This is a genomic window from Microbacterium sp. CFBP9023 (assembly GCF_034045055.1).
Lineage (GTDB): Bacteria > Actinomycetota > Actinomycetes > Actinomycetales > Microbacteriaceae > Microbacterium.
This window is the reverse complement of the sequence record NZ_JAXCWI010000001.1, coordinates 1,925,426-1,982,271: the sequence shown is the minus strand read 5'-3', so window position 1 is coordinate 1,982,271 and position 56,846 is coordinate 1,925,426. Positions and strand designations below refer to the sequence as shown.

Sequence of the window (56,846 nt, the reverse complement as noted above, 5' to 3'; positions counted from 1 at the left end):
TCCTCGCGGAGGAGTGGACACCGACGCGTCAGAGTTCTGTGACCCCGTCGACCACGAACGTGTAGAGGTCTCTCACCAGATCCGTCGCTTCGAGGCGGTCGCGATCGCGCGCTGCGGCGACGAGCGCGTCGACGACCGATCGGAGCATGGCGGGGTTGCGGGGCCGGCTGAGCGAGCGGATGCCGAGCACCAGCGCCGTGCGCTTCGACGCGTGCAGGGCGCTGAGGTGTCGGTTGCGCGAGAACACCGCGAGCAGGTCGAGCAGTTCCCACAGCCCCTCCGCTCCGATGACCTGATCGCTCTCGTCCGACGCCCAGAGTTCGCGGACGATCGCCGCCCGCTCGGCGAGATCGGCGATCTGCGCCTCGGTCGCCTCCGCGATGCCGAGGTCGGCCGCCGCGATCGACAGGCCGGAACACTCAGCGGCGACAGCGACGAACCACGCGGGGGTCGGCGTCACGACGACCGACGCCCTGTTCAGACGGTGCTCGATCAGATGCATCGCTTCAAGGGTGCCGAGGGCTGATCGCACGGTCGCCGCGGCGACGGTGAGCCGCTGTGCGAGGGCGGTGACCGATAAGGGATCGCCGGGCGCCAGTTCGCCCGACTCGATCGAGTGCGCGAGCGAGTCGACGACGGCATCCGCGCGGGAGGTGATGACGGGCGGTGGCTGCTCGACCCCTCCCAGCAGTCGCGTGGAGTTCAGCCTGTCGATCCGCCGGTCGGGCATGTCAGTCCCCGGGTAAGAGGACGGCGGGCGTCGAGCCGGCGGAGACGGAGGCGGATGCCGCGGCGAGCGCCGCCGCCGCGCGGAGAGGTTCGATCGTCGATCTCAGGAACAGCGGTTCGATGAGGTCGCGTACCCCGACGCCGTCGCGCCGATCGAGCAGGGCACGCAGCTGATCGAGGGCCGCCCGCATGTAGTCGACGAGTTCGTCGGGCACGCGTTGCGCGGGCACTGTTCGGGTGAGGTGCAGCACCAGCTGACCGTCGAGGATGTCGATCATCGTCTGGTTGTGGGCGTTGAGCACGATCTCGCCCCACAGCGCGTACCAGAGGCTGAGCCCCTCGCGACTCGAGGTTCCTGCGAGCTCGGCGACCAGGAGTCCGTCGATCCTCTCGTGCAGAGAGGCGACCTGCTCGTCGGTGTAGGTCGGCACTGCTTTGACGGCGCAGTATCCGACCATGGCGACGGCGGTCTCGACACGTTCCGCCTGTGCCTCGAGGTCGACCGGCGCGACGCGTGTGAACCGGTTGGTGCTGACCTCGATGAGTCCGAGGTCGGCGAGACGGTTGAGAGCCTCGCGGATGGGCGTGCGGGAGACGCCGTATTCGGCCTGCAAGTCCTGGTCGCGAATCTCTTCGAGGGGTTGCATGCGCCCAGAGATGATCTCTTCGGCGAGCGTGGCGAAGACCTGGTCGCGGATCAGCTGCCGCGGCCGGATCGGCAGAGATGCGCTGATGTCGCCCACGGGCACACTTTATGCCGGTGTCATGCCGACGCACCATACATCAGGCACTGAAGTTTCACCGGATCCGACGGCATGTGCGTAGCGTTGTGGAGTAGGGCAGCGACCCTCACCCGGCACACACTCCCCATGTCGTGCCGCGGACCTCCCCCAGATCCCGTGACGCGAGTCGCTGCCCTTTTCCCTCCCCTGCGGCCGGGATCGGGATGCCGGATCTCAGCCTGCGACCAAGGCGAGCACGAGCGTGGCGACCAGCACCGTCGGCACGGCGACGATCGCTCCCCAGAGCATCAGGCTGCCCCAGCGGATCTCGACACCCAGCGACACCACCCTGTGATGCCAGAGAAGGGTGGCGAGCGATGCCCACGGGGTGATCAGGGGGCCGAGGTTCACGCCGATCAGCAGCGCCATGAGCGCGACCGGATCGCCGGCTGTGGGTTCGAGGATCAGGTAGGCGGGCAGGTTGTTGACCCCGTTCGCGGCGAGCGCGCCCGCCGCAGAGAGACGCAGCAGTTCTGCGGGCGCGTGGCCACTGGTCGCGAGGACCGACAGGAAGTCGAGGATGCCGTTCGCGTGCGCGGTCTCGACCACGACGAACAGGGCCGCCGCCAGGCCGATCGCCTGCCATGGCACGAGCGAGAGTCGCAGCACATGGCGACGCCGGATGCCGAACACGACGATGAGCACGAGCGCTGCGACCGTCGCGGGGATCCACACGTCATGGGTCGCTGCGAGCAGCGGCATCAGGAGCAGCAGGATGGCGGACGCCGCCCAGAAGAGCATCCGGTCGGAAGGGGCACCGCCTGTCGGAGTGCGATATTCGCCGAAGAGCGTCCGTCGGTGTCGCAGCGTGAGGACCACGACGGGCACGAGCACCCCGACGAGGGTCGGCGCCCAGCTCAGCGCGAGGAACGCGAGCGGGTCGTCACCGATCGACCGTGCCGCGAGCAGGTTGGTGAGGTTCGACACGGGCAGGGCGAGGGATGCCGTGTTCGCCAGCCACACCGTGACGAGGGCAAACGGCAGTGGAGGGATGCCGACGCTCTGCGCGAGCACGACCACGACCGGCGTCACGATCACCGCCGTGGTGTCGAGCGACAGGAACACCGTGCTGATGACGGCGAGCACCACGACCGACAGCCACAGCAGGATGACCCGCCCGTGGCCCCATCGAGCAAGACGCTGCGCGACGACGTCGAACACCGCAGCGTCCCGGGCCAGCTCGGCGACGACCGTGATCGCGATGACGAACCCCAGCACCGGTGCGATGCGAGCGCCGAGCGCCCCGGCATCCGCGGGTGGAAGGATGCCCGTGACGATGCAGACGAGTGCGACGGCGATGAGCGCCAGGACGATGATCGTCCCCGCTCCCAGCCGCCGTCGCGTCGCACTCACTCGCTGAGTGTAGATCCGGTGGGGGTGTGTTCCTCAGTCCTCGTCCCAGGGGAGCTTCACCACCGGCAGGATGTAGACCCTCCCCATGACGGCGGTGGGATGCTTCGCCATGAAGCTCGCCGCCTCGTCGATCGACTCGGCGGTGACGATGTCGTAGCCGGCGAACCACTCCTTGAACTCCGGGAACGGGCCGTCGGTGACGAGCACCTTGCCGTCTCGCACGGCCACCGACTTGGCTTGGTCCGCCCCGGCGACGGGTGCGCCCTCGCCCAGGCTGCCGGCCGCCCTGCCCTCATCCGCCCAGTCTTCGAGAAGGCGCTGATCCTCTCCCTGCGGCATCGTGCCGCCGGTCGGGTCGGTCATGTGGATCACGAGGTACTTGTTGCTCATCTGCTCTCTCCATTCGTCGTGCGCCCGGGCTCCCCGGGTGCGAGGGGCGCCGCGAGCTCGTCGCGGCGTCGGGTCAGGTGGATGATCTCCGCGGTGTTGTCGGCGAGGGCGATCGCGCGCTCGTAGGCAGCCCGAGCATCGTCCGGTCGGTCCGCAGCGCGCAGCAGCTCTGCGCGCGTCACGTGGAAGGCATGGAACTGATCCAGCGCATCGCGCAGCGTCTCCACGATCAGCAGTGCTCGTTCGGGCGAGTCCCGCTCTGCGACGGCGACCGCCCTGCTGAGGGTCACGACCGGGCTGGCATCGATCCGCTCGAGCTGCTCGTAGAGTCCGACGATGCGCGCCCAATCGGTGTGCTCGGCATCCGTCGCCCGCACATGCACCGCGTTGATCTCGGCCAGCAGTCGGTGACGACCGGGGGCCGCGGTGGGTGGCTCGTCGAGCAGTGCGAGGCCTCGACCGATGAGCTCGTGGTCCCACGCGCCACGGTCCTGTTCGTCCAGGCGCACCAGCTCGCCGCCGTCGGTGACGCGTGCCGCGGCGCGCGCTTCGCTGAGCAGCATCAACGCCAGCAGACCCGTGACCTCCTCGTCGGCGGGCAGCAGCTCGCGGAGCAGTCCGGTGAGCCGGATCGCCTCGCCCGTCAGCTCGCGACGCAGTGCGGGCACTCCGGCCCCGGACGCGAAATACCCTTCGTTGAAGATCAGATAGAGCACTGCGAGCACTCCGTCGATCCGGATGCGGAGGTCGTCGGCAGCCGGCATCCGATAGGGGATCCGGTCGGTCTTGATCTTCGCCTTGGCTCGGGTGATGCGCTGCCGCACCGCAGATTCCTGGATGAGGAAGGCCCGGGCGATCTCCTCGACGGTGAGCCCGCCCACGATCCGCAGGGTCAGGGCGACGCGTGCTTCGAGCGACAGCGCCGGATGGCAGCAGGTGAAGAGCAGACGGAGGCGATCGTCGTCGATGACGCCCGTCGGCTCCGGCGGTTCGGGATCGTGCAGCATGAGAGCCTCCCGATGCTTGGCATCGCGGAACGACTCACGACGCAGTCGATCGATGGCCTTTCGGTAGGCCGTGGTGGTGATCCACCCGGCGGGATTGGGCGGCACTCCCTCGTCCGACCATCGCTCAGCGGCCGAGGCGAACGCCTCAGCAGCCGTCTCCTCGGCGAGGTCGAGATCACCGCACCGTCGGGTGAGTCCTCCCACGATGCGCGCCCACTCGTCGCGATAGACCTGCGCGACGTGCTCTGCGACGTCGGCGTTCACCGAGAACCCCTGATCCGACCTCGTCGCCGCGTCACCTGTGGTCTCTCCGTCCGCTCGTTCGAGCAGGTCGCGCTCCGATCCTGCCGTCAGGACGATCATCCCGGTTCCCCGCTTCCGCCGGAAGAGATGCGCGCCCAGAGGCGGCGAGCGCGCGCACGGAGGGAAGGGCGCCGGATCAGACCAGGATGCTCGAGCACCGTCCGACGTCGCACGATCTGCTCCTCGGCGTGCTCAGCCTCGAGCCGGTAGACGAGGTTCGCCACCATCGGGTCGTTGTACACAGTCACCACCGCACCTCTCGCGTCTGAGGCCCCCCGATCGGGGACCTCCTACCCGAACCACGAACGACGAACGACGGATGCGACAACGCGTCGCGAGAAAGTCGGATCGACCCGAGATGTGAGCAAGTCGCATGCATCCCGCACGGCCCCGTAGGCAAAGCGTGAGGATCGCCATATGCCGGTCCGCACGGGAGTTGTATCGAGTCTCGTGCTCGACATCATCTACATCGCGCTGACTCTCGCGCTGTTCGCCCTCGTCTCTCTTGTCGCGAAGGGGGTGGAACGACTGTGATCGTCTTCGAGATCATCGCCGCCGCCCTCGCCGTGGCCGCCGTCGTCTACCTCGTGGTGGCTCTCGTCGCCCCGGAGAAGTTCTGATGGGCGCGGGTGCCGACCTCTGGTTCGGCGTCCTGCAGGCCGCCGTCCTCATCATCGCCCTCGTGCTGCTGTACCGCCCGGTGGGCGACTACATGGCCGACGTCTTCAGCACCCCGTGCGACCTGAAAGCCGAGCGAGGCCTGTACCGACTGATCGGCGTCGACCCGGCATCCGAGCAGACGTGGCGGGCCTATGCCCGCAGCGTGCTCGCGTTCTCGGTCGTCGGCCTGCTGCTCGTCTACGGGCTGCAGCGACTCCAGAGCTTCCTGCCCGAGTCGCTGGGACTCCCGGCCGTGCCCGAAGGGCTCGCGTTCAACACCGCGGCGTCATTCGTCGCGAACACCAACTGGCAGTCGTACTCGCCCGAGCAGACCATGGGCTACACCGTGCAGCTCGCCGGCCTGACGGTGCAGAACTTCGTCTCGGCCGCCGTCGGTCTGGCCGTCGCGGTCGCGCTGATCCGCGGCCTCTCGCGCCGCGGCTCGACCACGATCGGCAACTTCTGGGTCGACCTGATCCGCGGGCTCGGACGCATCCTGCTGCCGATCGCTCTGATCGCCGCCATCGCCCTGATCGCGGGCGGCGTGGTGCAGAACTTCGCCGGCTTCACCGACGTGACCACGGTCTCGGGCGGCACGCAGACCATCCCGGGCGGGCCGGTCGCCTCACAGGAGGCCATCAAGCTGCTCGGCACGAACGGCGGCGGCTTCTTCAACGCCAACTCGGCGCATCCGTTCGAGAACCCGACCGGCTGGACCAGTCTGCTGCAGATCCTGCTGATCCTCGTGATCCCGTTCTCACTCCCCCGCACGTTCGGTCGCATGATCGGCGACAACCGCCAGGGCTACGCGATCGCCGCCGTGATGGGAACGATCTTCCTGATCTCGACCTTCGCGCTCTCGGCCCTCGAGCTGGCCGGCCGCGGCAGCGCTCCGGAACTCGCGGGTGCGGCGATGGAGGGCAAGGAGGTGCGCTTCGGCATCCTCGGCTCGACCCTGTTCGGCAGCGCCAGCACCCTGACGTCGACCGGCGCCGTCAACTCGATGCACGACTCGTACACGGCGCTCGGCGGCATGATGCCGATGCTCAACATGATGCTCGGCGAGGTCGCCCCCGGCGGCGTCGGCTCTGGTCTCTACGGCATGCTCGTGCTCGCGATCATCGCGGTGTTCGTCGGCGGACTGCTCGTCGGCCGCACCCCCGAGTACCTCGGCAAGCGCATCGGCCCGAAGGAGATCAAGCTCGCGAGCCTCTACATCCTCGTGACGCCCACCCTCGTTCTTGTCGGCACGGCCCTGAGCTTCGCGATCCCCGGCATCCGCGCCGACGTCGAGGCGACCAGCATCCTCAACCCCGGCGTGCACGGCATGAGCGAGGTGCTCTACGCCTTCACCTCGGCGTCGAACAACAACGGCTCCGCCTTCGCCGGCCTCACCGCGAACACCCCGTGGTTCAACACCGCACTGGGCATCGCGATGCTGCTCGGCCGGTTCCTTCCGATCGTGCTCGTGCTGGCCCTGGCCGGATCCTTCGCCGCACAGCAGCGCGTGCCGGAGAACACCGGAACCCTGCCCACGCACCGACCGCAGTTCGTCGGCCTCCTCACCGCCGTCACGGTCATCATCACGGCACTCACCTACTTCCCCGTGCTCGCACTGGGACCCCTCGCTGAAGGACTCGTCTGACATGACCCTCACCACCACGCCCTCGGAACAGCAGGATGCTCCGGCATCCGCCCCGACCGCACCGCCCCGCTCATTCGGCTGGGCACAGCTGACGCAGGCCCTGCCCGGCGCCCTGCGCAAGCTCAACCCCGCGTCGCTCGTGCGCAACCCCGTGATGCTCCTCGTCTGGGTCGGTGCCGCATTCACGACCGTGCTCGCGATCGCCGAGCCGTTCCTCGGCGGCCCGGCCGACTCCGGCGGAACACCCGTGCCCGCACCCTTCACCTGGGGCATCGCGATCTGGCTGTGGCTGACCGTGCTGTTCGCCAACGTCGCCGAGTCCGTGGCCGAGGGCCGCGGCAAGGCCCAGGCCGCAAGTCTGCGCAAGACCCGCACCAGCACGATGGCCCGGCGCGTTGTGCGGTACGAAGCGACAGCGGATGCCACGGCCGAGCGCACCGAGACGGTCGACGTCTCATCGGCCGAGCTGCAGCGCGACGACATCGTGATCGTCACGGCCGGCGAGCTGATCCCCAGCGATGGCGACATCGTGGCGGGCATCGCGACCGTCGACGAATCGGCCATCACCGGCGAGAGCGCCCCGGTCATCCGCGAATCCGGCGGTGACCGCAGCGCCGTCACCGGAGGCACCCGCGTGCTGTCGGATCGCATCGTCGTGCGCATCACCTCGAAGCCCGGCGAGACGTTCGTCGACCGCATGATCGCGCTCGTCGAGGGCGCCAGCCGTCAGCGCACACCCAACGAGATCGCGCTCAACATCCTGCTCGCGAGTCTGTCGATCGTGTTCGTCGTGGTCGTGCTCGCCCTCAACCCGATCGCGTCGTATGCCGCATCGCCCGTCAGCATCCCGGTGCTGATCGCCCTGCTCGTGTGCCTGATCCCGACCACGATCGGCGCCCTACTCTCGGCCATCGGCATCGCCGGCATGGACCGTCTCGTGCAGCGCAACGTGCTCGCGATGTCGGGCCGCGCGGTCGAGGCGGCAGGCGACGTCACGACGCTGCTGCTCGACAAGACCGGCACCATCACCTACGGCAACCGCCGCGCCCACGAGGTGCTTCGCCTCGGCGGCGTCGACCCCGACGAGCTGCTTCGTGTCGCTGCCCTCTCATCCCTCGCCGACCCCACGCCCGAGGGCGCCTCGATCGTCGAGCTGGCGCTGAGCCGCGGCATCCGGGTCGACGAGCCGGCGGATGCCGTGGTCGTGCCGTTCACCGCGCAGACCCGCATGTCGGGACTGGACCTCGCCGACGGGACGCAGATCCGCAAGGGCGCAGGGTCGGCGATCGACGCCTGGCTCGGGCTCGACACGGATGCCGAACTCGCCGGCCTCGTCGACGGCGTGGCCTCGAGCGGCGGCACACCGCTGGTGGTCGCCGTGAAGCGTCCAGCGGGATCCGGCGAGGTGCTCGGCGTCGTGCACCTCAAGGACATCGTGAAAGACGGCCTGCGCGAGCGGTTCGAGGAACTGCGCAGCATGGGCATCCGCACGGTCATGATCACGGGCGACAACCCGCTGACCGCCGCCGCGATCGCGAAGGAGGCGGGCGTCGACGACTTCCTCGCCGAGGCGACACCCGAGCAGAAGCTCGAGCTGATCAAGCGCGAGCAGGAGGGCGGGCGACTCGTCGCCATGACGGGCGACGGCACGAACGACGCCCCCGCTCTCGCCCAGGCCGACGTCGGCGTCGCGATGAACACGGGCACGTCGGCCGCGAAGGAGGCCGGCAACATGGTCGACCTCGACTCGGACCCGACCAAGCTCATCGACATCGTGCGCATCGGCAAGCAGCTGCTCATCACTCGCGGCGCGCTCACGACCTTCTCGCTCGCGAACGACATCGCCAAGTACTTCGCCATCATCCCGGCGATGTTCATGGGGGTGTTCCCGGGCCTCGCGGCGCTCAACATCATGCAGCTGCACTCGCCGGCATCCGCCGTGACCAGCGCGATCATCTTCAACGCGATCGTGATCGTCTTCCTCATCCCGCTCGCGCTGCGCGGGGTGAAGTACCGCCCGGCGAGCGCCTCGCAGATCCTGCAGCGCAACCTGCTCGTCTACGGCCTCGGCGGAGTGATAGCACCGTTCATCGGCATCAAGCTGATCGACCTCGTCATCACCCTCATCCCCAGCTTCTGACCGGCGTCCGTCTTCGTCCTTCTCGCATCGAAAGGCACTCCATGTCCTCCTCCCGCACCGTCGCCCGCACCACCGGCGTCGCCATCCGCGCGATGCTCGTGCTCACCCTCGTGCTCGGCGTCGGCTACACGCTCGTCGTCACCGGCATCGGTCAGCTGCTGCTGCCGTTCCAGGCGAACGGCTCGCCGCTGGGCGACGACAAGGGCAGCTCGCTGATCGGTCAGTCCTTCACGGATGCCGACGGCGAGGCGCTGCCCGAGTACTTCCAGTCGCGTCCGTCGGCCGCCGGTGACGGCTACGACGGAGCCGCGTCCAGCGGCAGCAACCTGGGCCCGGAGAACGCCGACCTCGTCGCGTCGATCGGCGAGCGCCAGGCAGCCATCGCCGAGCGCGAAGGCGTGAACCCCGCTGCCGTGCCGGCCGACGCTGTGACGGCATCCGGATCCGGCCTCGACCCGCACATCAGCGTCGCGTACGCGCTGCTGCAGGTGCCGCGGGTGGCGGCCGAGCGCGACCTGCCCGCGCAGCAGGTGCGCGACCTCGTGGAGTCTAGGATTCAAGGGCGGGATCTGGGATTCCTCGGCGAAGAACGCATCAACGTCGCCGAACTCAATCTCGCGCTCGATGAGCAGGAGGGCTGATGACGGCAGAGCGGATGCCGCGGCGCGGCCGACTCCGCGTGCTGCTCGGCGCAGCCCCCGGTGTCGGCAAGACCTTCGAGATGCTGGTCGAAGGGCGCCGGCTGCTCGACGAGGGCCGCGACGTCGTGATCGCGATCGTCGAGACGCATGAGCGCGCGGCGACCGCCGCGCAGACCATCGGCATCCCCGAGGTCCCCCGTCGCACCGATCTGCACCGGGGCGTGCCGCTCAGCGAGATGGACCTGGATGCGGTGCTCGCACGCCGACCCGAGATCGCGCTGGTCGACGAACTCGCGCATACCAACACCCCCGGCTCGCAGAACCCGAAGCGCTGGCAGGACGTCGGTGCGCTGCTCGACGCGGGCATCGACGTCGTCACGACCGTGAACGTGCAGCACATCGAGTCGCTGAACGCGGTGGTCGAGAAGATCACCGGCATCGCGCAGCAGGAGACGATCCCGGATGCCGTGGTGCGCGCCGCCGAAGAGATCGAGGTCGTCGACCTGGCGCCGCAGTCGCTGCGCGACCGTCTCTCCGCCGGACTCGTCTATCCGGCGGAGCGGATCGACGCGGCCCTGTCCAACTACTTCCGTCTGGGCAACCTCACGGCTCTGCGTGAACTCGCGCTGCTGTGGCTCGCCGACGAGGTCGACAGCGCGCTGCGCAGCTACCGGGCCGACCACGGCATCGAGGGCACCTGGCAGGCGCGCGAGCGCGTGGTCGTCGCCCTCACCGGCGGACCCGAGGGCGAGACGCTGCTGCGCAGAGGGGCCCGCATCGCCGCACGCTCGGCCGGCGGCGAACTGCTCGCCGTACATGTCGCCGCGCAGGACGGGCTGCGCGACGAGACCCCCGGCGCCCTCGCCGCGCAGCGGTCGCTCGTCGAATCCCTCGGCGGCAGCTTCCACCAGATCATCGGCGACGACATCCCCGGCACGCTCGTCGAGTTCGCCCACGGGGCGGATGCCACTCAGCTCGTGATCGGTGTCAGCCGGCGTGGGCGTCTCGCGGCGGCGCTGACGGGACCGGGCATCGGCTCGGAGGTCATCCGCCGCTCCGGCGACATCGACGTGCACATCGTCACCCACGCCGCCGCGGGCGGCCGTGTCGCACTCCCCCGCATCACCGGCGGCGCCCTCGGCTGGCGACGTCAAGCGCTCGGGTTCGCACTGGCGCTCGTCGTCGGCCCGCTGCTCTCGTGGGCGATGTTCGCGTTCCGCAGCCCCGAGTCCATCACGGTCGAAGTGCTGGCCTTCCAGCTGCTCGTCGTGATCGTGGCACTGGTGGGAGGCGTGCGGCCTGCCGTCTTCGCGGCGGTGCTGTCGGGCATCACCCTCGACTTCCTGTTCGTCGCCCCGCTCTTCACCATCACGATCGCGCACCCGCTGCACGTGCTCGCCCTCGCGCTGTATGTGACCATCGCCATCCTCGTCAGCATCATCGTCGACCAGGCCGCCCGGCGAGCCCGCACCGCTCAGCGCGCCGCCGCGGAGGCAGAGCTGCTCGCGGCCGTGGCCGGCAACGTGCTGCGCGGCGACAACGCGGTGCTCGCCCTCGTCAGCCGCACGCGCGAGGCGTTCGGACTCACCGGCGTCCGCCTGCTCACCGCCGACGGCGAGGTGCTGGCCAGCGACGGCGAACCCGTGCCCGACGGACGCGCCACGACGATCCCGGTCGGTGCCGGAGGATCGGCACCCGCCGTGCTCGAGCTGCACGGCGAACCGCTCGACACCCCCGCCCGACGCCTGCTCGACGCGATCGTCGCGCAGCTGGCGGCGGCCATCGAGCACACCGACCTGCGTGCCACGGCGCGCGAGGTCGCTGCCCTCGCCGAGACCGACCAGGTGCGCAGCGCCCTGCTCTCGGCGGTCAGCCACGACCTGCGCCGCCCTCTGGCCTCGGCCGTCGCCGCGATCGGCGGACTCCGCGGGGCGCACGCGCTGTCGGCATCCGATCGGGAAGAGCTGCTCGCGACGGCCGACGAGAGCCTCGCGACCCTGTCGTCGCTCGTGACCGACCTGCTCGACGTCAGCCGGGTGCAGGCCGGAGTGCTCGCCGTCTCGACCATGCGGCTCGATGTCGCCGGCCCCGTGCTCGCGGCCGTCGACGAGCTCGGCCTCGGGCCGTCGGATGTCGAGCTCGCGCTCGATGCCCGGCTGCCCGCCGTGTCGGCCGACCCGGTGCTGCTGCAGCGAGTGCTCGTCAACGTCATCGCGAACGCCCACCGTCACGCGCCCGCCGACAGCCGGGTGATCGTCTCGACGAGCACGATCGGCGACCACGCCGAGATCCGCATCATCGACCGCGGTGCCGGCGTTCCCGCCGAGAAGCGCGACGAGATCTTCCAGCCGTTCCAGCGCCTCGGCGACACCGACAACACCACCGGCCTCGGCCTCGGCCTCGCCCTCTCGCGCGGATTCGCCGAGGGCATGGGCGGTACCCTGACACCCGAGGACACCCCCGGCGGTGGACTCACCATGGTCATCTCGCTGCCCCTCGCAGCAGAGCCCGACATCATGCAGGAGGAGACGGAGTGAAGCTCCTCATCGCCGACGACGACCCGCAGATGGTGCGCGCACTGCGCATCACCCTCGCCGCCCACGGGTACGAGGTGGTGGTCGCGCCCGACGGCGCGGCCGCCGTGGCCGTCGCCGCACAGACTCACCCCGACCTCATCATGCTCGACCTCGGCATGCCGCGGCTCGACGGCATCGAGGTGATCCAGGCGCTGCGCGGCTGGACGACCGTGCCGATCATCGTCGTGTCGGGTCGCACCGGGTCCGCCGACAAGGTCGAGGCCCTGGATGCCGGAGCCGACGACTTCGTCACCAAGCCCTTCCAGGTCGACGAGCTGCTCGCGCGGCTGCGGGCGCTGTCTCGTCGGGCGGTGCCCGCGGGCGGGGAATCCACCGTCGGATTCGGCGATGTGGTGGTCGACCTCGCGACGAAGACGGTCACCCGGGCGGGTGCGCGCGTGCACCTGACACCGACCGAATGGCGCATGCTCGAGCACCTCGCCCGGCATCCCGGAGCCCTGGTCACCCGGCAGGATCTGCTCAAGGAGATCTGGGGCAGCGAACAGGTCTCCGATTCGGGTTACCTGCGGCTGTACATGTCGCAGTTGCGCAAGAAGCTCGAGGCCGAGCCCAGCGCACCGGTGCACCTGCTCACAGAGTCGGGCATGGGCTACCGTCTCGTCCTCTGAGCCAGGTCTGCCGTTCTCGTCATTCTCGGTTCACAACTCAGCATGAGCTGCTGTCAACCGACGGAATCGGCGGGTTCACCTCGTCGCACGCACGATCTGTGCTGAGTTGTGAACGCCGACCGAGCGCAGAGTCAGAGGGCGATGTCTGCCCGCGGCCTCCGCAGCACTCCCCAGACACCCGCGGCGACGAGGGCGACCGCGACGACGATCGCGGCGATCGCGGTCACGGTGCTCTCGGGTTCGCCGGTCAGACGACCGACGGCGAGCCATCCGAGACCCCATGCGGTCGCGAGGGCAGGGGCGATGCGCTTGGTGACGAGGGCGCTGGCAACCCCGATCACGAGCACGACCACGAGCACGGCGACCGCCCAGATCTCGGCCTGATCAGCCCAGCTCTCGGGCGCGATCTGCGTGAGCCAGGCAGTGGTGTTCGCGACGGTCGCGATGGTGACCCAGCCGAAGTGCAGGCCGTTCGCGCCGTCGACGACGATGCGCTCGGGCCAGGTGCGGGCACGGCTGCGGCCGAGGATCACGATGACGCGAGCGAGGGTCGCGAGCAGCAGGGCGATCACGATGACCGTCAGCGGCAGCGACAGGAACTGCGCCGTCACGAGCCAGAGCCCGTTCAGGATCATCGACGCGGCGATCCATCCGCCGACAGCTCGCTGGCGCTCATCCGCCCGCTGCGCCGGAAGCGCCTGCCACACCGTGTAGGCGATGAGGCCGATGTAGATCAGCGACCAGATCGAGAAGGCGGGGCCGGCCGGCGCGAGGTATGAGCCCTGCGCCGAGAGCGCTCCATCCTGCAGCTCGCTGACCGAGGTGCCACCGAAGGCACCGGATCCGACGGCCGCTGCGATGAGCATGAAGGTGGCCGAGGCGATGATGATCGTCTGGCGGGCGATGTCCTGCGTCCGGGAGTCCATGCTCGCAACATACGCGCGCGAGGGCGCAAACGCACCAGCCTTGACACCGGGATGCATAAACGCTAGCCAAGCTAGCTAAATCTGCTCTCCCGTTGCGGTCAGGCGGCGACGGCGGCGTCGATCAGCACCTCGGCGGCGTTGCGCGCCTGCACGGCGACCTGCGGGTCGGCGGCGATCGCCGCGGTGCTCTGCGCACCCTCGGCGAGGATCGACAGCTGTGCGGCGAGGGATGCCGGTGCTCCGGCCGCCACGACGAGGTCGGCCATGTACGCCTGGAACGACGCCTTGTGATCGCGGACGATCTCGGCCACCTCGGGGTTCGTGCCACCGAGCTCGCCGAACGCGTTGATGAACGCGCAGCCGCGGAAGTCGTCAGTGCAGAACCAGTCCTCGAGGTATCCGTAGACGGCGAGCAGGCGTTCGCGGGGGTCTGCCCCGGCATCCGCCACCGCTCCCATGAGTCCCGACTCCCACTCCCGATGCTTGCGCGCGAGGACGGCCGTGACGATGTCGGTCTTGGATGGGAACAGGGCATAGAGGCGACGCAGCGACACGCCGGCCGCAGCCCGCAGCTCATCCATGCCGACGGCCGCGTATCCCTTGCGGTAGTAGAGCTCGTCGGCCGCCGCGAGGATCTGTTCACGCACTGTGTCGTCGGTCATCACCCCAGTGTACTTGACATGAGAACGAGCGTTCTCTACAGTGAAGACATCAGCGAGAACGACCGTTCTCACCGGACCGAAAAGGATCAGGATCATGGGCTACATCACCGTCGGAAACGAGAACAGCACCCCGATCGAGCTCTACTACGAAGACCAGGGATCGGGTCAGCCCGTCGTCCTGATCCACGGGTACCCGCTGAACGGCCACAGCTGGGAGCGCCAGACCCGTGAGCTGCTCGCTCAGGGCTACCGCGTCATCACCTACGACCGCCGCGGTTTCGGCCAGTCCTCGAAGGTCGGCACCGGATACGACTACGACACCTTCGCCGCAGACCTCAACACCGTGCTCGAGACCCTCGACCTGCGCGACGTCGTGCTCGTCGGCTTCTCGATGGGCACTGGAGAGCTCGCCCGCTATGTCGGCACCTACGGTCACGAGCGGGTCGCCAAGCTCGCTTTCCTCGCCTCGCTCGAGCCGTTCCTCGTGCAGCGCGATGACAACCCCGAGGGCGTGCCGCAGGAGGTCTTCGACGGCATCGAGGCTGCAGCCAAGGGCGACCGCTACGCGTGGTTCACCGACTTCTACAACAACTTCTACAACCTCGACGAGAACCTCGGCAGCCGCATCAGCCAGCAGGTCGTCGACGCCAACTGGAACCTCTCGGTCACCAGCGCCCCGGTCGCGGCCTACGCGGTCGTCCCGAGCTGGATCGAGGACTTCCGCGGCGACGTCGACGCCGTGCGCGACGCCGGCAAGCCCACCCTGATCCTGCACGGCACGAAGGACAACATCCTTCCGATCGACGCCACCGCCCGCCGGTTCCACCAGGCCGTGCCCGCCGCGACCTACGTCGAGGTCGAGGGCGCACCCCACGGTCTGCTCTGGACCCACGCCGACGAGGTCAACGCCGCGCTGAAGGACTTCCTCAGCAAGTAGTCCGCGAACGGCCCGAGAGCCCGGCATCCGCCTCAGGATGTCGGGCTCTCGGACGTGTTGACGTCAGCGCTTGACCGCCACCGTGAGCGTCTTGCTCTGGGTGCTCCCGGCCGCGTTCACGAACTCGACGCGGTAGGTGTGCTTCCCCACCGCGCGATCAGCGACCGGCACCGTCACCCGCTGCGCGGCGGGGCTGTTCGCGACCATGTCGCCCTCGGAGATCAGCATGCCGTCCTCATACAGGCGATACGAGGTCGCATTGGTGCCCCACCACATGTCGGCGGTGAGAGTGTATGAGCCGTCGCCGTCCCAGTTGTCGGCCGAGAGCACGGGCGTGCCGGGCGCGGCATCCTTCACCGTCACCGTCACGGGCTTCACCGCCGTCACGCCGCGCGAATTGACCAGTTCGCCACTGTAGACGTACGAGCCATTCGCCTTGCCGGTCACGGCGATCTGCGCGCTCTGCGCGCTCTGCGCGCTCTGCGCGCTCTGCGCGGAGGTTCCCCCGAAGGTGAGCGGCACGGTCTTGATCAGCACACCGTTCTCGAACACCCGCAGCTTCGTGGCGTTCTGCCCCCACCACAGGTTCATGGTGAGCGTGAAGTCGCCGTCGAGCAGCCCCGTATCGTGACCGTTGTCGTGCGACAGCACTCCGCGAGCGGGCGCGGTGGTCGCCGCATCCTGAAGCAGGAGCGCGTCGACTGCGGCAGCCAGTGCGTCCAGCGCCCCCGTGACCGCTGACGCACTCGGGCTCGCGGCAGCCAGCACGATGTCGGCGCGAGCGACCGCTCCGGGCAACGCGACGGTCGACGACTCGACATAGGCATCGAGGTCGAGAGCCGCGGCCGCATCGCGCCGCTCTCGCAGCTGCGAGGTGTCGGCACCGGGCACCGGTGCGCGCACGAGTTCGAGATCGTCGATCGTCCCCCACGCCCCCGCCGGAAGCGCCGCGGAGACTCGCACGACAGCCGTGCCGTCAGCGCCCACCTGCAGCGCTTCGGTCATCGGCGTCGACCACACGCGCCAGCCGTCGAAGCCGAACGCCGCAGCGGCGCCGGCGACGGACGCAGACGACAGCGACAGCGACGCACGCCCGTCGGCACCCTCCCCGTCGCCCTGCAGCGATGCCCGTGCGACATACGACCCCGCGGGCAGTCCGGAGACCGTCTGCGAGAGGTCGAACGAGTATCCGGTACCCGCATAGAAGTGCGCCGAGTGCGTGCCGCTCCGAGGGTCGTCCCACGCGCGCAGCGTGAGTCCCGATCCGGTGACGCTCCACATGCTCGTGTCCGCGTCCTCGAATCCAGGGTTGCGCAGGTAGTTGCGCGCCGAGACGGTGACGGTGGCCGACGCCGCGAGGCCGGCATCCGTCGCGCCCGAGATCACGTACTCGCCGGCGCCCTCGATGAATCCGGCCGCCGACGACCAGGTGACGGGCTGCTGCTCCGACGACCCGTCGTTGTAGAGCACCGTGACCTCGTCGGGCAGCTCGACGGCATCGCCCTCGGTCACCTGCAGCGCGACCGTCTGCACCGACTCGACGGCCCGCGGGGCGTGGGCGCCGGTGCGCGCGTACGAGAAGATGTTCAGCGCATCGGATGCCGTGCCGTCGAAGCCGAACAGCGCCTGGTTGTCCCACGCCGATCCGCCGAACCAGTGCCCCGCGTCCTCGGGCTCGTACTCGCCGGCGAAGCTCGACGCCCAGCCCGATCCGTCGCGCTCCCACAGCGTTCTGTTCTGCTCGAGCTGTGCGGGCGGACCCACCGGCAGCCATGCGGGCTCCCAGTAGTAGACGCCGAGCCCCGCCTCACCCACGTCGGCGACGGCCTGCACGACCGCGCGCACGGCATCGGCCTGACCCTGCACGCTCACCGGGTACTGCGTCGCCTCGGACGCCAGGTCGACCACGTTGCCGTGACCGTCTCCGTCGTCGAGCGTGAACGCCCACGAGGTCTCGGCGACCATGACCTTCTTGCCGTAGGTCTCGGCGACGTGCGAGAGCACGGCCGTGAGGTTCTCGGGAGTCCCGTGCCAGAACGGGTAGTACGACGACGCGAACACGTCGTAGTCGACGTCGCGGCGATCGAGCTGCGCGGCGACGTCGGCGTAGAACCCGGCGCGCTCGGGGTTGGTGAAGTGCAGGGCGACGAGCGTGTCCGGCGCCTCGGCCCGCACGGCGGCGGAACCGGCCGAGAACACTTTCGCCATGTCATCCCAGCCGCGCACTCCGGCGACTCCGCCGTTCGTCTCATTGCCGACCTGCACCATGCGGAGGTCGACACCCGCATCGACCAGGCGACGCACCGCATCGCGCGTGAAGGCACCCACCTCGGTCGCCACCTGGTCGGCGGTCATCCCCTCCCACGCCTTGGGCGCCTGCTGCTTCGCGGGGTCGGCCCAGAAGTCGGAGTAGTGGAAGTCGACGAGCACGCCGAGGCCGGCATCCGTCGCTCGCTGCGAGATCTCGATCGCCCGATCGACGTCGACATCGCCCCCGCCGTAGCCGTTGCCGTTCGCGTCGAACGGGTCGTTCCAGACGCGCACGCGGACGTCGGTGACCCCGGCGTCCGCGAGGATCGCGAACAGGTCGCCCGGCGTGCCCTGGGCGTCGCGGAACACCACCCCCGACTCCTCGAGCGACAGCACCGACGAGACGTCGACGCCGCCGATGAAGTCGTCCGGCAGGTTCTCGACCCGGGGGACGGTGATGGTGGCATCCACCGGCCCGTCGACCGAGACAGCCGCAGGAGCGAGAGCGGATGCCGCCGGCGAGGCGGCCGACGCCGGCAGCGCGACGCCGATCAGGGCGACGGCGGTGACCGTGGCCAGGGCGGTGGAGAGAAGGGAACGCGTGCGACGGTGCATGACGGCCTTTCGAGCGATGGAGGTGCGGATCAGCCCTTGACGGATCCCTGGGTGAGCCCGCCCACGATGTACTTCTGCAGCGAGAAGAACAGCGCGAGCACGGGCACGGCGGCGACCACGACGCCGGCGGCGAAGAGCCCCCAGCGTGAGGTCAGCTGGTTCGAGACCCACTGGTACATGCCGACGGCGAGGGTCCAGTTGTCCTCGGACGTGAGGATGATCTTCGACAGGATGAAGTCGCCGAACGCCGCGAGGAACGCGAGCAGGGCGACGACCGCGAGGATCGGCACGACCAGCGGCATGATGAGCCGCCAGAAGATCTGCGCGTGGCTGGCCCCGTCGATCTTCGCCGACTCGTCGATCTCGACGGGGATCGTGTTGAAGAACCCGTACATCAGGAAGGTGTTCGCGCCGAGCGCGCCACCGAGGTACACGCAGATCAGGGCGATCTTCGAGTTGATGCCGAGCGCCGGCACGACGTCGCCGATCGTCTGCAGCATCAGGAAGATCGCGATGAACGCGAGCGCCTGCGGGAACATCTGCAGCACGAGCAGGGTGGTGAGGCTGGCGCGTCGTCCGCTGAACCGGAACCGGGAGAACGCGTACGCGCCGCAGGCGCCCATGAGCACCGAGCCGACTGCGGTGACACCGCCGATCAGCAGGGTGTTGCCGAACCAGACCCAGTAGCGGGATTCACCCAGAGCGATGTAGTTCGCCGGGTCGAACGCGCTGAACAGCGCACTGGATGCGGCAAGGCTGCCGTTCGGGTTGAGCGAGGCCGAGAGGACGTAGACGAGCGGGAACGCGGCGAAGAACAGCACGCCGGCGGCGAGGATGTACTTCCAGCCGACCTCGCCCCACCAGCGACGCCGACGTGCACCCGCGCGCGCGGCCTCGGCATCCTTCGATGAACCGATCACGATGACTCTGGTCTCACTCATCACTGGTACTCCTCGAGCTTGCGGGTCTGTCGGAAGCTCAGCGCTGAGATGAGACCGACCACGATGAAGGCGATGATCGACAGCGCACTCGCGAGGCCGTAGTCGGCCGCACCACCCGAGACGCCTGAGACGTCGTAGATGGCCGAGACGAGGATGTCGGTCGAACCCAGTGCGTAGGGCGCTCCGGCGATCGCCGGCCCGCCGTTGTTGAAGGTGTAGATCACGGTGAAGTTGTTGAACGCCACCGCGAACGAGGCGATCAGCAGCGGAGCGGTCGAGACGAGCAGCAGCGGCAGCACGATGGCGCGGAAGCGCTGCAGCTTGTTGGCCCCGTCGATCTCGGCGGCCTCGAGCGTCTCGCCGGGGAGCGACTGCAGGGCTCCGGTGCAGACGAGGAACCAGTAGGGGTAGCTCAGCCAGACGTTGACGAAGATCACCGCCGCCCGGGTCAGCCACGGGTCGCCGAGCCAGTTGATCTGCGACCCGAAGAAGAACAGGTCGTTGATGACCCCGAACTCGGCGTTGAACATGCCGCGGAACAGCAGCGCGGCCATGAACGCGGGGAACGCGTAGGGCAGGATGAACAGCGCTCGCAGGAACCGGCGACCCTTGACCCGCGGGTCGTTGTAGACGATCGCGAGGCCGAGCCCCACGGCGAAGCTGAGGACGACCGAGAGGATCGCGAACGCGAAGGTCCAGACGGTCACGCTCAGCAGAGTGCCCGCGAGATTCGCGTCGGTGAAGAGCTTCAGGAAGTTGGCGAAGCCGACGTTGACCGACCAGCCCGTCGGCAGCGCCGTGCCGTCCTCGGCCACGAACGCGCCGAGTTCTGTGGCGGTGTAGACCGTGCCCGACTGCGTGTCCGTGATGGTCTGCGCCTCGGCATCCCACACCAGCGTCGGTTCGTACACCGAGCCGGTCGAGCCCTCCCGTGTGCGGATGGAGCCGTCGTTCGGGTCGTCCGACACGGGCACCCTGAGGTCCTTGATGGTGGCGCCGAGTGCCGGATCGGTCAGCACGGTCGCCCTCGGGACGACCTCCCACCCGGGCACCTCGCTGGGGGCGCCGGTCGCGCCGATCTCGGCATCGGATGCGGTGGTCAGCGGCTCGGTGGCCGAGCCGACCTGCACGTCGCCGTCGTCATCGACGATCGCGAAGCCGAGCTCTGCGCCGCGCTGCACGATCGACAGCGGGTAGTCGGACGAGCCCTCGATGCGGCGCTCGCCCTGGATCAGTGCGGCCTCGACCGCCTGCTCCTGGGTGCCGACGTGACCGGTGCCGTAGTTCGTGAAGGCGATGTAGGCGGTGTAGCCGAAGATGAAGACCTGGAAGACGAGCAGGAAGATCAGCCCGGGCAGCAGGTACTTCAGCGGCAGCGCCCTGCGGGTGAAGTACACCCAGTCGGCGATGATCACCAGCAGCACGACGACGCCGAGCACGATCCACGATTCGGCGCTCCAGGCCGAGATGGCCGTCATGATGCCGAAGGCGTTGACCAGCGCCATGAGCGCGAGCTTGATGAGGAAGCCCCAGCCGAGGCCGCGGAAGCGGCGGGCATGGGACTCGCGCGAGGGCTTCACCACGGGAGTGGGCGCCTCGGCGGGCGGTGCCTGGATCGTCATGTGTGCGTCCTGTCTGAGGATCGCAGGACGGGGAGGGGTTCGGGCCCCTCCCCGTCCGGCGGGGTCAGCCGGCGAGGGTCGTCTCGAGGTCGGCGACCATGGTGTTCCACGTCGACACCGGGTCGGCGCCGTTGATGATCTGCGCCTGCGCGGCGTTCCACAGGTCCCAGACGGAGCCCATCTCGGGGATCGACGGCATCGGGACGCCGGTCTGCGCCGAGGCCACGAATCCGGCCGTGATCGGGTCGGATGACACCTCTTCGGCGAGCGTGGTCCACGCCGGGATGCGCGGGTCGGCCTCGTACAGCGCGCGCTGCGCGTCTTCGGTGCCGAGGTAGTTCACGAGGAACTCCTGCGCGAGCAGCGCGTTCTTGCTCTTGCTCGAGAGGTAGAAGCCCTGCACGCCGACGAACGGCGCAGCGGTCTCGCCACCCGCAGACGGGATCGGGTTCACGGCGACGTTGACACCCTCGAACGCGCTGATGGCCCACGGGCCCTGGATCGTGTACGGGGCCTTGCCCGACGCGAACAGCTCGTTGTTGATGTCGTAGTCGACCGTGGTCGAGATGTAGCCGGTGCCGTTCGACCCGTTGGCTCCGAGCCACGTGGCGAACGCCTCGCCGGGCGCGCCGCCCATGCCGACCTCGCTCGTGTACGAGCCGGTGTCGTCCTGCACGAAGACGGGGGCGCCGAACGAGGTCTGCAGTCCGTACATCGTGTATCCGTCGCCGGTCTCGCCACCCGTGTTGATGACGAACGGGCGCTCGGTGCCGGCGGCGACGCCCTTGGCGATCATGTCGTCCCAGCTGGCGGGAGCCTCCGCGCCGACCAGGTCGACGTTCTGCACGAGGGCGATGGTCTCGAGCGAGTACGGCATCGCGTACAGCTGACCGTCGTACGTCATGGCGTCGAGCGCGACCTGCTCGAACTCCGACGCCTTGTCGCCCAGGTCGATCGTGTCGACGACACCGGCGGCGACGAGCGCGCCGAGCCAGTCGTGGGCGCCGACCGTGATGTCGGGGCCCTCTCCGGTCGGGACCTGTGCGATGAAGTCGTTGCGGAGGTCCTCGAAGTTCTTCTGCACGAGGGTGACCTTCGCGCCGGTCTCCTCCTCGAACGCCTCTGCGGCGGCGGTGATCGCGGCTTCGCGCTCGGCGTCCGTCCAGATGACGAGTTCCGCGCCGTCGCCGGATGCGGCGTCGTCGCCGCCTTCGGGTGCGCCGGCGGAGCAGCCCGCGAGGACCACGGCCGCGGCCAGAGCGAGTGCGCCGACTCCGATGTGCTTGCGCATGCGTTTTCCTATCTGTCGTGGCCGACGATGCGCTGCGCGTCATCGCGACCGGTGAGTGGGTGGTGCTGGGTGAAGCGGGTGGTGCGGGGTGGAGCGGTTCGTGCGGTTCGTGCGGTCAGTGGGAGGTGCGGATGACGGCGACGCCGCCCGCCGCGATGGTCAGGGCGCCCGAGACCTCGGCGCCGCTGAGGAGCTCGATGCCCGAGGCATCGAGCTCGACGTCGTCGTCACGGTGGTTCACGGCGATCCGGTAGACCGCGTCGGCGCCGTGACGCGTGATGACCTCGAGGCCGTCGGCGACACCCGACGGGGTGATGTCGGCATCCGCGTAGACCTCGTGGAGAAGGGCGCGCATGCCCGCGGCATCCAGACGGGTGCCGACGTACCAGCCGGTCCCGGCGCCATGCGCGTTGCGGGTGATCGCCGGCTCGCCCTCGCCGGGTCCGCCCGAGAAGTTCGCGACGACCTCGGCGCCTTCGAGCGCGATGTCCTCCTGCCAGACGTCGGCGACGATGCCCTCGTGGTCGACCCAGTCGAGGCCGTGGCTCTCGCCCTCGCGCAGCGGCAGGAACTCCTCGACCGTGAGGCCGAGCGCCTCGCGCAACGGCGCGACGAAGCCACCGGCGTGCACGGCGTCGTTCTCGTCGACGATCGCCGAGAAGAACGACACGAGCAGGGTGCCGCCGTCGTTGACGTAGGCGGTGAGGTTGGCGGCATCCGCCGTGCTCAGCAGGTACTGCGCCGGAGCGACGACCAGGCGGTAGCCCGAGAGGTCCTGGCCGGGCAGGGCGAAGTCGACCGTGATGCCGTCACGCCAGAGCTGCTCGTAGAAGCGGCGCACCTGGGCGGCGTGCGTGACGTCTTCGGACGGGCGCCACTCGAGGTCCTGCGCCCAGAACGATTCGAAGTCCCAGAGGATCGCGACGTCGGCCTTCACGACGCTGCCCTGCACCTCGTCGAGGCGCCCGAGTGCTGCACCCAGATCGACGACCTCGCGGAAGACCCGCGACTCGGTGCCGGCGTGCGGCAGCATCGCCGAGTGGAACTTCTCCGCACCGGAGCGCCCGGCGCGCCACTGGAAGAACAGGATGCCGTCGGCCCCGCGACCGAGGTGCGTGAGCGAGTTGCGCTTCATCTCTCCCTGGCGCTTCGCGATGTTGCGCGGCTGCCAGTTCACGGCCGAGGTCGAGTGCTCCATGAGGATCCACGGCTTGCCGCCGCCCACCGAGCGGCTGAGGTCGGCGGCGATCGCCAGGCCGATGTGAGCGTCTTCATCGGCGGCCCACAGGTAGTGGTCGTCCGAGACGATGTCGACCTCGCGGCCCCACGCCCAGAGGTCCGTGGTCCAGCTCTGGTTCGCCATGAAGTTGGTCGTGATCGGCTGGTCGGCGTGCGCGCGGATCGCGTCGCGCTCGGCGATGAAGCACGCGCGCAGCTGGTGATCGGTGAAGCGCGCGAAGTCCAGGCGCTGGGCGGGGTTCACGACGCTCGGGGCGATGGCCGGGGCGCCGACGTGCTCCCATGCCGAGTAGTGCTGGCCCCAGAAGGCGGTGCCCCACGCGCTGTTCAGTGCGTCGAGCGAGCCGTACTTCTCCTGGAGCCAGAGCCGGAAGGCGGCGACCGCGTTCGGCGAATAGTCCTCGCCGACGGGAACGCCGTACTCGTTGTGCACGTGCCACAGCACGACGGCAGGATGCTGTGCATAACGCGCCGCGAGAGCATCCGCGATCCGCACGATCGCCTCGCGGTAGGCCGGCGACGAGTGCGAGGCCATGCCGCGCGAGCCGAAGCCCATCGTGCGGCCCTCGCGGTCGATGACGTGCGCGTCGGGGTTGCTCGCGAAGAACCAGGCGGGCGGCGAGGCCGTCGGTGTGCCGAGGTCGACCCTGATGTCGTTCTCGTGCAGGAGGTCGAGCAGCTCGTCGAGCCAGGCGAAGTCGAACTCACCCTCGGAGACCTCGATGAGCGCCCACGAGAAGATGCCGACACTGACCAGGTTCACCCCGGCCTCGCGCATCAGGATGACGTCTTCGCGCCACGTCTCGGGCGACCACTGCTCGGGGTTGTAGTCGCCGCCGTAGGCGATTCCGCGCAGGTCGGGCCAGGCGTGGGGCGAGGTCATCGGCACTCCATCGGGTCGGTGCGGTCGTGGTGCGGGTCCCGACGTGCTGTCGCTCATTCGACTGGGACCGGTCTCAGGTTGTCACGGGGACATGACTGGGACCGGTCTCAGTTCTACCCCAGGTTCGGCGCCGACCACAACCGCTGTTACCGAACTGAGACCGGTCCCAGGTTGGACTACCGCTGGACGGGATGCTGTGGGTAGAGTCACAGGCGATGAGTGATGTCAGCGCGAAGCGCAAGCCGACGATCCGCCAGATCGCGGCGCAGGCGGGGGTGTCCCGCAGCACGGTCTCGCGAGTGATCAACGGCGGGCACTGGGTGTCCCCCGATGCCAGGCAGGCCGTCGAAGAGGCGATCCTCGCCACCGGCTACACCGCCAACCACCATGCCCGCAGCCTCGCCACCGGCCGCGCCGGATCACTCGCCTTCCTCCTGACCGAGCCGCAGCAGCTGCTGTTCGACGATCCGACCTTCGCGCTGCTCCTGCGCGGGGCCGCCGAAGCGCTCGCCCAGCGGGCCATGACCCTCGTGCTGCTCGTCGCCGGAACCCCCGCCGAGCGCGAGAGCGTCGCCCAGTTCCTCAGCGCGGGACACGTCGACGGCGTCATGCTGATCTCGTCGCACGAGTCCGACCCGCTGCTCGATCAGCTGATCGAGGTCAGCATCCCGACCGTGTGCTGCGGCGTGCCGCTCGGGCACGAACGCGAGCTCTCGACGATCTCCGTCGACGAGATCGCCTCCGCCCGCACCATGGCCGCGCACCTCGTGACGCAGGGACACCGCCGCATCGGCATGATCGCCGGCCCCGACGACACCCCCGGTGGCCGCTATCGCCTGGTCGGATTCCGCGAAGAGCTCGGCGACCTCTACGACGAATCGCTGGTCGAGCGCGGCGACTACTCGTACGAGTCAGGACTCGCCGCCATGACGCGGATGCTCGAGCACGACGTCGACGCGGTGTTCGCGGCATCCGACCGGATGGCGGCCGGAGCCATCGCCGCCGCCCGCCGGGCAGGGCGCCGCGTGCCCGAGGACATCGCGATCGCCGGCTTCGACGACTCAGGCCTCGCCGCCACCCATGAGCCGCCCATCACGACCATGCGCCAGCCGTGGGATCAGATCAGCGCGAAGATGGTCGCCGTGCTGCTCGAGGTCATCGCCGGAGCATCCCCCCGCTCGGTCATCCTCGACACCGAGCTCGTGGTGCGCGCGACCGCGTAGGCGGCATTCGCTCCCGCTCCCGCTACCGCTACCGCTCCCGCTCCCGCTCGCGCTCCCGCTCGTGCGCGCGCTGCGAAGGTGATCTCCCGCAGCGAAGGGCCGAAGGCCGCGTGAGGCCCTTCGCAGCGCGAGATCTCCTTCGGTGCGTGCGACGGCTGACGACAGGACGCGTCGACGAGGTCTCGCTCGCCCCCTACGGCCGGTCGAGCACCTCGCGGAGCGTGGCGGCGAAGGCCTCGGGCTGGCCGGCATAGCCGAACTCGCCACCCATGAAGCCGCCGTGGTGACTGGGGAAGACGGTCGCCTGCTGTCCGAGCTTCTCGGCCAGGGCGAGCGCGGTGCGGCCGGTGTAGCCCTTCAGCGACTCCTCCCCGACAGCGACGACGATCCGAGTCGGGGATGCCTTCAGCGCTTCGAGATCCGGCTCGTAGAGCGGCACCGCCCACGAGAGTTCGGACAGCAGTGGATCATTCCGCGAGCCGTCGTCCTCCGTCGGCATCCCGAATGCCGCGGGGTCGGGGGCCGGTTGGGCGAGGAACTCCTCGGTGACCTCACCCTCCCACGACGTCATCGCGACGAACGCCGCCATTCCGGCACCCCATCCTCGCTCCTGATATGCCCGGGTATAGGCGATTCGCGCTCGATGCACCGCTTCGGCATCAGGCAGCACGCTGTCGATCGGCGGCTCGTGGGCGACCAGAGTCACCACGTCCTGAGGGTGCGCGGTGACCAGAGCGAGTGCGCTCACGGCTCCGCCGCTGCTCGCGAACATGTCGACAGGGCCCGCACCGAGCGCCTCGATGATCGCGTGGACATCCTCGGCCTGGACATCGGGCTCGTTCGTGACTCCGCCGTCCTTGCGCACGCTGCGGCCCAACCCTCGTGGGTCGCAGGTCACGACGGTGCGATCGCCGAACAGCTTCACCTGCGCCTGGAAGCCGCTCGCATCCATCGGCTGGCCGATCATCATCAGCGGATGGCGGCCATCCTTCGTCGGGAGTGGCCCATGCACGTCGTAGACGAGGTCGACGTCCGGGAGCTCGAGGGTGTGCTGCGTCATCGGGTGGCCTCCTCGGCGTCGAACGATTCCACTGGGATGCTACGGCGCGGCATCCGCTGGCGCCAGCGCTTCGACACTTCTTCGTGACAGCCGACCGCACCCCGTCTCAGCCGACCGCCTCCCGTCTCAGCCGACCGCATCCCGTGAAGGAGATCTCGCTCGGCGAAGGATCGGATGCCGGATCCGCGCCTTCGTTGCGTGAGATCTCCTGCGATGCGCGAGCGCCAACGCGAGCGCGAACGCGAACGCGAACGCGAACGCGAACGAGAGCGAGAGCGGCCCCCCGAACCGCCCGGCCTCAGCCGCGCATGGCGACGCCGCGACGCCAGTAGCCCATGAAGGCGACCTGCGAGCGGTCGATGCCGAGATCCTTGACCAGGTGGCGGCGCAGTGTCGTGACGACGCCGCTTTCGCCGGCGATCCAGAAGTAGCGCTCCGCGGGAGCATCCGCCTCCGCGATCTCCTCGCCGAGACCCGAGTAGTCGGGGGTCTCCCAGAGCAGGGCCTCCGTGTCGATGTCCTTCACGTCGATCTCGTCGGCGGCATCCGCATCTCCGAGGTACTCGAGCACGGCGGGAATCAGCCACACACCGTGGGGCTCACCCGCATCGCGAGGCAGCCAGTGCACCTCGACCCCGGCGGGCGCGTCGATGCGCAGGACGTCGGCCGGCGACGGCACCTCGATGAAGGCGCAGCCTCGAAGGTCGCTCGGGGCGTCTTCGAGGATGCGCGCGATCGCGGGAGCCGCCGTCTCGTCACCGGCGAGGACGACCGACGTCGCGGTGCCCGGCTCGTACTCGGCGCCGCCGTGTGCGGCCGCGGCGACGCCTCGACGTGGTCCGACGATGAAGAGCTCCTTGCCGACCGCCGCCGCATCAGCCCAGCGCGACGCCGGGCCCGTGAGTCCGGGCGCCAGGTGCAGCACGAAATCGACATCGAGCTCGGTGCCCGCATCCGTCACCCGCAGGTCCCGCACCGAGTAGGTGCGCATGGATCCGCGGTCCTCCTCGGGGACGGCGAGGAAGGAACCCCACCAGTCGTCGGTCTCACGATCGAGATCGGGGAGGATGCCGGATGCCGGCGGGAACACGATCTTGATCCGGGAGTCGAAGACGTCACCCGGCGTGCCGAACTCGAGAAGGTCGTCGCCGCCGAACGTGATCCGCACGAAGTTCGGCGACACCCGTTCGACCCCGCGCACCTCGGCGCGAGCGAGCACGTAGGTGGGGCGTTCGGTCGTGGTCTCAGCGGACATGATGCCTTCCGATCGGGGTGACCATCGGCTTCCCGGAGACCGGGTCGATGGTGATCTGGTTCGCGAGGTCGAAGACCTCTTCGACGAGCTGGGCGGTCACGACATCCTGCGGAGCGCCGGTGGCGTGCACCCTGCCCTCCTTCATCGCGACGAGCTCGTCGGAATACCTCGCGGCGAGGTTGAGGTCATGCAGCACCATCACGATCGTGGTGCCGCGCGAGACGCTGAGGTCGGTGAGCAGATCGAGGACCTCGACCTGGTGAGCGACGTCGAGGAACGTGGTCGGCTCGTCGAGCAGCAGGATGTCGGTCTCCTGCGCGAGCGCCATGGCGATCCACACGCGCTGACGCTGGCCGCCCGAGAGCTCGTCGACGCTGCGGTCGGCGAGTTCCGTGGTGCCGGTGGCGGCCAGAGCATCCGCGACGACCTCGTAGTCGTGGGCGCTCCAGCGAGCCAGCATCTTCTGATGCGGATGCCGACCGCGGCCGACGAGATCCGCGACGGCGATGCCCTCGGGAGCGACGGGCGACTGTGGCAGCAGGCCGAGGATGCGCGCGACCTCCTTGGTGGGGCGCGCGTGCACCGACTTGCCGTCGAGCACGACCTGACCCGCCGTCGGCGAGAGCAGACGCGCGAGCGATCGCAGCAGGGTCGACTTGCCGCATCCGTTCGCGCCGACGATCGTGGTGATCTTGCCCGGCGCGATCGCGAGATCGAGGCCGTCGATGATCGTCCGGTCGCCGTAGGCGAGAGTGACGGACTCCGCCGTCAGAGTGTGCGCCTCGGTCACAGGGAGCCTCCCGAGCGGTTCGTGCGGATGAGCAGGTAGATGAGGTACGGAGCGCCGAGCACGCCGGTGATCACGCCGACCGGGTAGCGCTCGCCGAACGCGAACTGACCGATCAGGTCGCCTCCGAGCACGAGCACAGCGCCGATGAATGCGCTGGGGACGAGCAGGTTCGCTCCCGGCCCCGTGATGCGGGCCGCGATCGGACCCGCCATGAACGCCACGAACGCGATGGGGCCGGTCGCGGCGGTGGCGAACGCCAGCAGTGCGACTGCGCCGAGGATGAAGAGCAGACGAGTCGTGTTGACCCGCACCCCGAGACCGGATGCCGAATCGTCGCCGAGCTGCATCGCCCCGAGCGCCCTGCCCTGCAGGAGCAGCAGCGGCACGATGATGACGGCGGCGATCGCGAGCGGCATCACGCGTTCCCACGAGGCGTTGTTCAGGCTTCCGGTGAGCCACTGCATCGCGGTCTGGATGTCCCAGTTCGCCGCCCTCGACAGCATGTACGAGATGATGCTCTGCAGCATCGCCGCGACACCGATGCCGATCAGGATCAGTCGAGTGCCCGCGAAGCCGTTCTTGATCGACAGCAGGTAGATGACTCCTGCCGTGACGATCGCACCGCCGAGCGCGAGCAGCGAGACGATCGGCCCGTTGAGCGACAGCACGATGATGCCGAACACCGCTGCGGCGCCGGCGCCGTTCGAGATGCCGATGATGTCGGGCGAGGCGAGCGGGTTGCGCAGCAGCGTCTGGAACGAGACGCCGGCGATGCCGAACGCGAAACCCGCGAGGATCGCGAGCACCGCGCGGGGCAGGCGCAGCTCGCCGACGGTGAACGACGCCCCCGGCACGGTCTCGCCGAGGATCACGCGGATCACCTCGTCGAGCGGATAGAACGTGTTGCCGATCATGAGCGCCACGGCGAACAGCACGAGCAGCAGCGCACCGAGCACGATCGTGGCCGTGGCGTGGCGGCGGTGGCGCGAACGGCGGCCCGCGACGAGCGCGGCGACCTCGTCGCGGGTGCGGTCGGATGCTGCGGGAGTGTGGGCGGCAGCCCGGTCGATGGTGCTCACAGTTCACGCACCTTCTGACGACGGACGATCCAGATGAAGAACGGGGCGCCGATGATGGCGGTGATGATGCCGACCTGGATCTCCTCCGAGGTCGGCGCGATGACACGGCCGACGATGTCACTCGCGAGCAGCAGGGCGGCGCCGGCCATGGCCGAGAACGGCAGCAGCCAGCGGTGGTCGGTGCCGATCAGCATTCGGCAGACATGCGGGATCACGAGACCGACGAATCCGATGGGCCCGGCGATCGCGGTGGCTGCTCCGGCGAGGATCACGGCGCCGACCGCCGACATGAGGCGCGTGCGGAAGACGTGCTCGCCGAGTCCCTTCGCCATGTCGTCGCCGAGAGCGAGGGAGTTCATGCCCCGGGCGCTGGCGAAGCAGATCAGTGCGCCGAGCGCGAGCACCGGGGCGGTGATCGCGATGCGCGGCCACTCGGCACCGCCCACTCCGCCGATCTGCCACGACTGGAACGCCTGCAGCAGGTCGACGCGCGGCAGCATGACGGCGCTGATGAGCGAGGCGAAGGCGGCCGAGGTGGCGGCACCGGCGAGCGCGAGCTTGAGGGGCGTGGCACCGCCGCGTCCGAGCGAGCCGACGGTGTAGACGAACGCCGCGGCCAGGGCGGCGCCGATGATCGCGAGCGCCATCTGGCTGTAAGCGTCGGTGAGACCGAGGAAGGCGAGGCCGAAGACGACGGCGAGCGAAGCGCCGTTCGAGACGCCGAGGATGCCGGGGTCGGCGATCGGGTTGCGGGTGACCGCCTGCATCGTCGCGCCGGAGAGTGCGAGCGCTGCACCGACGAGGATCGCGAGCACCGTGCGCGGAAGGCGCTTGATGATCGCCGCCTGGGCGAGGGTGTCATCCTGCCCGGCGAGGGCGGCGAAGATGTCGTCGATGCTCACGGAGCGCACGCCGAAGCAGATCGACAGGATGCAGAGCACGAACAGCACTCCCAGGCCGACGAGCAGCCAGAGCGTGCGCGCCCATGCCGGGCGTCGCAGATCTGCGACGCCCGGCAGGGGAACGGTGACAGCGGTCACGGAATTCAGTGTGCGAAGGTGACGCCGACGGTCACTTCGCGGCGAGCGGTGCTGCCAGCAGGCCGAGGTAGTCGGACAGGCCCCACTGGATCGACAGCGGCGACGGGTTCGCCGACGCCGCGATGGGGGTGGAGTCGGGCAGGATCACGATGTTGCCGGCGGCGATCGCGGGGATCTTCGACAGCAGCGGGTCGGCCTGCATGGTGGCGATGAGCGAGTCGTCGCCGTAGGTCACGAAGACATCGACGTCGTCGAAGGTGTCAGCCTCTTCGGAGCTCACCGAGAGGTAGAACTCCTTGCTGTCCGCGTTCTCCTCGACGATCGACGGAAGCGGAAGGCCCAGGTCGTCGTGCAGGTAGCCGGGGCGCGTGTCGATCGCGGTGTAGTAGCCGACCTGGCTCAGGTCGCTCGGGTCGACGTACGCGAACAGCACCTTCTTGTCCTTGAGGGCGCTGTTCTCCTCGAGGGCGGCCTCGGCGTCGGCGTGCAGCTCTTCGATGAGGGCGTCGCCCTCCTCCTCGAGGCCGAGCGCCTTCGAGTTCATCTCGATCATGTCGTCGACCGGGGTGCCCCAGGCGACCTCGGGGTAGGCGACGACCGGAGCGATCTTCGAGAGCTGGTCGTACTCCTCCTGCGTCAGACCCGAGTACGCCGCGAGGATGACGTCGGGCTGCGTGTCGGCGACGGCCTCGTAGTCGATGCCGTCGGACTCGTCGAACAGCACGGGCTCTTCGCCGCCGAGCTCGTCGAGCTTGTCCTCGACCCAGGGCAGGATGCCGTTGTCGTCGTCGTCGCCCCACGTGGCCTTGCTCATGCCGACCGGGACGATGCCGAGAGCGAGGGGAACCTCGTGGTTCGCCCAGGCGATCGTCGCGACGCGCTCGGGCTTCTCCTCGATCGTGGTCTCGCCGAACACGTGCTCGATCGTGACGGGGAAGGCACCGTCATCGGCGGGGTTGCCGCCGGCGGAGTCGGAGTTCGAGTCGGTCGACGACGTCGCGCAGGCCGTGAGGCCGACGGCCAGAGCCGCGGCGACACCGGCGGCGATGAGACGAGAGGTGCGCACAGGCGTTCCCTTCGGGTTGGGATGAGGGGGTGCGGCGCGGAGGGGCGCCAAGGCTTTGGTAAGCCTGGCCTAATCTAACAGAAAGTTAGGCAAGCCTCATCTTGGGTCCCTAGCCCGGGCGGCATCCTCGCCTCTCGTGCGGGGTCGACATCGCACCGCATCCGCCCGATGTGGAGGGGCACGGGCACGGGCACGGGCACGGGCACGGGCACGGGCACGGGCAGAAAGTACCCGGACATGCAGAAAGCCGGCCGGATCCGTGAGGATCCGACCGGCTTCAGGAAGCCTATGCGCGCTCAGAGAGCGCGGATGTTCGCAGCCTGCATGCCCTTGGGGCCACGCTCAGCGTCGAATTCGACCTTCTGGTTCTCACGAAGCTCCTTGAAACCGGAGCCGGTGATTGCCGAGTAGTGGGCGAAGAGGTCGTCCGTGCCGTCATCGGGAGCGATGAAGCCGAAGCCCTTTTCCGCGTTGAACCATTTCACAGTGCCAGTGGCCATGTGTTTTCTACTTTCTGTTTTCAAACGGCCGCTTGCGCGGCCCGCGCCGTGACGGAACGTCCGACATACGCGCCTGCTCAACGTACCACGGCAGGCTGACCGGTGTCCCGGAAGTTCGGATTCTTCTGAAGAACAGCCGCCTCGGTGCGGGTGCTCACCCCGAGTTTGCGCAGCACCGCCGACACGTGGACGCTCACCGTCTTGACGCTGATGAAGAGCCGCTCCCCGATCTGGCGGTTGCTCAGACCCTCGGCGATCAGCTCGAGCACCTGCCGCTCGCGGGCGGTGAGCGGGTCGACATCCGGTTCGATGCCGGCGGTGCCGGATGCGGTGCCGGATGCTGCGGCGAGGCCAGCCGCCGCTTGGAAACCACCGACGATCCGCCCCAGGGGAACGTGGCCGAGGCGCTCCGCCTGGCGCATCGCGGCCGAGAGCACGGCGCTCGCCTCCCCTCGGTCTCCTGCGTCGACGAGTGCGCGAGCGAGAGCGAGACGCGTGGTCACCGCGAACGTCACGGGCACATCGCGGTCGTCTGCGTGCTCGACCGCCTGGCGCAGGGCTGCGACGGACGGGAAGAGGAATGCCTCGAGGATCGTCTCCCACCTGTCGCCTCGCAGCTGCGGAGGTTGGGCGTGCCACGCGTCGCGCACGTCTGCGACCGCCGCCTCGACCTCGACGCCGGATGCCCGCAGCTCGGCGATGAACCATGCCGCCTCGAGCAGCAGTCGACGCTGATGCAGGGACACCGGCCCCTGATCGGCGAGCATCGCCCTGACCTCACCGAGAGCACCCGCGAGGTCGCCCCGCCCCTCGGCGACGGCCACGCGCATCATGACCTCGTCGTACCAGATCTGACGTTCGACCCGACCGGTCTCCTCGAACGCGGGGTGCCACTCGCGAAGGATCTCGGCCGCCTCCTCGTGTCTGCCTCGCCAGGAGAGCACCCGCACGCGCGTCATCGTGGAGTACATGTGCGAGATGCGCAGAGTCCGCTGAGCGAGCTCGCGCGCCAGCATCCCCTCGACCCGTTCGATCTCGCCCATCTCGAGCAGTGGCACGGCCATGTTCTGCGTCATCAGCGCGCCCGTGGTGCGCTCGACGCCGAAAGCGCGCGCGGGCGCGAGCCCCTCTTCGGCGACCCTGACGGCATCGCGATAGCGCCCCAGCAGGCCGAGCAGATCCGAATAGTTGACCCGGTATCTCATCTCGGCGTTCGTGCCTTTGGCGAGCTGCAGGGCGAGCGCGTACTCGCGGTGCCCCGCGTCGAGGTCGCCGAGGTGCGCGCGGGCTCCGCCCCGGACGTTCGCGGCGATCGATGCCTCGTCGTCCGACCCGGCGCGCGCGGCCCGCTCGCCCGCCTCCGCGGCCAACGCGATCGCCTCGTCGAGTCGCCCCGAGATCATGTAGCGACTGGCGAGCTGGTTCAGCACCGAGGCGCGCAGCCGGTCGTCGTCGACGCCCGCCTCGAGGATCTCGAGCGCCTGCTGCAGCAGCGGGACCGCGCCGGCGCGGCCGAGGTTCATCGTGTAGTACGCCTTGTCGCGCAGCAGCCGGGCGTGCATGCGGGGGTCGACCGTCGTCGGATCGACCTCGGCGAGCGCGAGGTCGACCACGGCGAGCGCCCGTTCTCCGTCTCCCGCGTTGCGCAGCACGGAACCGAGAGTGCGCAGAACCTCGAGGCGCGCCACACCCACGACGACCTCGGCATCCGGCACCTGGATCCACAGGTCGAGGGCGAGCTCGCCGAAGCGGGCAGCGCTCGCGAAGGCGAACCGCGACTTGGCGTCGGCCATCGCGGTGACGGCCGCGGCGAGCGCTCGCCGGTCGTCTTGCGCGAGCTGCCAGTGATAGGCGAGCGCGGCGGAGTCGGCTGTTTCGGCCCCTGAGCAGTTCTCCTCGAGCGCCTCGGCATACGCCCGATGCAGCCGCGCTCTCTCGCCCGGGAGCAGATCGTCGTGCACGGCTTCGCGCAGCAGCGCATGCCGGAACCGGTAGTCGTCGTCGACCACGACGAGGATGCCGCTGAGCGTCGCCTCGCGGATCGCCTCGTCGAGGCGGGCTTCGGGCAGACCCGCGAGGCGGGTGACGAGCGGGTGGGTCAGCGGACGCTCGGCTCCCGAGACGACCTGCACCACCCGCCGGGCGTCGTCTCTGAGACGGTCGAATCGGGCGAGCAGCAGGTCGCGCAGACTGCCGGGCAGGGGACCGGTCGAGCACCCGGCGAGCTCTTCGACGAAGAAGGGCACGCCCTCGGCTCGATCGTGGATGCGATCGAGCGCCGCGTCTGTCACGGGCTGCCCGGTGAGCGATTCGACGAGCGCACGGACAGCCGAGGTGTCGAGCCGATCGATCGCGACCCTCTCGAGCAGACGCGCGCGGGTGGACTCGCCGATGAAGCGGCTCACGGCATCGCCGCGTCGCACGTCGTCGGAGCGGCAGGTCAGGATCAGGAGGATGCGGCCGTGCCCGAGGGTGCGCAGCAGGAAGGAGAGCAGCGCCAGGGTCGACTCGTCAGCCCAGTGCAGGTCTTCGACGACGAGCACCTGCGGCGCGTGTTCGGCGGCCGCCTCGATGAGCGCCGCGATCGCATCGCGCAGGCGGTCAGGGCTGGTCTGCGATCGCTCGGTGGGGTTGAGCTCGGGCAGCAGCATGCCCAGCGCCTCGACGCCGACGCCGATCTCCTCCCGCACCCGGTCGGCGCCCATGCTCGCGACGATCGACCGGAGGATGCCGGCGAGCGGCCCGAAGGGCGTGCGCGACGCCCCGAGATCGAGGCACCAGCCGACATGCACGTCTGCGCGGTTCGCCACCTCGGTGCTGAACTCGCGCAGCAGTCGCGACTTGCCGATGCCCGCCTCGCCCTCGATGAGCGCGGCCACCGGGACCCCGTCGACCGCTCGCCGGAACAGCTCGCGGATGGTCGCGAGCTCGGTCTCTCGGCCGACCATCGCGGCGCTGGGAGCGGACGGGGGCATGAATTCATCGTGCCACTCCCCTCCGACATCCGGTGTCGCGCTGCCGTCTGCCCGCAGCGGAGCGACGATCACCGGGCAGGAGCCGGTTCGCGGCCCGCGGATGCGCGGCGCTCGGGCTGCCGTGCAGCATCCGTCGCCGCGTCGCGCGATGCGTCGGTCGTGTGCAGCAGCCGGCCGGCCAGACGCCGGACCGGGCCGGGCTGCCTGCGGACCAGCTGATCGCTGCGCTCCTCGATGACGCGACGGCGTTCTGCCGCGCGAGCAAGCTGCTCCTGGTCGAACTCGGTCGATCTGTAGGCGAGATACGGGTGCTCGAACATGACATCTCCTCGGTGTGCGATGTCCTCAGAATCCGCTCTGAGTCACCCCGACGACATCGGGAGGATGCCCTATCTTCCGTTCGTGAATTCCCTAGTCGACGCCGGGCGTGCCGTCCTCCGGGCAGCGAAAGAGGTCCGAGCGGTGATGGGGGCACCACCGCTCGGACCTCAGCTCAGGGGTCGATCAGGCGTCGACGTCGCCGCGCCACGCACCGGTCTCGGTGCCGCGCTTCTCCATGAACTCCTTGAAGTTCTGGAGATCCTTCTTCACCGCGTGCGAGCCCGCGCCCACGAGCGAGCCGACCTTCTCGAGAAGCCCCTCGGGCTCCCAGTCGATCTGCACGGTCACGCGGGTCGTGAGGTCTTCGAGCTTGTGGAACGTCACGACGCCCGCATGCTCGGTCTCACCGCCGATGCTGTTCCACGCGACTCGCTCGTCGGGGTGCTGCTCGGTGATCTCCGCGTCGAACTCGCGCGTCGCGCCGCCGACGTTCACCTTCCAGCGGGTGTGGGTGTCGTCCAGCTGGACGATCGACTCCACCTCGTCGAGGAACTGCGGGAAGCTCTCGAACTGCGTCCACTGGTTGTACGCCACGTCGATGGGAACGTGTACGTCGATGGTCTCGATGATCTGCACCATGTGATGCTCCTCACTGTTCGTCGGTCGTGTCATCCCATTCAGCGGCGTTCGACGACTCTTGGCGACGGGGTTGACATCTCCCCTGACGGCACTCGCTAGCCGAGTAGCGTTGCAGGCATGCGCATCCACGCCGCGATCCGCGCCTCGAAGCGCTCACCCCTGCTGCAGGTGGTGAAGTCCGCCGCGGCGACGATCGCCGCATGGATGCTCGCGGGATGGGTGGTTCCGGGACAGCTCCCCGTCTTCGCCGCGATCGCCGCTCTGCTCGTCGTGCAGCCCAGCGTCAACCAGTCGCTGTCGAAGGCGCTCGAACGCAGCATCGGCGTGATCGTCGGCGTGGTGATCGCGGTCGCCCTGGGCCTTCTCCTGGGGTCACCGAGCTGGATCGTGCTGCTCGCCATCGTGGTGGCCATGCTCGTCGCGTGGGCCTTCCGGGCGACGCCCGGCACCGGCAACCAGGTGGCCATCTCGGCGATGCTCGTGCTCGCGCTGGGCTCGACTCCCGACTATGCGATCGCGCGCATCTTCGAGACCCTGATCGGCGTGGTCATCGGCATCGTCGTGAACGCCCTGATCGTGCCGCCCGTGCTGGTCGCCCCGGCCCGACGCGATCTCGGGCTGCTGGGCCGCGAGCTCGCCTCGAGCCTCGACCGACTCGCCGATGCTCTACCCGAACCCCAGACTCCCGCCACGCTGCATCAGCTCATGCTCGAAGCCAGACTGCTGCGCCCGATGAAGGACGCGGCAGAGGCATCCATCGCTGCGGGTGAGGAATCCCTCACTCTGAACCCGCGCCGGTCGACGCACCGTGAAGAGCTCGTCGAGATGCGCGCACTGCTCGAACGGCTGACGCCCATCGTGACGCAGACCATCGGGATGACGCGCGCCTACTTCGACCACTACGACGACTCCATCGGCGAGGAGCCGGCCGTCACGGCCATCGCGGAGCAGCTGCGGCGCGCAGGGCACGATGTGCGACTGGCTGTGCAGATCGCCGACGTGTCCCCGGAGCCCGAGGCCCTGACCTCGGCGATCCCGGCACTGACCGCGCCTCTCGTCATCCGGCCGCCCTCGTCGACGCACTGGATCCTCATCGGGTCGCTGATGGAGGACCTCAGGCGCATCCGCGCGGAGCTCGTCGACGAGGAATGACAGGGCGACGCGGCGGCGCCGGTCAGTCCTGCTCGGGGTCGTCGGCGAGCACGTCGCCGTCGTCGTCGTCGCTCTCGTCGCCCGAGCCGGAGGGGACGACCGTCGGCGGCTCTCCCTTGTTGTCCTCGGCGCCGAGGTTGTCGTTCTCCTCGGGGCCGGGCGACGGCTCCGTGCTGATGTCGTTGCGGTCGGTGCTGATGTCGTCACTGTCGCGAGTCATGGCATTTTCCCTTCGTCGGAGTTCGATCTCCTGCGAGGTTAGGGCCGCATGCCCGCAGAAGCCCGGGCCTTGACAAGCGCTCCGGGCCTACCCTGGTGACATGTCCGACATGACCGTTCCCGAGGCTCTGGCCGAGCTCGCCGCCCTCGAGGATCCGAAGATGCGCGCCGCGAACGAGAAGCGCGGCGACGACCACGGCATCAATCTCAGCCGCATGCGCACCCTCGCGAAGCGCATCAAGACAGACCAGCCCCTGGCGAAAGAGCTGTGGGCGACCGGCGACACCGCCGCCCGGCTGCTGGCGCTGCTGATCTGCACGCCGCGCGCGTTCACCGCCGACGAGCTCGACGCGATGCTGCGACAGACTCAGGCCCCCAAGGTCAACGACTGGTTCGTGAACTACGTCGCGAAGAAGACCCCCCTCGCGGAGGAGCTGCGGCTGCGCTGGTTCGACGACTCCGACCCGACCGTCGCCGCGGCCGCATGGTCGCTCACGACGGTGCGCGTCGCGAAGGATGCCGAGGGCCTCGACCTCGATCACCTGCTCGATCTGATCGAGCGCGATCTGCAGAACGCGCCCTCGCGGTTGCAGTGGGCGATGAACGAGACGCTCGCCAACATCGGCATCTTCCACCCGGAGCTGCGGTCCAGGGCGCTCGAGATCGGTGAGCGCCTGCAGGTGCTCGCCGACTACCCCACCGCGCCCGGCTGCACCTCGCCGTTCGCGCCGATCTGGATCGGCGAGATCGTGCGGCGGCGCGAGGGCTGAGACCCGATGCGAGGGCTGATCCTCGCATCCGGCGACTCAGCCCTGCGTCCCGCGACTCAGCCCTGCGTCCGTCAGCGAGCGCTGCCGACTGCGGCCCGCGGTGCCGTCAGCATCGCTTCGGCGTCGGTGAACTCCTTCTCGATGTCGTCGTTGCGCGTGTAGGTGACGAGGCTCACCACGACGGCCGCGACGAACGCGAACACGAACGCGGGGAGCAGCTCGTACAGGTCGGTGTCGAGGGCCTTCCAGACGAACACCGTGACCGCTCCGACGAACATGCCCGCGAGAGCACCCCAGTTCGTGAGCTTGCGCCAGAACAGGCTGAGCAGGATGATCGGGCCGAACGCGGCACCGAATCCCGCCCAGGCGAACGACACGAGCCCGAGGATCGAGTCGTTCGGCGTGATCGCGAGGATGATCGCGATGATCGCGACGACGAGCACCGCCAGGCGGCCCAGCAGCACCAGCCGCTTGTCGGACGGCGGGGTCTTGCGCACCACCTTGTAGAGGTCCTCGACCAGCGCAGACGAGCACACGACCAGCTGGCTCGACACGGTGCTCATGATCGCCGCGAGCACGGCCGCCAGCACGAGTCCGGCGACGAACGGATGCAGCAGCGTCTGCGACATCAGCAGCACCACGGTCTCGGGGTTGTCGAGGGTGATGCCCTGCTGCGCCATGTAGGCGATGCCGACGAGGCCCGAGATGATCGCGCCGAACATCGAGACGACCATCCAGGAGATGCCGATGCGACGCGCGCTCTTCGCCTCCTGCGGCGAGCGCAGCGCCATGAAGCGCACGATGATGTGCGGCTGCCCGAAGTACCCGAGGCCCCACGCCAGGGCCGAGGCGATGGCGAGGAAGGTGCCGCCGGTGACGGCCCCTCCACCGAGCAGCGACAGGAATCCCTCTCCGGCGTTCTCGGTGATGAGCGTCGACGTCTCCTCGAGTCCGCCGATCGCGATGACGGCGGCGACCGGCACGACGATCAGCGCGATCACCATCATCAGCCCCTGCACGACGTCGGTGAGGGAGGCCCCGAGGAATCCGCCGAAGAGCGTGTACAGCAGCGTGATGCCGCCGACCAGCAGCATCCCGAACAGGTAGTCGCCGTTGAACGAGCTCTCGAAGAAGACGCCGGCGGCGACCATGCCCGACGAGATGTACAGCGTGAAGAACACCAGGATGATGAGCCCCGAGACGATGCGCAGCGACCGGCTGGTGTCGCGGAGCCGGTTCTCGAAGAAGCTCGGGATCGTGATCGAGTTGCGAGACACCTCGGTATAGGCGCGAAGCCGTGGGGCCACCAGCAGCCAGTTGAGGTAGGCGCCGATCGTCAGCCCGATCGCGATCCAGGCCTCGATCAGTCCAGCGGCGTAGATCGCGCCGGGAAGACCCATCACGAGCCAGCCCGACATGTCGGCCGCACCGGCGCTGATCGCGGCGACCCACGACGGCAGGTTGCGTCCGCCGAGCATGTAGTCCTCGTGGTCGGAGGTGCGCTTGTAGGCGAAGTATCCGATGAGCAGCATGCCGGCGAAGTACAGCCCGAGCGCCCCGTACAAGAAGATCTGATCGGACATCGTCGTCCCTTTTCCGCGGTGCCGATCACCGCTCGGTACCGATGATCTCAAGGCGGATGCTGTGGTCCGGGCGCGCCACGCAGAGACCGCTGGTTACGCTGAAGCCATGAGCACGCACATCGCCGCACAGCCCGGTCAGATCGCCCCCGTCGTCCTGTTCCCCGGCGATCCGCTGCGGGCGAAGTGGATCGCCGAGACCTTCCTCGACGACGCCGAGCTGTACTCCGAGACCCGCGGGATGCTGGGCTTCACCGGCACCTGGGAGGGCCACCGCGTCTCGGTGCAGGGTTCGGGCATGGGTCAGCCGTCGATGGCCATCTATGCGACCGAGCTGTTCGAGGAGTACGACGTGCAGACGATCGTGCGCGTCGGCTCGTGCGGGGCGCTGACCGAGAAGCTGCAGGTGCGGGACATCATCATCGCGAACGGCGCCTGCACCGATTCGGGCATCAACAGGGTGCGCTTCCACGGACTCGACTACGCACCTGTCGCGGACTTCGGACTGCTGCGCGCGGCGGTCGAGGCGAGCGAGGCCGAGCCCCTGGACTCGGCCGTCCACGTCGGTCTGCTGTTCTCGAGCGACCAGTTCTACAGCACCCGACCCGAGCTGACCGAGCCGTTCGTGCAGCACGGCGCCCTCGGAGTGGAGATGGAGGCCGCGGGGCTGTACACCCTCGCCGCGTACCACGGGCGTCGCGCTCTGGCCATCTGCACGGTGTCGGATCACATCGTCACCGGCGAGCAGACCACCGCTCAAGAGCGCGAGCAGACCTTCGGCGACATGATCCGCATCGCGCTGCGCGCCGCGACGTCCGTCTGAGGCGAAGCGGGCCGGGGCCGGCGCGCTCGCTCCCTCGCAGGCTCGCAGGCTCGCAGCGAAGGAGATCTCACGCTGCGAAGGACCGCATCCAGCATCCGCTCCTGCACAGCACGTGTTCCCCTTCGCAGGAGGTGCCCTGCCGGAGGTGGGATGATCGACAGACCATGCCTGCGATCCTCGACCACACGACGCTGACCGACGGATCCGATGCGGATGCCGTCTACACGGCGTTCGTCGAATGGGCCGAGTCGACCGGCATCAGCCTCTACCCCGCCCAGGACGAGGCGGTCATCGAGATCGTCTCCGGCAACAACCTGATCCTGTCGACGCCCACCGGCACCGGCAAGTCGCTCGTCGCGGTCGGCGCACATTTCGCCGCGCTGGTCGAGGGGCGCCGCTCGTTCTACACCGCCCCGATCAAGGCGCTCGTGAGCGAGAAGTTCTTCTCCCTCGTCGACGTCTTCGGCGCCTCGAACGTCGGCATGATCACGGGCGACTCCTCGGTCAACCCGGATGCCCCGATCATCTGCTGCACGGCCGAGATCCTCGCGAACCTCGCGCTGCGCCAGGGCACGGATGCCGCGGTGCATCAGGTCGTCATGGACGAGTTCCATTTCTATGCCGACCCCGACCGCGGATGGGCCTGGCAGGTACCGCTGCTCGAGCTGCCGCAGGCGCAGTTCATCCTCATGTCGGCCACCCTGGGCGACGTGTCGCAGCTGTCGAGCGACCTCACCCGCAGGACCGGCCGTGACACGGCATCCGTCACCGGCGTCGAGCGCCCGGTTCCGCTGCACTACTTCTATGAGACGACGCCGATCCACGAGACGATCGACGACCTGCTGAGCACGGGCCAGGCGCCGATCTACGTCGTGCACTTCTCGCAGGCCGCTGCGATGGAGCGGGCCCAGGCGCTGTCGAGCACGAAGGTCGCCACGCGCGAGCAGCGCGACGAGATCGCGGCCCTGATCGGCGGTTTCCGCTTCACGACCGCCTTCGGCAAGACCCTCTCCCGCTTCCTCCGCGCGGGCATCGGCGTGCACCATGCCGGGATGCTCCCGAAGTATCGACGTCTGGTCGAGCAGCTCGCCCAGCGAGGTCTGCTGCGCGTGATCTGCGGCACCGACACGCTCGGCGTCGGCATCAACGTGCCGATCCGCACGGTGCTGCTGACCGCTCTGACCAAGTTCGACGGCACCCGGATGCGGCAGCTCAGCGCCCGCGAGTTCCACCAGATCGCCGGGCGGGCGGGCCGCGCGGGCTTCGACACGGCCGGCACCGTCGTCGCCCAGGCTCCGGAGCACGAGAGCGAGAACGTCGCCGCGATCAAGAAGGCCGGCGACGACCCGAAGAAGAAGCGCAAGATCGTGCGCAAGAAGGCTCCCGATGGCTTCGTCTCGTGGGGCGAGCCGTCGTTCCGCAAGCTGATCGATGCCGAGCCCGAGACCCTCACCTCGCACATGCAGATCACGAGCGCCATGATGCTCAACGTGATCGGGCGCGGCGGCGACGTCTTCGGCAACATGCGTGCACTCGTCTACGACAACCACGAACCTCGCAAACGACAGCGCGAACTCGCTCTGCGCGCCATCGGCATCTACCGCACGCTGCTCGAATCGGGCGTCGTCGAGCAGACGGCCGACGGCGAGATCCGCCTGACCGTCGATCTGCAGCCGAACTTCGCCCTGAACCAGCCGCTGTCTCCGTTCGCTCTCGCCGCCTTCGAACTGCTCGACCGCGACCCGGCTGCCGGCACTGGAACCGGGTCGTACGCCCTGGACATGATCTCGATCGTCGAGTCGACGCTCGATGATCCGCGGGCGATCCTCGGACAGCAGGAGTTCCTGGCACGGGGCGAGGCCGTCGCCGTCATGAAGCGCGAGGGCATCGAGTACGACGAGCGCATGGAGCTGCTCGAAGAGATCACATATCCGAAGCCTCTCGACGAGCTGCTGACCGCCGCATTCGAGACGTTCAGCGCCGCGCAGCCGTGGATCCGCGACTTCGAGCTGCATCCGAAATCCGTCGTCCGCGACATGTATGAGCGAGCCATGTCGTTCGGGGAATATGTCGCGTACTACAAGATCGCGCGGTCGGAGGGCGTCGTGCTGCGCTACCTCTCCGACGCCTATCGGGCGGCCTCGCAGACCATCCCCGAAGAGGCGAAGGACGAGGATCTCCGCGACCTGATCGAGTGGTTGGGCGAGCTGGTGCGCCAGGTGGATTCGAGCCTGCTCGACGAGTGGGAGGAGCTGGTCAACGGCGTGCTCCACGGCCCGGACGACGAGCCGATCGTTCCGCCGGCGCCGAAGAGACTGACATCGAACGTCCGCGCCTTCCGCACTCTCGTGCGCAACGAGCTGTTCCGTCGAGTGCAGCTGGCCGCCCGCGAGGACGTCGCCGCCCTCGCCGAACTCGACCCGACCTTCGGCGCCGACGCCTGGTCGGATGCGCTCGACGGATACTTCGCCGATCACGACGAGATCCTCACGGGCGCGAACGCCCGCAGCTCTCAGCTGCTGCTCCTGACCGAGGGTGCGACGGAGTGGACCGTCCGTCAGATCCTCGACGACCCGGCGGGCGACCACGACTGGGGCATCTCGGCCACCGTCGACCTCGCCGCCTCCGACGAAGAGGGCGCGGCCGTGGTCACCGTGACGGGCGTCGACCGCCTCTAGGCGACCCGCTCGAGGCCGGCCCTCCGGCGCGCACCGTCACCGCCTGGCACCTCAGCGGCTCGCACGAGGCGCGACACGAGGTCGACGTACGACACATCGGCCGCCGCGAACATGCGCGGCGCCTGCGAGGCCGCGGTGAGCCCCGGCATCGTGTTGACCTCGTTCAGCACCGGGCCCTCGGCGGTGAGGAAGAAGTCCATCCTGGCGACCCCGGCGCATCCGAGGGCGTCGAACATGGTCAGTGCCGCACGCGTGAGCGAGGTCGACTCGGCCGTCGACAGCTGCGCGGGCACGGTGAATCGCGCGCTGCCGTCATACTTCGTGGCGGTGTCGAAGAGGCCGGCGGCGTGGATCTCGAGCGGCGGCGCCGCCCAGCGGACGCCACCGGCTTCGCGCAGGACGGCGACATCGATCTCCCTCCCCTGCACGACCTCTTCGATGAGGATGCGGCGGTCGAACCGCGCCGCCTCGCGGAGCGCCGGCCCCAGTTCATGCTCTCCCCGCACGAGCGAGACGCCGTAGCTCGAACCGGCCGACACCGGCTTCACCACCACGGGCCCCTCGAACTCGGCATCGCCGCAGTCCGCCGCATCGACGACGCGTCCCCGTGCCGTGCGCAGCCCTGCCGCTTCGGCGACGAGCTTGGTGGCCCACTTGTCCATGCCGATGGCGCCGGCCCGCGGACCCGATCCGACCACGCGCACCCCTGCGAGACCGCACAGTGCCGCGAGTGCTCCGTCCTCCCCCAGGGGTCCATGCACGGCGGGGAATACGACGTCGCAGTCGGCGACGAGCGGCATCGCGAGAGCGAGGGATCCGGCGGCGGTGGCACCCTCCGAGACGCCCGCCACCTCCCACACGCCCTGCCGCGAGATCGTCACCGTGCTCACGTCGTATCCCCCGAGCCGCAGGGCCTCTGCGACCGCTGCCGCAGAGGCGAGCGACACCTCGTGCTCGGCGTTCTGCCCTCCCCCGATCACCAGTACTCTCATGCGATGGCCCTCTCGACGCGGGAGCCGATGCCCGTCACGACGGTGTGCGGGATGCTCCCCGCCCACCGCGCCCACTCCTGCATACTCGGCACCGCGCCCCCCTCGGGTCCGAAGACCACGGCCGTGGTACCCCTCGGCATCGAGACGTCACCCGTGTCGATCACGATCTGATCCATCGACACACGACCGACGATCGGGCACCGGATGCCGTCGACCGCCACCCCTGCGCCCGCACCGAGCTCCCGCGGGATGCCGTCGGCATACCCGACCCCGATCACGCTCAGATGCGAGGTGCGCGTCGTCACATATGCGCCGCCGTAGCCGATCGCGGTGCCCGCCGGCACGACACTGCTGTGCACGACCGATGCCGTCAGCCGCGCCGCCCCCTGCAGCGGCACCGTCTCCGACGGATCGATGCCGACGAGCCCGGCGCCGACCCTGACCATGTCGAAGTGCGTGGCGGCATCCGTCAGCGTCCCGGACGTCGCCGCGAGATGCACGAGCAGAGGACCGAATCCGGCGCGCAGCACGGCATCCCTCGCCTGTCGCATCCGGAGCACGGCGGGCGCGTTCTTCGCCGGGTCGGCGGCGTCGGCGTCTGGCAGGTGCCCCATCACCCCGACGACGTCGATGCGTGCACGACCCGAGTCGCGGCCCGTGCGAGCCACCCGCAGCAGCTCTGCCCAGTCCTCGAGCGGTACCCCGCCCCGCGACATGCCCGTGTCCATGTGCAGATGCACGCGAACGCACCCGTTCGGCAGCGCCGACGCATCCGCGATCAGCTGCCGCAGCTCCTCGACCGAGCCGACAGCCAGATCGACGCGATCCGCGACGACCTGCGCGACGTCGACCCCGGCGGGGTTGAGCCAGGCGAGGATCGGCACCTCGATCCCCGCCGCACGCAGCGGGGCGGCATCCTCGGCATCCGTGATCCCGAGCCACTCGGCTCCGGCCCCGATCGCCGCGAGAGCGACGGTCACGGCGCCGAGGCCGTAGCCGTCGGCCTTGACGACCGCCATGATGCGGGCGTCCGTGGCCGATCGGATCCGCTCGACGTTCGCTCCGATCGCGTCAGGGATCGTGTGCAGTGTCGGCGGATGAACGCGCGAGAGGGTGAGGCGTGGAGTGGTGAGCGCCGTGGTCATCGCTGCGTCCTGGGATCGGTGGTCGGGTCGTCGTACATCAGCGGACACCCGTTCGCCGGGGCCGCCGGCCGCAGCTCGAAGTGCCAGCGCTCATTCGCGTAGATCTGGCAGAGGCCGAAGTCCGCGCCGTGGCGTGCCAGCCAGTCCTGAGCGGCGAGAGGGCCGAGGTCGACCGCGTCTCCCGATACGTGCTCGGAGTTCTCGGGGGTGGCGACCCAGCGCGCGGCCTCCTCTTCGGAGCCGTACTCGACGACCGCATCCTGACGCAGCACCTGCTGGTAGTCGGCCGACCGCCAGCCGCTGTTCACATGCATCCGCACGCCGTCGTGCTCGGCAGCGGATGCGGCAGCGCGCACGGCGGCGAGCAGGTCGGAGTCGAGATTCGTCACGGCGGGCGTGTCGTCGAACACCGAGACGGCGCCCTCCTCGCGGATCATCCCGTCCGCCTCGCTGAGGGACGACGGCGCGACGGTCGGCACGACGGATGCCGACGCCAGAGACTGCTGACCGATCAGCACGACCGAGACCGTGAGAGCGACGGCGAGCAGGGCGGCACCGACGATCGCGGTGAGGCGTCGCCGTGAGGAGGTGGAGCGAGTGTTCATGTCCTCAGTCAAGAAGGACGCGTGTTGCGACGACGTATGCGATTTCTCATATGCTCCCGATATGTCCGGGTGCGTAAGCTCTGAGCACATGGGAGCTGTGTCGTGCGTGTGCTGATCGTCGAGGACGAGCCCTATCTCGCGGAGGCTGTGCGAGACGGCCTGAGGCTCGAGGCGATCGCGGCGGACATCGCCGGCGACGGCGACACGGCCCTCGAGCTGCTCAGCATCAACTCCTACGATCTCGCGGTACTCGACCGCGACATCCCCGGTCCGTCGGGAGACGATGTGGCGAGGTCGATCGTGGCCTCGGGCAGCGGCATCCCGATCCTCATGCTCACCGCGGCCGACCGCCTCGACGACAAGGAGTCGGGTTTCGAGATCGGCGCCGACGACTATCTCACCAAGCCCTTCGAGCTGCGCGAGCTCGTGCTGCGCCTGCGGGCGCTCGACCGTCGTCGCCACCGCGCCAGGCCGCCCGTGCTCGAAGTCGCAGGGCTGCGTCTCGACCCATTCCGCCGCGAGGTCTTCCGCGACGGCAAGTACGTGGCCCTGACGCGCAAGCAGTTCGCGGTGCTCGAGGTGCTCGTCGATGCGGGCGGCGGAGTCGTGAGCGCCGAGCAGCTGCTCGAGCGCGCGTGGGATGAGAACGCCGACCCGTTCACGAACGCCGCGCGCATCACGGTCTCGTCGCTGCGCAAGCGACTGGGCGAGCCGTGGCTGATCCTCACCGTCCCCGGCGTCGGCTACCGCATCGGAACGGATGCCGATGGCTGATCCCGTTCGGCCCGTGAGGCGCCGAGGCATGAGCGCCCGCTGGAAGCTCACGCTGAGTTATGCGGGCGTCGTGGTCGTGTCAGGCATCGGTCTGCTCGCGGCCGTCGCCGTATACCTGCTGCGGTATGTACCGGATGCCGCGATCATCGCCGACCGCTTCGTGCCGAACCGCTCGGACCTGATCCGCGCATTCATTCCGGCTGCGATCGTGATGATGCTCGTGCTGCTCGCGATCGGAATCGGCGGCGGATGGATCATCGCCGGACGGATGCTGGCCCCCCTCGACCGCATCGGACGGGCAGCGCAACTCGCCGCGCAGGGGTCGCTGTCGCACCGGGTCGCCCTCGAGGGACCGCGCGACGAGTTCCGTGATCTGGCCGATGTCTTCGACTCGATGCTCGAGCAGCTCGAGGCGCACATGGGCGAGCAGCAGCGGTTCGCCGCCAACGCCTCGCACGAGCTGCGTACCCCGCTCGCGATCTCGCAGGCGATGCTGGAGGTCGCCCGCAACGACCCCGACCGCGACGTCGACGCGCTGATCGACCGACTGCACGAGGTCAATGCGCGCGCGATCGAGCTGACCGAGGCCCTGCTGATGCTGAGCCGTGCCGAGCGCCGCGCGTTCACCCGCGAGCCGGTCGACCTGTCACTGCTCGCCGAGGAGTCGACCGAGACGCTTCTGCCGTCGGCCGAGCGACGTGGTGTGTCCATCGACGTCGGCGGTGACACCGCGAACGTGCTCGGATCGCCCGCCCTGCTCCAGCAGCTGATCACGAACCTGGTGCACAACGCGATCGTTCACAACCGGCCCGCAGGCGGCACGGTCATCGTGCGGACGCATGTTCTGCCGCAGGCGGTGGCGTTGGTGGTCGAGAACACGGGCGACGTGCTGCCCGCCCATCTCGTCGCCACGCTCGCGGAACCGTTCCAGAGAGGTGCCGACCGCACGCGCGGCGAGGATCACGGCGGTGTCGGATTGGGCCTCGCCATCGTGCAGCGCATCGCCCAGGCGCATGACGGGTCCCTCGTGCTCACCGCTCGGCACGGCGGGGGTCTGAACGTGACGGTGTGGCTGCCGCATCCGTTCCCCCGGCCCCTCGCCTGAGGCGGCGGTCGGTCGTCCGGAGGTCCGGGTCCTGCCCGGAGGTCCGGGTCCTGCCCGGAGGTCCGGGTCCTTGTTTCGTCTGCAGGACCGAGGCACGGATGCAGGACCAGAAACCGTGTTCTGACCCCGCATCCGTGCCCTGATCCTGCAGACGGGACGCCTGGAGGGGCGGGACCAGACGGGATGCCTGGAGGGGCGGGACCGCTCAGGATGCCGGGTCAGGCGACCTGGTCGCCCCGCAGTGCGGCGAGCTCGCGTCCGTACGTGCGCGCCGACTCCTCGGCGTTCTCCTTGAGCTCGCGTGCGGTGTCGGCGAAGGCGTCAAGAGCGGGGTTCACGCCGACCAGGGTGAACGGACGCTCGACGATGCGCAGGTCGAGGCCCCAGACGTCCTCGAGCACGCGGCGCAGCCATCCGGTGGAGTGGTCCCAGCCCTCCTTGGGCGTTCCGGGGGCGTAGTTGCCGCCGAGCACGGTGACGAGGGTCGCCGGCTTGCCGCGCAATGCGGTGCCCTGCGGGTCGATGCGGGCGTCCGTGTAGGCCAGGTCGAACCAGGTCTTGAAGTGCTGCGAGACGCCGTAGTTGTAGAGCGGCACGGCGAAGAGCAGCGCGTCGGCGCCGATCAGCTCGTCGGCGAAGGTGGTGGCGAGGGCGCGCGCTGCGCGCTGAGCGTCGGTGCGCTGGGCGTCGTCAACGAATCCACCGGTCACGGCATCCGCCCATGCCGTCGCGGGCACGGGGTCGGCGGCGAGGTCGCGGCGGGTGACCGTGGAGTCCGGGTGCGAGGCGGTCCACTCGGCTTCGACGAGGTCGGCGAGCGAACGGCTGGCGGACGACGCGGGCAGGATGCTGGCATCCAGGCGGAACAGGGACATGAGAAGTACCTTTCGTTTTTCGTAGTCACTCTGTTTTTCTTAGCGACTCGCGTTAACGTAGCACAGGTATGATGGGCGCATGGCCGAGATCGACGAAGAGCGTCACGTCTGCGACGCCGCCGTCACACTGGCCTTCAGTGTGCTCGGCAAACGCTGGAACGGCATGATCGTCTCGTCGCTCGGCGGCGGTCCTTCGACGTTCGTCGCGCTGCGCCGCGGGGTGTCCGGCATCAGCGACACCGTGCTCTCCGACCGGCTGGCAGAGCTCGCCGAGGCCGGGCTCGTGGCCCGCGCGGTCGACGCCGGTCCGCCTGTCACGGTCTCGTACTCACTGACCGACAGCGGACGTGGGCTGCTGCCCATCCTCGATCAGCTCGGCACCTGGGCGTCCGAGAACCTCGAGATCCGCGCGCGCTGACCGTCGCGCGCGGCCCAGGGTGGCGACCAGCACACCGTTCGCAGGACCGAAGCACGGACGCAGGACCAGATTCCCCGTCCCCTCCTGCAGACGGGATCTCATCCTGCAGACGGCACAGGTCGGGCGGTGCAGTCACGGCAGCCAGCAGCTCAGAGGCCGCCGACTCACCAGGGGCTGGGCTCGTAGTCCTTCAGGAACACGCCGTGGATGTCTTCGCCGGCCTCGCCGCGCACGATCGGGTCGTACACGCGGGCCGCTCCGTCGACGAGGTCGAGCGGGGCGTGGAAGCCCTCCTCGGCCAGGCGCACCTTGGTGAAGTGGGGGCGCTCGTCGGTGATCCAACCGGTGTCGACGGCGGTCATGAGGATGCCGTCGGTCTCGAGCATCTCGCCGGCGCTCGTGCGCGTCAGCATGTTCAGCGCCGCCTTGGCCATGTTCGTGTGCGGGTGACCGGGACCCTTGTACCGGCGCGAGAACTGCCCCTCCATCGCCGAGACGTTGACCACGTACTTGCGGTTCGCCGACGAGGCCGCCATCGAGGCGCGCAGGCGACTGATCAACAGGAACGGCGCCGTCGTGTTGGCCAGCTGCACCTCGAGCATCTCGAGCGGATCGACCTGATCGATCGACTGCACCCAGCTGTTCGTGCGGTTGACGTCGGGCACGAGTCCGCCTGCGTCGATGGCGGTGCCGTCGGCGTGCTTCTCGAGCGACGACGATCCGGGGGCCATCGCGAGTCGTGCGAGGTCTTCGGCTGTCAGCGCCTGGCCGCCCTGCTCGGCGACCGTGCCGCCGAGCGCCGCGACGGACAGCAGCGGATGCGCATCGACCGAAGCCTGCAGCGCCTGCGGATGCGGATCGGCGGTGTGCCCGAACGTCTCCATCTCGGGCAGCGGTCCGTCGGGAAGCGGCTGCAGCTCGGCATCCGCCAGGAGAGAGTATGACCCCGGTGAGCGGCGCACGGTCTGCGCGGCGTTGTTGATCAGGATGTCGAGCGGTCCCTGAGCCGCGACCGAGTCGGCGAGGCCGATCACCTGAGCGGGGTCGCGCAGGTCGATGCCGACCACGCGCAGGCGGTGCAGCCAGTCGGCCGAGTCGGGCAGCGCCGAGAACCGACGAACCGCATCGCGGGGGAATCGTGTGGTGATCGTCGTGTGCGCGCCGTCGCGCAGCAGTCGCAGGGCGATGTGCATGCCGATCTTCGCGCGGCCGCCGGTGAGAAGCGCGCGCTTGCCGGTCAGATCGGTGCGGGCGTTTCGCTTGCCATGACTGAAGCGGGCGCAGTCCGGGCAGAGCTGGTGATAGAACGCATCGACCACCGTGTAGGGCTGCTTGCAGATGTAGCAGTTGCGCGGCTTGAGCAGCTCGCCGGCGATCGGGGCGTCGACGACGCTCGTCGCGAGGTCGTGCCCGCGGGTCTCGTCGTCGATGCGGTCGGGAGCGCCGGTCGCCGTGCGGGCGACGACCGCCTTGTCGGCGTCGGCGATCGCGTCGCGGATCTCCTTGCGACGCACGCGCTTGACCGCCTTGAACATCGCGGCCGTCGCATGACGCACGGCCACGAAGTCGGGGTGCTCGTTGTCGATCTGGTGCAGCTCCGACAGGACTCGCAGGGTGGTGGCGAGATCCTCGGGGTCGATACCGGCACCCAGGTCGGAGGCGGCGTCGGGTGCATCGGTCATTGTGCCGATTTTACGCGACTTCTCGGGGTGTCTTCCTGGGAGCGCGGGCGGGGCGCCGGGGCTCGACCTCCACAACTCCGGAGACGCGCGCACCACCGGGTTCGCGCTCCCCGGAACGGCGCACAACGGGGAACGAGAGCCACGTGGATCTCCGGAGTTGTGGAGCGGTACCTCGCGCCGGTCAGTGGCCGGCGGCGCCGACCACGACGAACTCGCCGGGCACGACGTCGAGCGTCGCCTCGGCCGCGACCTCGCCGGTGTGCAGATCGACGGCGACGATGCGGTTCTCTGCCGGCTCGGTCACGTAGGCGACGTCGCCGACCACGCGGAGTCCCGGGTGCGGCTGCTGCCATTCGTCGGGGCTCTCCCACGGCTCGATGACATCCCACGAGTCGACCACCGCGCCGGTCTCGTCGAGCACGTTCAGGGTGCCGTCGGATGCGAGCACGATGATGTTGTCGTGCCCGTCGCGGCCGACTCCGCGCCACGTGTACTCGACGCCCTCCGGGAGGTCGACCACCGACAGGCTCTGCGCGTCGGTGTCGACGAGCGCGAGCTGCGACAGCAGGTAGCCCTCCTGGTCGGGGTCGGACTTGTAGTCCAGGGCGGCGATCGCACTCGTCTCGGTCACGTACGCGTTGCCCGAGCGACCGAAGTCGTCAGGCGCCTCGAGCTTGGTGAACGCTCCGTCGGCGAACACCAGCACGCCGTCTTCGCAGCCGAACACGATGGTCTCGCCCTTGAGCGCGCCTTCGCCGTGCACCCCGGGGCACTGCTCGTTGCGGGCGAGCTCGCCGCCGTCCTCCGCGAGCAGGCGGGCGCCGCTGCGCGACTCCGACGTGCCGATGGTCGACAGCAGCGTGCCGTCGGACAGCTCGATCGCGACTCCGTGATGAGCGGCCTCCGATGCGACCGTCCGCGAGTCCGGCAGCGTGCCGGTGCCGACGGCATCCGTGTCGAAGAGCGTCACGTCTCCGGTGCCGTCGTCGAACAGAGCGGTGCGCCCGGCATGCGGGGTGGCGTGACCCGGGGTGACGGCGTCGAAGATCTCGCCGGTGAACTCCACGGTGTCCGAGGCGAGGCCGGTGTCGAGCACGTGGAATCCGTCGGCCGCGGTGACGAAGACGTGTCCGTCGTGGTCACCGGCCGGGTTGACGCGCAGGAAGCCGTCGAGCTCGGCGGAGTCGACGGTCTCGAGGGTCTCGCCGTCGAGCACGGTGATGCCGCCGTCATAGGCGATCGCGACTCTGGTGTCGCCTTCGTGGTCCGACGACGACTCGGACTCTCCGGATGCCGAGGGCGCGGCGGTCGCGCATCCGGCGAGCGCGACCACGGCGAGCGTGGCGATCGCGCCGGCCGCGAGGCGGCTGCGGGCGGGTCGATGCATGGGTGTCTCCTTCTTCTGGGGGGTGCGCGGGTGCGCGTGACGACGGATGCCGCCGATGAGTCCGGTGTCAGCCGACGAGCTGGAGGTACTGCGGATCGAGGCCGTCGAAAGTGCGGGTGACGGTGCCGTCGCCGTGGTCGATCTCGTGCACCGCACCTGTGGCCGGGTCGGAGACGTACGCGTGATCGGCGTCGATGACGAGGTGCACGAGTTCGCGCAGGGCAGGGTCCGCGACGGATGCGGCGAGCAGGGCGCTCGTCCGGACGAGTTCCGAGCCGTCGGCGGCCAGCACTCGCACGGTGCCGTCCGCCGCGATCACGACGGTGCGGCTGTCGTCGTCGCCGATGGCCACGGCGCGCAGCAGCGGGGTGTCCGTGGCGAGCAGCATCCATTCGCGGGCCCGGGAGTCGAGCAGCCAGGCACCTCTGTCGCCGTCGACGCCTGCGAGATCCGGTCGGTCCGCGCGTCCGGCGAGAACTGGTGCCGCGACGGCGCCCGCGGGGTAGGGGATCGACTCGGCGACGAGCGCTCCGCCGACTTGGCGGGTCACGAGCACGGCACCGGCGTCGCACGCGAAGACGGCGCCGACACGGGTGAGGTCGACGTCGGTCGCGTTCGTGCAGGGCACGGCGATGCCGGTCGCGGTGCCTTCCGCGTCGAGGATCTCGATCGTCTCGTCGGTGGCGGCGAGGAGGCGCCCGGAGAACGGGATGACGGGTCCGGCCGGGTCGACGGGGAGTGTGAGGTGAGGCGCGTCGTCGAGATCGGCGAGCTTCTCGTGGTCGATGAGGGCGACGTCGCTGCCGAAGCGGATGGCGGTCGCACTGTCACCGACTCGGATGTCGACAGGGCCCTCTCCATCGATGGTTCCGAGCACCCCCGCGTCGCCGAAGAAGGAGTGCGAGTGGTCGCCGTGCGGCACCGTCCAGCGGCCGGAGTCGATCACGTCGACGACCGTGCGGTCTCCCTCGACATGGATCACGTGGGCGAAGCGGCCGACGCCGAGCACGGCATCCGCATCCGCGTCCCCCTCTGCGAGCGTCGAGCGTTCTTCGGTCTCGAGGTCGAGCAGGGTCAGCTCGCCGTCCGCGTCGGCGACGACGAGCGCGAGAGCCGGCGATGCGACCTCGGCCGCTCCCCCGCCGTCGACCCCGTCGTTCGGCGGAATGCTCGCGCTCGATGCAGGAGCCTGGGCATCGGATGCTGCGCACGAGGTCACCGTCAGGGTGGCCGCGAGCAATGACACGAACAGGAGGGTGCGGCCGGCGCGGGGAGAGGGGGTCACAGGAGCCCACTTTATTGATAACGATTCTCAGTATCAAGTCGGGGCCATTTCCCGTCATCGTCGTGTCGTTCCGACACCGTTCGCGTGCGCCGGCTCGGTGACACATGCTTCCCTCGGCCAGAGGCCCGGAATCCGGCCGATGCAGGCGCATCCGGCCGACCGAGGCGCACGTGCGGCCACTCCGCACGGCCCCGCCAGCCCTCGCCCGAACGTCGGACCCCCGGCGTAGGGTCTGAACATGAGCAGCCACACCGAGATCCCCGGAGTCGTCCCGTCCTATCTGCTCGCGCGCCTGGCCGAGTCGGGCCGCTATCCCCGTGCGGCCGCCGCCGCACGGCAGACGTTGACGGCGGGCAGACCGCCGTTCCGTGCGCGCATCGATCTGTCGATCGACGAGAACGGAGACCTGGTCGCCGAGCTGTCGGACGCGCCGAACCGCACGATCAGCGACGCCGGCAACACCCAGAACCTCCCCGGGGCGATCGTCCGCGCCGAAGACGACGAGCCGGTGGCCGACACGTCGGTCAACGAGGCGTTCGACGGACTCGGGGCGACGTTCGAGATGCTGCTCTCCGCCTTCGGGCGCAACTCGCTCAACGACGCCGGCGCCCCTCTCGACGCCACCGTGCACTACGGCATCGACTACGACAACGCCTTCTGGGACGGCGAGCGCATGGTGTTCGGCGACGGCGACGGCGAGGTGTTCGTCGGCTTCACCTCATCGACCACGGTGATCGGCCACGAACTCGCGCACGGCGTGGTGCAGTACACCGCGAACCTCGAGTACCAGGGTCAACCCGGCGCGCTGAACGAGTCGATCGCCGATGTCTTCGGCGCGCTCACCGAGCAGTACCTCCTCGGGCAGACCGCCGCAGATGCCACCTGGCTCATCGGGGCGGAGATCTTCACGGATGCCGTGCAGGGCAGTGCACTGCGGTCGATGATCGCCCCGGGCACGGCCTACGACGACGACGAGCTCGGCAAAGACCCGCAGCCCGATCACATGAGCGGATTCGTGCGCACGACAGAAGACAACGGCGGCGTGCACATCAACTCGGGCATCCCCAACCGGGCCTTCGCCCTCTTCGCGATCGACCTCGGCGGCAACGCCTGGGAGACCGCCGGAACGGTCTGGTACCGCGCGCTCACCGGCGGCCTGTCGAGCACTGCGAGTTTCACGGAGTTCGCCGACGCGACCCTCGCCGCGGCATCCGCCATCGACGACGCGACTGCCGCAGCCGCTCGACGTGCGTGGGCGACCGTGGGAGTCTATGAGGATGAGCGAGTCCCCAGAGTCGAGTGACGCGCCGGTCGTCATCGCGGTGGTGCGGACGGGCGGCATCGCCGGCATCCGTCGCAAGTGGCGGGTGGAACCAGACCCGACCGAGACGCACCACTGGATCGCGATGATCGACAGCTGCCCGTGGGATGCCGACAGCGATGCCGATTCTGGCGCAGACCGCTTCGTGTGGCTGATCCGCGTGCGCACACCGTCGGAGGAACGCGAACGCGAGCTCCCCGACTCCGCACTCGACGGGCCGTGGCGAGAACTCGTCGATGCGGTGCGCGAGGCCGCGGCCTGACCGAACGATCCACAGACGACGAGAGGCACAACCCCGTGACGACCGAAGAGGCCGCCCGACTGCTGCAGCTGGCCCGAGACGCCTACGACCGCGCTGACGCGCTGCTGCACCTCAACGTCGAGGTCAGCCGACTCACCGGCGAGGCCTCGACCTGGGGATCCGCCCAGAACGGATTCATGAGCGATGACAGCATCGGCTATTTCCTGAGCGAGGTCGAACGCGTGGGCTGGCGGCTCGATCACACGGGGTACACGTTCGTCGAGTCCGGGGCGACCACCTCGGCGCGCATGCTCAGCACCGGCACCGGCGTCGTCAATCACGGCGCTGTCGAGGGGTACTTCACTTTCCGTCGGCGCCAGCCGGCTGAGGCCTGACCCGATCAATCCGGTGTGAATCCGACCGCCCCTTCGCGAGGCGGGTCGAGAATGGGACCCATGGGACTTTTCCAGCAGCGCTCCGATGACGAAGAGAATCAGTGGACTCTGCCCTCCGAGCCGCTCGAGCGGTCGGAGACCGAGGTGCTCGACGCCGCGCCGGCGGTCGACCCGCTGGCCATAGGACTCGGCCTCGGTGCCGGCGCATCGATCAGCTCCGTCGCCTTCCCCGTCGCCCCGCCCGCTCCCGCGGCGTTCTCGATCGAAGATCGCGAGCCCGAAGACCGCGAGCCCGAAGGCTGACCCGCCTTCTCAGTCCGCGAGCTGCGGGGCACCCAGGTCGACTCGCGTCCGGGGAAGTGCCTCGGGATGCTCACGCTGCAGCCAGCCGATCATCTTCTCCCGTACCTCGCAGCGCAGTGTCCACTGATCGCCCGAGTCCTTGGCCGACATCACCAGGCGCACCGTGACGTAACCGCCCTGTGCCTCCGTCACCGCGGAGTCGTAGGAACGGCCGTCCCAGGCGGGTGACGCCTCGACGATCCGCTGGAACTCCTGCCGCAGCTCATCCATCGGCACTCGCCAGTCGAGATCGAGGTAGACCGTGCCGAGGATCTTGTCGGAACGTCGCGTCCAGGTCTCGATCGGTGTCGTCGTGAAGTAGCTGCACGGAATGACCAGGCGGCGCTCGTCCCAGATGTAGACGACCACGTAGGACAGGTTGATCTCGCCGACCCGCCCCCATTCGCCTTCGACGACGACCACGTCGCCGACTCGGATCGCATCGGTGAAAGCGACCTGCACCCCTGCGATGAGGTTGCCGAGGATCGACTGCGCAGCGAGTCCGGCGATGATGCTGACGATGCCGGCCGAGGCCAGCAGGCTCGTGCCGACGGCCCTCATCTCGGGGAAGCTGAAGAGCACGGCGCCCAGAGACAGCACGGCGATCGTGACCAGAACGAGCCGGTGGATGACGAGCAGCTGCGTGCGACGGCGGCGGGCTTCCGGACCGACGAGCAGCGTCTCCTCTCTGGCCATCAATCGCTCGAAGCCGAATGAGATCGATGCGCCGAGCAACCACGAGCCGGTGAGGATCGTGGCGATCAGGAACAGCCGGGACACCACCGGCCACCATTCCTGTGTCGCCGGCTCTGAGATCGCACCCGCGATCCAGATCGCGACCACAGCGGTCGTCGCGATCATCGCGTTGCGCACGCGTCTGGCGAGATC

53 protein-coding genes (2 of these 53 running past the window's edge) are annotated in these 56,846 nt (G+C 69.2%); 20 read left to right on the top strand and 33 right to left on the bottom strand.

The genetic code is table 11. The annotated features are described in order from the left end of the window. A protein-coding gene (locus tag SOM10_RS09675) for a GNAT family protein (protein WP_320489610.1) crosses the window boundary here: on the top strand, positions 1–65 show its final stretch. It extends 559 nt beyond the left edge of the window; the window shows 65 of its 624 coding nt (coding positions 560–624); its start codon lies beyond the left edge, outside the window; it ends in the stop codon at positions 63–65. Here the strand turns inward: SOM10_RS09675 and SOM10_RS09670 are convergent. The 6 genes from SOM10_RS09670 to SOM10_RS09645 form a co-directional block, all read right to left on the bottom strand. Beyond that, positions 29–730: a GntR family transcriptional regulator gene (locus tag SOM10_RS09670; RefSeq protein ID WP_320489609.1), complete on the bottom strand. Its 702-nt coding sequence runs from the start codon at positions 728–730 to the stop codon at positions 29–31. The two genes, SOM10_RS09675 and SOM10_RS09670, sit on opposite strands and share 37 nt — an antisense overlap. A gap of 1 nt (position 731) precedes the next feature. After that, entirely contained in the window at positions 732–1,472 is a 741-nt protein-coding gene (locus SOM10_RS09665; protein ID WP_320489608.1) for a GntR family transcriptional regulator, read from the bottom strand. Between the two features lie 213 nt (positions 1,473–1,685). Continuing rightward, positions 1,686–2,864 (bottom strand): SLC13 family permease, encoded by a 1,179-nt coding sequence (locus SOM10_RS09660; RefSeq protein ID WP_320489607.1) that lies wholly within the window; start codon positions 2,862–2,864, stop codon positions 1,686–1,688. 33 nt (positions 2,865–2,897) lie between these two features. After that, complete coding sequence (locus tag SOM10_RS09655; protein WP_053098543.1) at positions 2,898–3,254, bottom strand: YciI family protein; 357 nt, start codon at positions 3,252–3,254, stop codon at positions 2,898–2,900. Continuing rightward, positions 3,251–4,624: an RNA polymerase sigma factor gene (locus SOM10_RS09650; RefSeq protein ID WP_320489606.1), complete on the bottom strand. Its 1,374-nt coding sequence runs from the start codon at positions 4,622–4,624 to the stop codon at positions 3,251–3,253. Before SOM10_RS09650 ends, SOM10_RS09655 begins: the two co-directional genes overlap by 4 nt. Further along, positions 4,621–4,812 (bottom strand): hypothetical protein, encoded by a 192-nt coding sequence (locus tag SOM10_RS09645; protein ID WP_320489605.1) that lies wholly within the window; start codon positions 4,810–4,812, stop codon positions 4,621–4,623. Before SOM10_RS09645 ends, SOM10_RS09650 begins: the two co-directional genes overlap by 4 nt. A 282-nt stretch (positions 4,813–5,094) precedes the next feature. On the opposite strand from SOM10_RS09645, the gene SOM10_RS09640 reads away from it, so the two are divergent. From SOM10_RS09640 to SOM10_RS09615, 6 genes are read left to right on the top strand one after another with little or no spacing between them, the layout of a single operon-like run. Then, the gene (locus SOM10_RS09640; RefSeq protein WP_056276367.1) at positions 5,095–5,184 is read left to right on the top strand and encodes a potassium-transporting ATPase subunit F; all 90 of its coding nucleotides are present in this window, start codon (positions 5,095–5,097) and stop codon (positions 5,182–5,184) included. Then, positions 5,184–6,869, top strand: a complete 1,686-nt coding sequence (kdpA, locus tag SOM10_RS09635) for a potassium-transporting ATPase subunit KdpA (protein WP_320489604.1) — start codon at positions 5,184–5,186, stop codon at positions 6,867–6,869. Before SOM10_RS09640 ends, kdpA begins: the two co-directional genes overlap by 1 nt. A gap of 1 nt (position 6,870) precedes the next feature. After that, positions 6,871–9,009 (top strand): potassium-transporting ATPase subunit KdpB, encoded by a 2,139-nt coding sequence (gene kdpB, locus SOM10_RS09630; protein ID WP_320489603.1) that lies wholly within the window; start codon positions 6,871–6,873, stop codon positions 9,007–9,009. A 41-nt stretch (positions 9,010–9,050) separates the two neighbouring features. Beyond that, positions 9,051–9,650 (top strand): potassium-transporting ATPase subunit KdpC, encoded by a 600-nt coding sequence (gene kdpC / locus SOM10_RS09625; RefSeq protein WP_320489602.1) that lies wholly within the window; start codon positions 9,051–9,053, stop codon positions 9,648–9,650. Positions 9,651–9,664: 14 nt separating this feature from the next. Further along, the gene (locus SOM10_RS09620) at positions 9,665–12,187 is read left to right on the top strand and encodes an ATP-binding protein (protein ID WP_320489786.1); all 2,523 of its coding nucleotides are present in this window, start codon (positions 9,665–9,667) and stop codon (positions 12,185–12,187) included. Beyond that, positions 12,184–12,855, top strand: a complete 672-nt coding sequence (locus tag SOM10_RS09615; protein WP_053098537.1) for a response regulator — start codon at positions 12,184–12,186, stop codon at positions 12,853–12,855. The genes SOM10_RS09620 and SOM10_RS09615 overlap by 4 nt, the downstream gene beginning before the upstream one ends. A gap of 131 nt (positions 12,856–12,986) precedes the next feature. On the opposite strand, the gene SOM10_RS09610 is transcribed toward SOM10_RS09615, so the two are convergent. Then, positions 12,987–13,781: a TspO/MBR family protein gene (locus SOM10_RS09610; protein WP_320489601.1), complete on the bottom strand. Its 795-nt coding sequence runs from the start codon at positions 13,779–13,781 to the stop codon at positions 12,987–12,989. A 98-nt stretch (positions 13,782–13,879) separates the two neighbouring features. Next, the gene (locus SOM10_RS09605) at positions 13,880–14,443 is read right to left on the bottom strand and encodes a TetR/AcrR family transcriptional regulator (protein ID WP_320489600.1); all 564 of its coding nucleotides are present in this window, start codon (positions 14,441–14,443) and stop codon (positions 13,880–13,882) included. 94 nt (positions 14,444–14,537) lie between these two features. Between SOM10_RS09605 and SOM10_RS09600 the strand changes: the two genes are divergently transcribed. Beyond that, positions 14,538–15,380 carry an alpha/beta fold hydrolase gene (locus SOM10_RS09600; RefSeq protein WP_056276350.1) on the top strand — a complete coding sequence of 281 codons (843 nt, stop codon included), beginning with the start codon at positions 14,538–14,540 and terminating at the stop codon, positions 15,378–15,380. Between the two features lie 63 nt (positions 15,381–15,443). Here SOM10_RS09600 and SOM10_RS09595 read toward each other — a convergent pair whose 3' ends face one another. The 5 genes from SOM10_RS09595 to SOM10_RS09575 all read right to left on the bottom strand — a co-directional run bounded on the left by SOM10_RS09595 (position 15,444) and on the right by SOM10_RS09575 (position 24,221). Next, positions 15,444–18,245 (bottom strand): glycosyl hydrolase 53 family protein, encoded by a 2,802-nt coding sequence (locus SOM10_RS09595; protein ID WP_320489599.1) that lies wholly within the window; start codon positions 18,243–18,245, stop codon positions 15,444–15,446. A gap of 29 nt (positions 18,246–18,274) precedes the next feature. Further along, positions 18,275–19,186, bottom strand: coding sequence for a sugar ABC transporter permease (locus SOM10_RS09590; protein ID WP_320489598.1), 912 nt, complete (start codon positions 19,184–19,186; stop codon positions 18,275–18,277). Beyond that, complete coding sequence (locus SOM10_RS09585) at positions 19,186–20,808, bottom strand: ABC transporter permease subunit (RefSeq protein ID WP_320489597.1); 1,623 nt, start codon at positions 20,806–20,808, stop codon at positions 19,186–19,188. The genes SOM10_RS09590 and SOM10_RS09585 overlap by 1 nt, the downstream gene beginning before the upstream one ends. 64 nt (positions 20,809–20,872) lie before the next feature. Continuing rightward, positions 20,873–22,099 carry a sugar ABC transporter substrate-binding protein gene (locus tag SOM10_RS09580; RefSeq protein ID WP_056276340.1) on the bottom strand — a complete coding sequence of 409 codons (1,227 nt, stop codon included), beginning with the start codon at positions 22,097–22,099 and terminating at the stop codon, positions 20,873–20,875. Between the two features lie 115 nt (positions 22,100–22,214). After that, positions 22,215–24,221, bottom strand: coding sequence for a beta-galactosidase (locus tag SOM10_RS09575; RefSeq protein ID WP_320489596.1), 2,007 nt, complete (start codon positions 24,219–24,221; stop codon positions 22,215–22,217). A 215-nt stretch (positions 24,222–24,436) separates the two neighbouring features. Here SOM10_RS09575 and SOM10_RS09570 point away from each other — a divergent pair, with 215 nt between their 5' ends. Further along, positions 24,437–25,444 carry a LacI family DNA-binding transcriptional regulator gene (locus SOM10_RS09570; protein WP_320489595.1) on the top strand — a complete coding sequence of 336 codons (1,008 nt, stop codon included), beginning with the start codon at positions 24,437–24,439 and terminating at the stop codon, positions 25,442–25,444. A 193-nt stretch (positions 25,445–25,637) separates the two neighbouring features. On the opposite strand, the gene SOM10_RS09565 is transcribed toward SOM10_RS09570, so the two are convergent. The 10 genes from SOM10_RS09565 to SOM10_RS09520 form a co-directional block, all read right to left on the bottom strand. Beyond that, entirely contained in the window at positions 25,638–26,504 is an 867-nt protein-coding gene (locus SOM10_RS09565; RefSeq protein ID WP_320489594.1) for an alpha/beta hydrolase, read from the bottom strand. 298 nt (positions 26,505–26,802) lie between these two features. After that, positions 26,803–27,759 carry a siderophore-interacting protein gene (locus SOM10_RS09560; RefSeq protein ID WP_320489593.1) on the bottom strand — a complete coding sequence of 319 codons (957 nt, stop codon included), beginning with the start codon at positions 27,757–27,759 and terminating at the stop codon, positions 26,803–26,805. Next, the gene (locus SOM10_RS09555; protein ID WP_053098527.1) at positions 27,749–28,549 is read right to left on the bottom strand and encodes an ABC transporter ATP-binding protein; all 801 of its coding nucleotides are present in this window, start codon (positions 28,547–28,549) and stop codon (positions 27,749–27,751) included. Before SOM10_RS09555 ends, SOM10_RS09560 begins: the two co-directional genes overlap by 11 nt. Next, complete coding sequence (locus SOM10_RS09550; RefSeq protein ID WP_083569254.1) at positions 28,546–29,628, bottom strand: FecCD family ABC transporter permease; 1,083 nt, start codon at positions 29,626–29,628, stop codon at positions 28,546–28,548. Before SOM10_RS09550 ends, SOM10_RS09555 begins: the two co-directional genes overlap by 4 nt. After that, the gene (locus tag SOM10_RS09545; RefSeq protein WP_072590572.1) at positions 29,625–30,668 is read right to left on the bottom strand and encodes a FecCD family ABC transporter permease; all 1,044 of its coding nucleotides are present in this window, start codon (positions 30,666–30,668) and stop codon (positions 29,625–29,627) included. Before SOM10_RS09545 ends, SOM10_RS09550 begins: the two co-directional genes overlap by 4 nt. A 31-nt stretch (positions 30,669–30,699) precedes the next feature. Continuing rightward, entirely contained in the window at positions 30,700–31,734 is a 1,035-nt protein-coding gene (locus SOM10_RS09540) for an iron-siderophore ABC transporter substrate-binding protein (RefSeq protein WP_053098526.1), read from the bottom strand. Positions 31,735–32,030: 296 nt separating this feature from the next. Then, positions 32,031–32,234 carry a cold-shock protein gene (locus tag SOM10_RS09535; protein ID WP_042538190.1) on the bottom strand — a complete coding sequence of 68 codons (204 nt, stop codon included), beginning with the start codon at positions 32,232–32,234 and terminating at the stop codon, positions 32,031–32,033. 77 nt (positions 32,235–32,311) lie between these two features. Next, positions 32,312–35,209, bottom strand: a complete 2,898-nt coding sequence (locus SOM10_RS09530; protein WP_320489592.1) for a helix-turn-helix transcriptional regulator — start codon at positions 35,207–35,209, stop codon at positions 32,312–32,314. Positions 35,210–35,277: 68 nt separating this feature from the next. Further along, a complete protein-coding gene (locus SOM10_RS09525) occupies positions 35,278–35,529 on the bottom strand; it encodes a hypothetical protein (protein WP_053098524.1) in 252 nt (83 codons plus the stop codon). 184 nt (positions 35,530–35,713) lie between these two features. Next, positions 35,714–36,169, bottom strand: a complete 456-nt coding sequence (locus SOM10_RS09520; protein ID WP_053098523.1) for an SRPBCC family protein — start codon at positions 36,167–36,169, stop codon at positions 35,714–35,716. Between the two features lie 117 nt (positions 36,170–36,286). Between SOM10_RS09520 and SOM10_RS09515 the strand changes: the two genes are divergently transcribed. Beyond that, the gene (locus SOM10_RS09515; protein WP_320489591.1) at positions 36,287–37,321 is read left to right on the top strand and encodes an FUSC family protein; all 1,035 of its coding nucleotides are present in this window, start codon (positions 36,287–36,289) and stop codon (positions 37,319–37,321) included. Positions 37,322–37,343: 22 nt separating this feature from the next. On the opposite strand, the gene SOM10_RS09510 is transcribed toward SOM10_RS09515, so the two are convergent. Further along, positions 37,344–37,541, bottom strand: a complete 198-nt coding sequence (locus SOM10_RS09510) for a hypothetical protein (RefSeq protein WP_053098521.1) — start codon at positions 37,539–37,541, stop codon at positions 37,344–37,346. 100 nt (positions 37,542–37,641) lie between these two features. On the opposite strand from SOM10_RS09510, the gene SOM10_RS09505 reads away from it, so the two are divergent. Beyond that, positions 37,642–38,310 (top strand): DNA alkylation repair protein, encoded by a 669-nt coding sequence (locus tag SOM10_RS09505; RefSeq protein WP_053098520.1) that lies wholly within the window; start codon positions 37,642–37,644, stop codon positions 38,308–38,310. Positions 38,311–38,381: 71 nt separating this feature from the next. Here SOM10_RS09505 and putP read toward each other — a convergent pair whose 3' ends face one another. Beyond that, positions 38,382–39,893 carry a sodium/proline symporter PutP gene (putP, locus tag SOM10_RS09500; RefSeq protein ID WP_187248979.1) on the bottom strand — a complete coding sequence of 504 codons (1,512 nt, stop codon included), beginning with the start codon at positions 39,891–39,893 and terminating at the stop codon, positions 38,382–38,384. Positions 39,894–39,999: 106 nt separating this feature from the next. On the opposite strand from putP, the gene deoD reads away from it, so the two are divergent. Both deoD and SOM10_RS09490 read left to right on the top strand, forming a co-directional pair. After that, entirely contained in the window at positions 40,000–40,713 is a 714-nt protein-coding gene (gene deoD / locus SOM10_RS09495) for a purine-nucleoside phosphorylase (RefSeq protein WP_053098518.1), read from the top strand. 164 nt (positions 40,714–40,877) lie between these two features. Beyond that, positions 40,878–43,391: a DEAD/DEAH box helicase gene (locus SOM10_RS09490; protein WP_285363751.1), complete on the top strand. Its 2,514-nt coding sequence runs from the start codon at positions 40,878–40,880 to the stop codon at positions 43,389–43,391. Here the strand turns inward: SOM10_RS09490 and SOM10_RS09485 are convergent. From SOM10_RS09485 to SOM10_RS09475, 3 genes are read right to left on the bottom strand one after another with little or no spacing between them, the layout of a single operon-like run. Beyond that, positions 43,388–44,383: a D-alanine--D-alanine ligase gene (locus SOM10_RS09485; protein WP_320489590.1), complete on the bottom strand. Its 996-nt coding sequence runs from the start codon at positions 44,381–44,383 to the stop codon at positions 43,388–43,390. The genes SOM10_RS09490 and SOM10_RS09485 overlap by 4 nt on opposite strands. Next, positions 44,380–45,528 carry an alanine racemase gene (gene alr, locus SOM10_RS09480; protein ID WP_320489589.1) on the bottom strand — a complete coding sequence of 383 codons (1,149 nt, stop codon included), beginning with the start codon at positions 45,526–45,528 and terminating at the stop codon, positions 44,380–44,382. Before alr ends, SOM10_RS09485 begins: the two co-directional genes overlap by 4 nt. Then, the gene (locus SOM10_RS09475; RefSeq protein WP_056276300.1) at positions 45,525–46,133 is read right to left on the bottom strand and encodes a M15 family metallopeptidase; all 609 of its coding nucleotides are present in this window, start codon (positions 46,131–46,133) and stop codon (positions 45,525–45,527) included. Before SOM10_RS09475 ends, alr begins: the two co-directional genes overlap by 4 nt. A gap of 102 nt (positions 46,134–46,235) precedes the next feature. On the opposite strand from SOM10_RS09475, the gene SOM10_RS09470 reads away from it, so the two are divergent. Continuing rightward, on the top strand, positions 46,236–46,907 hold the full coding sequence (locus tag SOM10_RS09470; protein ID WP_320489588.1) for a response regulator transcription factor: 672 nt from the start codon (positions 46,236–46,238) through the stop codon (positions 46,905–46,907). A 28-nt stretch (positions 46,908–46,935) separates the two neighbouring features. Beyond that, on the top strand, positions 46,936–48,012 hold the full coding sequence (locus SOM10_RS09465; RefSeq protein WP_320489587.1) for a HAMP domain-containing sensor histidine kinase: 1,077 nt from the start codon (positions 46,936–46,938) through the stop codon (positions 48,010–48,012). Between the two features lie 218 nt (positions 48,013–48,230). On the opposite strand, the gene SOM10_RS09460 is transcribed toward SOM10_RS09465, so the two are convergent. Beyond that, positions 48,231–48,887: an FMN-dependent NADH-azoreductase gene (locus SOM10_RS09460; protein WP_295102571.1), complete on the bottom strand. Its 657-nt coding sequence runs from the start codon at positions 48,885–48,887 to the stop codon at positions 48,231–48,233. A 79-nt stretch (positions 48,888–48,966) separates the two neighbouring features. On the opposite strand from SOM10_RS09460, the gene SOM10_RS09455 reads away from it, so the two are divergent. Next, entirely contained in the window at positions 48,967–49,305 is a 339-nt protein-coding gene (locus tag SOM10_RS09455; RefSeq protein ID WP_320489586.1) for a helix-turn-helix domain-containing protein, read from the top strand. Positions 49,306–49,469: 164 nt separating this feature from the next. On the opposite strand, the gene SOM10_RS09450 is transcribed toward SOM10_RS09455, so the two are convergent. The 3 genes from SOM10_RS09450 to SOM10_RS09440 all read right to left on the bottom strand — a co-directional run bounded on the left by SOM10_RS09450 (position 49,470) and on the right by SOM10_RS09440 (position 53,659). Continuing rightward, complete coding sequence (locus SOM10_RS09450) at positions 49,470–50,987, bottom strand: SDR family NAD(P)-dependent oxidoreductase (protein ID WP_053098510.1); 1,518 nt, start codon at positions 50,985–50,987, stop codon at positions 49,470–49,472. Between the two features lie 181 nt (positions 50,988–51,168). Beyond that, positions 51,169–52,374 (bottom strand): hypothetical protein, encoded by a 1,206-nt coding sequence (locus tag SOM10_RS09445; RefSeq protein WP_320489585.1) that lies wholly within the window; start codon positions 52,372–52,374, stop codon positions 51,169–51,171. Between the two features lie 67 nt (positions 52,375–52,441). Beyond that, positions 52,442–53,659, bottom strand: a complete 1,218-nt coding sequence (locus SOM10_RS09440; RefSeq protein WP_320489584.1) for a hypothetical protein — start codon at positions 53,657–53,659, stop codon at positions 52,442–52,444. Between the two features lie 238 nt (positions 53,660–53,897). On the opposite strand from SOM10_RS09440, the gene SOM10_RS09435 reads away from it, so the two are divergent. Genes SOM10_RS09435 through SOM10_RS09420 form a run of 4 tightly spaced genes read left to right on the top strand, consistent with a single transcriptional unit; the run spans position 53,898 to position 55,919 of the window. Then, positions 53,898–54,962 carry a M4 family metallopeptidase gene (locus SOM10_RS09435; RefSeq protein WP_187248988.1) on the top strand — a complete coding sequence of 355 codons (1,065 nt, stop codon included), beginning with the start codon at positions 53,898–53,900 and terminating at the stop codon, positions 54,960–54,962. After that, a complete protein-coding gene (locus SOM10_RS09430; protein ID WP_053098506.1) occupies positions 54,937–55,242 on the top strand; it encodes a protealysin inhibitor emfourin in 306 nt (101 codons plus the stop codon). The genes SOM10_RS09435 and SOM10_RS09430 overlap by 26 nt, the downstream gene beginning before the upstream one ends. A gap of 35 nt (positions 55,243–55,277) precedes the next feature. After that, the gene (locus SOM10_RS09425; RefSeq protein ID WP_187248989.1) at positions 55,278–55,616 is read left to right on the top strand and encodes a hypothetical protein; all 339 of its coding nucleotides are present in this window, start codon (positions 55,278–55,280) and stop codon (positions 55,614–55,616) included. Between the two features lie 60 nt (positions 55,617–55,676). Further along, a complete protein-coding gene (locus tag SOM10_RS09420) occupies positions 55,677–55,919 on the top strand; it encodes a hypothetical protein (protein ID WP_053098504.1) in 243 nt (80 codons plus the stop codon). Between the two features lie 9 nt (positions 55,920–55,928). Here the strand turns inward: SOM10_RS09420 and SOM10_RS09415 are convergent, their stop codons facing one another. Further along, positions 55,929–56,846 carry the 3' portion of a mechanosensitive ion channel family protein gene (locus SOM10_RS09415; protein WP_056276280.1) on the bottom strand. Its footprint extends 138 nt past the window's final position, so only the last 918 of its 1,056 coding nucleotides appear in the window; its start codon lies beyond the right edge, outside the window; the stop codon is at positions 55,929–55,931.

Bases quoted from the DNA above. Each gene is read 5' to 3' on its own strand.
- SOM10_RS09455 (WP_320489586.1), top strand. From the start codon at position 48,967: ATGGCCGAGATCGACGAAGAGCGTCACGTCTGCGACGCCGCCGTCACA.
- SOM10_RS09560 (WP_320489593.1), bottom strand. From the start codon at position 27,759: ATGTCCGCTGAGACCACGACCGAACGCCCCACCTACGTGCTCGCTCGC.
- SOM10_RS09620 (WP_320489786.1), top strand. From the start codon at position 9,665: ATGCCGCGGCGCGGCCGACTCCGCGTGCTGCTCGGCGCAGCCCCCGGT.
- SOM10_RS09525 (WP_053098524.1), bottom strand. From the start codon at position 35,529: ATGTTCGAGCACCCGTATCTCGCCTACAGATCGACCGAGTTCGACCAG.
- SOM10_RS09485 (WP_320489590.1), bottom strand. From the start codon at position 44,383: ATGAGAGTACTGGTGATCGGGGGAGGGCAGAACGCCGAGCACGAGGTG.
- SOM10_RS09530 (WP_320489592.1), bottom strand. From the start codon at position 35,209: ATGCCCCCGTCCGCTCCCAGCGCCGCGATGGTCGGCCGAGAGACCGAG.
- SOM10_RS09505 (WP_053098520.1), top strand. From the start codon at position 37,642: ATGTCCGACATGACCGTTCCCGAGGCTCTGGCCGAGCTCGCCGCCCTC.
- SOM10_RS09435 (WP_187248988.1), top strand. From the start codon at position 53,898: ATGAGCAGCCACACCGAGATCCCCGGAGTCGTCCCGTCCTATCTGCTC.
- SOM10_RS09585 (WP_320489597.1), bottom strand. From the start codon at position 20,808: ATGACGATCCAGGCACCGCCCGCCGAGGCGCCCACTCCCGTGGTGAAG.
- SOM10_RS09515 (WP_320489591.1), top strand. From the start codon at position 36,287: ATGCGCATCCACGCCGCGATCCGCGCCTCGAAGCGCTCACCCCTGCTG.
- SOM10_RS09650 (WP_320489606.1), bottom strand. From the start codon at position 4,624: ATGATCGTCCTGACGGCAGGATCGGAGCGCGACCTGCTCGAACGAGCG.
- SOM10_RS09575 (WP_320489596.1), bottom strand. From the start codon at position 24,221: ATGACCTCGCCCCACGCCTGGCCCGACCTGCGCGGAATCGCCTACGGC.
- SOM10_RS09465 (WP_320489587.1), top strand. From the start codon at position 46,936: ATGAGCGCCCGCTGGAAGCTCACGCTGAGTTATGCGGGCGTCGTGGTC.
- SOM10_RS09510 (WP_053098521.1), bottom strand. From the start codon at position 37,541: ATGACTCGCGACAGTGACGACATCAGCACCGACCGCAACGACATCAGC.
- SOM10_RS09460 (WP_295102571.1), bottom strand. From the start codon at position 48,887: ATGTCCCTGTTCCGCCTGGATGCCAGCATCCTGCCCGCGTCGTCCGCC.
- SOM10_RS09445 (WP_320489585.1), bottom strand. From the start codon at position 52,374: ATGCATCGACCCGCCCGCAGCCGCCTCGCGGCCGGCGCGATCGCCACG.
- SOM10_RS09430 (WP_053098506.1), top strand. From the start codon at position 54,937: ATGAGCGAGTCCCCAGAGTCGAGTGACGCGCCGGTCGTCATCGCGGTG.
- SOM10_RS09570 (WP_320489595.1), top strand. From the start codon at position 24,437: ATGAGTGATGTCAGCGCGAAGCGCAAGCCGACGATCCGCCAGATCGCG.
- SOM10_RS09520 (WP_053098523.1), bottom strand. From the start codon at position 36,169: ATGGTGCAGATCATCGAGACCATCGACGTACACGTTCCCATCGACGTG.
- deoD (WP_053098518.1), top strand. From the start codon at position 40,000: ATGAGCACGCACATCGCCGCACAGCCCGGTCAGATCGCCCCCGTCGTC.
- SOM10_RS09580 (WP_056276340.1), bottom strand. From the start codon at position 22,099: ATGCGCAAGCACATCGGAGTCGGCGCACTCGCTCTGGCCGCGGCCGTG.
- SOM10_RS09450 (WP_053098510.1), bottom strand. From the start codon at position 50,987: ATGACCGATGCACCCGACGCCGCCTCCGACCTGGGTGCCGGTATCGAC.
- kdpB (WP_320489603.1), top strand. From the start codon at position 6,871: ATGACCCTCACCACCACGCCCTCGGAACAGCAGGATGCTCCGGCATCC.
- SOM10_RS09590 (WP_320489598.1), bottom strand. From the start codon at position 19,186: ATGAGTGAGACCAGAGTCATCGTGATCGGTTCATCGAAGGATGCCGAG.
- SOM10_RS09670 (WP_320489609.1), bottom strand. From the start codon at position 730: ATGCCCGACCGGCGGATCGACAGGCTGAACTCCACGCGACTGCTGGGA.
- kdpA (WP_320489604.1), top strand. From the start codon at position 5,184: ATGGGCGCGGGTGCCGACCTCTGGTTCGGCGTCCTGCAGGCCGCCGTC.
- SOM10_RS09565 (WP_320489594.1), bottom strand. From the start codon at position 26,504: ATGACGCAGCACACCCTCGAGCTCCCGGACGTCGACCTCGTCTACGAC.
- SOM10_RS09535 (WP_042538190.1), bottom strand. From the start codon at position 32,234: ATGGCCACTGGCACTGTGAAATGGTTCAACGCGGAAAAGGGCTTCGGC.
- SOM10_RS09655 (WP_053098543.1), bottom strand. From the start codon at position 3,254: ATGAGCAACAAGTACCTCGTGATCCACATGACCGACCCGACCGGCGGC.
- SOM10_RS09475 (WP_056276300.1), bottom strand. From the start codon at position 46,133: ATGAACACTCGCTCCACCTCCTCACGGCGACGCCTCACCGCGATCGTC.
- SOM10_RS09610 (WP_320489601.1), bottom strand. From the start codon at position 13,781: ATGGACTCCCGGACGCAGGACATCGCCCGCCAGACGATCATCATCGCC.
- alr (WP_320489589.1), bottom strand. From the start codon at position 45,528: ATGACCACGGCGCTCACCACTCCACGCCTCACCCTCTCGCGCGTTCAT.
- SOM10_RS09420 (WP_053098504.1), top strand. From the start codon at position 55,677: ATGGGACTTTTCCAGCAGCGCTCCGATGACGAAGAGAATCAGTGGACT.
- SOM10_RS09605 (WP_320489600.1), bottom strand. From the start codon at position 14,443: ATGACCGACGACACAGTGCGTGAACAGATCCTCGCGGCGGCCGACGAG.
- putP (WP_187248979.1), bottom strand. From the start codon at position 39,893: ATGTCCGATCAGATCTTCTTGTACGGGGCGCTCGGGCTGTACTTCGCC.
- SOM10_RS09490 (WP_285363751.1), top strand. From the start codon at position 40,878: ATGCCTGCGATCCTCGACCACACGACGCTGACCGACGGATCCGATGCG.
- SOM10_RS09595 (WP_320489599.1), bottom strand. From the start codon at position 18,245: ATGCACCGTCGCACGCGTTCCCTTCTCTCCACCGCCCTGGCCACGGTC.
- SOM10_RS09600 (WP_056276350.1), top strand. From the start codon at position 14,538: ATGGGCTACATCACCGTCGGAAACGAGAACAGCACCCCGATCGAGCTC.
- kdpC (WP_320489602.1), top strand. From the start codon at position 9,051: ATGTCCTCCTCCCGCACCGTCGCCCGCACCACCGGCGTCGCCATCCGC.